Source organism: Falsochrobactrum ovis (genome assembly GCF_003259955.1).
Lineage (GTDB): Bacteria > Pseudomonadota > Alphaproteobacteria > Rhizobiales > Rhizobiaceae > Brucella > Brucella ovis_A.
The window spans coordinates 57,672-108,944 of record NZ_QLMK01000008.1 but is presented as its reverse complement, the minus strand read 5'-3'; the positions used below and the strand labels follow the sequence as shown (position 1 = coordinate 108,944).

Sequence of the window (51,273 nt, the reverse complement as noted above, 5' to 3'; positions counted from 1 at the left end):
AATCCACGGCTGCAGCACCTCCCTCACTCAAGAGCCTGCGCCACCGGTAAAGCAGATTGGGCGCAACGCCATGGCGGCGAGCGGTAGACGATACCGTCTCGCCTGGTTCAAAACTCTGCTCAATGATCGTCAGCTTTTGCTCGGTTGTCCACCGCCTGCGGCGAACATCACCCGTCAGCAATTCAACGTGTCGATACTCGTTAGACATAAGCCTGTCCTCAAGCCTGTGCTTGAGCCTTTCTGCTTATGCCGACCTGTCCGGTCGAAATGGGGGGCAGTTCACATCGCTTGTTCGATCTCATGGTTTTCTTGACAGCTATTGTCACTTTATTCAGCCGCCCCGTTCCAATTGTGATCGACTTCAACTTCCTTTTCTACCAACCGACCAAATACCGCCAAAGCTTGGCCCACCACTTGATCCATATTGTAATATTTATACGTCCCCAACCGGCCAACGAAAATGACATCACGCTGTGTCCGCGCCAAAGCTTCGTAGCGCTTATATAGTGCCTGATTTTCAGGCCTAGGGATGGGATAATAAGGCTCACCATCGTCTTTGGCATATTCATAAGAAATGCTAGTTTTACGGTGTATTTGTCCGGTGAGATATTTGTACTCGGTGATCCGCGTATAAGGCACTGTTTCGGATGGATAATTGACAACCGCTACCGGTTGAAAATGTTCGCGGTCGATAGTCTCATGGCGAAATTCGAGGCTTCGATATGGAAGCGGACCAAAGCGATAATCAAAATAACTATCGATCGGGCCAGTGAAGATAGTTCTGGGTGCGAGCTTTTCCGGGATAAGTTCGCGATGATCCACACCGGTCTCCACTCGAATATTATCATGATCGAGCATATTTTCGAACAAATGGGTAAACCCTTCGGCGGGCATTGCCTGATAGCTATCAAGAAAATACCGATCATCAGTTGAGGTCCGGGTCGGTATCCGCGCGGTGACAGACTTGTCGAGCTGAGACGGATCAAGCCCCCATTGTTTGCGGGTATATCCTTCGAAAAAAGTCCGATAGAGATCTTCGCCCACTTGCGAGATCACCATATCACGCGCAGTCAGGATTTCTTTCATCGGTTCCGCGCGTTCCGCGAGAAAATTTGCAGCACTTGCTTCATCAACCATATTGAGCCCGTAAAGCTCGTTGAGCGTCGTGCGATTGATCGGAATAGGCAGCAATTTTCCATCAACATAGGCCAAAACACGATGTTCATAGGCCCGCCAACGCGTGAAGCGGGAAAGATAAGAGAAAATTTGCTCGCTGTTTGTGTGAAATATATGTGGGCCATATTTATGGATGAGGATACCGGCTTCATTGCGGGTATCAAAAGTATTCCCCGCTATATACGGACGGCGGTCACAAAGGAATACGCGTTTTCCAGATGCAGCAAGCCGCTCAGCCAAAACGGAGCCAGCAAAGCCCGCCCCCGCGATCAGATAATCATAGGGATATTCCCCATTTGGCCGAAAAACTGCAGGTCCACTGATTTTCTCCTGCTTGGTTTTAATTGCTGCCTTAATCAGCGAACTCATGCTCAGATAGGTCTTATCCCAAGATGTCAGCGCTAAAAAACTATCGGTGTCAGCCAGCCAGCTTGTCGGGTCCACTGATAGTTCCAGTGCCCGCTCACAAGCCTTCACAAACTTTTCGACGGTGTCGGCAATTAAAACGCTTTCTAAATGATTATAAGTCCGAACAACGTCTGCGACAGGTGTCGAAACAACCGGTTTTCCGGCGGAAAGATATTCCGGTGTTTTGGTAGGGCTGATGAATTTAGTAGCTGGATTGTTTGCGAACGGCATCAATGCCACATCCCAACCGCTAAGATATGATGGCAGCTCACTATAAGGTTTTTGCCCAAGATAGTGGATATTTTCGGCGCGTGGTAAGGTGGAAGGATCAATCTTCACTACAGGCCCCAGCATCACGATCGACCAGTGGGGACGTGCCGCCGCCACAGCAGCAATCAGATCAAGATCGACCCGTTCGTCAATAACGCCGCAATAACCAAATATAGGCTTCGGAAGATTGGCCTGCTCTGGTGGAGTAAACACTGTCCTCCGAGCACTAATGAAATGATTGACATCCACACTTGAAGGAAACAAATGGATGTTTCTATGTTGATCGTGCTTTGCTTCAAAAATGCTATAGCCGCCGGTGAAAACAACATCTGCATGTTGGATGAGTTGCCGCTCATAAATTACCAGTTCCGGCGGCGCGAAATGAAATGATGTAAGCTCATCCATACAATCATACACCACAGCTGCTGCTTCCACATGCTTAGCAAATGGAAACATCATGGGGGTGTAAAACCACAGAACCGGTGATAATATGCGATGTTGCTGAATAAACTGATCAAGCAGTCGTGAAAGCCCCGTCTCAACATCTTTCCCTTGCCAGGAAATTGGAATACGTGGTCGAATAGCCACGACCTCAGTATTCTCAAAAGCATGATATTCTAAATAGGGTAGATGATGCTCGGTGGGGATATGTTCTTCCCAAAAGAACACCTGATAATCTTTGGTAAAACGCTCCATAAGATGTTGCGGTCTCTGCAAAACAAAGTCCCATCGCAAGTGGGAAAAACATATCAGACTCGTGGGGATTTTATCCTTTGGCGCGTTACTAAACGAGATGTTCAAAGCCAAATCCTCCAGAAATGGGCCAAATGAAACGGGGAGCTGTTTGGTGGTAGGTAACTTTTGCTAAACAAGCCTGACTGCGACTTGTTCCATCGACGCAAAAATATAGTCTTTGCTTAAAGCTTAGATAATAATTATAGGATTTATACTTGCGACTTTAAGGCGGATTAAAAAGTATAGCATGGCGTTAATACAGATAGCTTTAAGTATTACCTGACTGAACGGCGGGACGATGAAATAAGATGCAAGAATAGTTTTGACTGAAAAAGACTGGAAGAAGCGTCAAGCGGCTCGGATAAAACCATTCCATTGGATAAAAATGTTGCCAGACAGACCTTTAGTTTTAAGCGCATTAACAGTATATGCCGTGCATTAGTTCTTTAGGGACATCTATTACTATGAAAAGCAAATTACAGGCGTTGGTCGGGTCCATTTCAGGGGTTGGCCTCGTTCTGGGGTCACTTTTTTTTGCCGCCTCGTTTACGCCAAGTCTGATACCCCGCACATTTGAGGTTCAGGGAGCGCTTGCCGGTATAGCCTTCGGCGCCGGATATAGTATTGGCGTAATTCTTCGCAGCCTGTGGCGCTACTTAGAATTGCCGGAGTTAGCTCCACGCTACTTAAAATTTATCAAACCATCGGCGCTAGCAATCTGCATTTTGATTATGCTGTTAGCGCTTTATCATTCCACCGCTTGGCAAAACTCCGTGCGCCACGTGGTCGGAATGAAACCAGTAGAATCTGCGTATCCGGTAAGTGTCACACTGATTGCGCTCTCATGTTTTGGCATTTTGTTGTTGATAGCGAGAGGATTAATCGGCCTCGGAAAATTCATCGCAGGTAAATTATATAGCCGCTTCCCACGGCGGATTTCTATTGTCGCGGGTGTGGTGATAACCATCATTCTCACCTATACGATAGCCAACGGCGTACTGGTCAACTACACGTTTCGTCTATTGGATAATTCCTTCAAGCAACTCGATGCTTTGCTGGAACCAGAACGGCCGCAGCCGCTCATTGTCGAGCGCGCGGGCAACCCAACGTCCAAACTGGAATGGCGCAAATTGGGCCGAGCTGGCAGAGAATTTGTAGCATCTGGTCCCACCGCAGAAGAAATTAGCTCTTTCACACAGCAACCATCGATTGAGCCCATTCGCTTATATGCTGGCTTGCAAATAGCTGAATCACCAGAACAACGTGCCGCGCTGCTTCTTGATGAATTGCTCTCGCTCAAAGCTTTCGAGCGTGAAGCACTGGTCATCATAACCCCAACCGGCACAGGCTGGGTTGATCCGTCGGCGATTGACGGGCTAGAATATTTATATCACGGCAATGTTGCGAGCGTGGCTTTACAATATTCCTATTTGAACAGCCCTTTATCGTTGGTGTTTCAGCCGGAATATGGCCTCATTTCAGCGGAAGCTCTCTTCCGCGTAGTCTATAATTACTGGAAAAAACTGCCAAGAGATCAGCGGCCGAAACTCTATCTCCATGGATTAAGTCTTGGTGCGTTCAACTCGCAACGCTCCATAACATTTTTCGATGTTTTGGGAGACCCAATCGATGGGGCAGTATGGAGTGGCCCGCCTTTCCCCAGCGAAAAATGGCGTTCTCTCACGCAAAATCGCGATCCCGGCTCTACCGAATGGCTGCCAGTCTTTCAAGATGGCCGCTTTGTGCGGTTCATGAACCAATATGGCACCCCTGAAGGAAACACTGCACCATGGGGAGATCTGCGTTTCGTCTATCTGCAATATGGCAGTGATGCGATCACTTTCTTCGATAAAAGTTTACTTTATCGAGAAGCCGATTGGATGAAAGCCCCACGCGCACCCGATGTTTCCCCCTTGCTTCGATGGTATCCCGTCGTCAGCATGTTACAGCTATTCATCGATATGCTTTTGGCAGACACCGTTCCCATGGGATATGGTCATGTTTATGCGCCTGAACATTATTTGAACGCATGGCTTGGGGTTACCGGAGTTGAAGGGTGGAGCCCTGAACGTGTTGACGCTTTAAAGACGCTGTTGCTGCAACGGGGCCAGCGTGACGATGGATATGAACATCGTGGCGGATAACAAGTTCGCTGTCTTATCTTGAAGTTCAGTATTTGTGAGCTTTCACTCAATTCGGGCTGCAGGCGGAAAACAATAATTTCGTTACTTGTTTTTCGCCTGTTCTCAGCTTTCCGAGCTTGGCCCTGTGGTTAAAATTGTCGTAGCAACCACGATATTTGCGCTTGGCTTGAGCCCGATCAAAATGCTGGCCCAAGTCAAAATTGGCCCAAGTGCTAGAGCCCAAAAACCCTCCAATTTCACGCGAAAAATTAATTCCGCTTTCTGACAAGTTGCTATAGAAAGCCGCAATGAGTGAACCGCTACCGATTTATCCCATTTATAATCCGCCGTTGGAACCTTATACTTCGATCATTCATCGCGATGCTGATATTTTGGTTCTCGATAAACCCAGCGGTTTATTGTCTGTACCCGGTCGGAACCCAGCATTGCGCGACAGTCTCGCCACGCGCGTGCAAAAGGATTTTCCGCAAGCTTTAATGATTAATCGCCTCGATAAAGACACGTCAGGACTGGTGTTAATGTCTTTAAACCGGAAGGCGCACGCAAAAATCGCATCGCAATTTGAAACAAGAAGCCTGGAAAAACAATATACGGCGGTGGTATGGGGTCATGTGGAAGAAAAAGAAGGGCTAATCGACCTTCCCTTGGCAATAGACCCCGATAACAAGCCACGTCATCGGGTAGATCTTGAAGCTGGCAAGGCAGCACAAACCCGTTGGAAGGTTCTCGAATATGGGAAAAACAATACCCGCTTACATCTTTATCCTCTAACCGGGCGCACGCACCAATTACGCGTTCACATGAAAGCAGTTGGACATGTGATATTAGGGGACGAGTTTTATGCAGAAGGTGCCGCCCGGGATGCCGCTTGCCGCTTGCTTCTTCATGCTGAACGACTAGGCTTTCAACATCCGGATGGTCGTTTTGTTGGCTTTACCAGTCCCTGCCCCTTTTGAGAGAGCAATGTCACAACAGACAGATCCCACTGAATTAATTGTCGATTTTGTCGGGGGGCCTGTGGGCCATCGGTTTCGATCTGGCGAAGGTCGAGGGCAAGCGCTGGCCAGAGCGGTGGGCCTTTCGCGTGGGGTGGTTCCAGAAATCGTCGATGCGACTGCGGGATTAGGTAGAGATGCGTTTTTGTTAGCATCCCTGGGGGCCAAAGTGACGCTTATTGAGCGTTCTGAGAAAATTTATAATCTACTTGTTGACGGCTTGGCTCGCGCCAGAGCGGAAGGCGGACGCTATGCCGAGACAGTCGCCCGGATGAACTTATTGCACGGCGATTCCTGTGAGCTTCTGCCTGAGCTAAACCCGCAAGTAGTGTTGGTTGATCCGATGCATCCCCCACGCGGCAATACAGCATTGGTTAAAAAGGAAATGCGCCAGATCCGGGAAATCGTCGGCACAGATTCTGATGCCGAAAAGCTCATGCATATCGCGCTTGAACATGCACAAAACCGCGCGGTTTTGAAATGGCCCTTGCGCGCGAAACCTATGTCAGGCATTCGCAAACCTTCGCACCAAATCTTAGGCAAAAGCACACGTTATGATGTGTTTGTAAAAGCGAAAATCAGCGCCAATTCGCAATAAGTGTAAGCGAGCAAGTTTAAGAAAACGCCTCGAAATTACTCATTACGAGAATTTTGATGCACCAAAACAGGTGCCCCCCCTGACTTCCCTGCCTTCCCTGTCTTCCCTGACTATCATGCACTTAGTGAAGCATCATCGTCTTGTTGCGAGGTGTCCAATCATCCGGCAATGTGCCCTTGATGATTAGGCTTAACACATCGTCCTTGGAGACTTCATCAATCCGGTGAGAACCAACATTATGGCCGCGGTTCATAACAATGACGCGGTCGCACAAATCGAACACATCATGCATATCGTGGCTGATGAGGAAAATCCCAACGCCTTCTTGCCGAAGTTGCTTGATCAATTCTCCAACCATAGCGGTTTCAGCAGGCCCAAGGGCTGCGGTAGGTTCGTCCATAATCAGGCATTTAACATTGAAATAGATCGCGCGGGCAATCGCTATAACCTGTCGCTGACCTCCTGATAATTTGGAAACCGGATCATTGAGATTGCGAAAATTTGGATTGAGGCGAGCAAGAACCTTGCGCGCTTCTTCTAGCATCCGTTTATCGTCCAGATTGCCCCAGCGGGTTCGCAATTCACGCCCCAAAAAAAGATTAGCGGGAGCATCGAGATGATCGGCAAGCGCAAGCGTCTGATAGATGGTCTCAATGCCCTGGCTGCGCGCATCATGGGGCGAAGCAATCTCGACCTTATGACCATTCACCCGTATTTCACCCGCGCTAGGCGCCATTGCACCCGAAAGGATACGCATAAGGCACGATTTTCCCGCGCCATTATGCCCAAGAACACCTACAACTTCACCGGGATAAAGATCCAGCGACACACCATTTACAGCATGGAGGCCACCAAAATGTTTCTCAATATTGATCATTTGAACAAGTGGAGTTGTCATGCTCGGCCTTTCAAATTTCCGGTAAATCGGGCGGCAGCAGCAGCCGCCACCCGAAAGCATTGGAATTGTCTTTAATAAAGGACGTTTTTTGCCTCGTCGGTGTCGATGTTTTCCTTTGTCACAAAGACAACCCCCGTATCGATCTGCGGCTCGACCGTTTTGCCGTCGAGAAGATCAATGACAGCCTTCACACCAAGTTCGCCCATTTGGAATGAACCTTGAACCAAAGTACCGGCCAAAGTTCCGTCTTTCACAAAGGCCTGAAGATCTTCATTGCCATCAAAACCAATGGCGACGAGCTGACCTGCCTTGCCTGCCTGCTGTATGGCACGCCCCATGCCCACCGCCGTTGGCTCATTGGCACCGAAAATTCCCTTAAGATCGGGATTTGCGGCCAGAACATCTGTCGTCTGATTGAGCGCATTGGCCATCTGCGATTGTGAATAATAGGGTCCGACAATCTCTATCTTTGAGTTGCCTTTGATTTCCTCAATAAAGCAGCCGACGCGGCCAATTTCTGAACCAACGCCCGCCACATAAGACATGACCGCAACTTTGCCTTCGCCGCCCGTTGCCTCAATCATTTTGCTAGCAGCGAGCTTGCCGGCCGCACAATTATCGGTTGAAAGAAAAGTCTGATAAGCACCGTCTGCGCCCTCGCCCAGCGCAGAGTCAATAATAGCCACCGGAATGCCAGCTTCATTGGCCCGCTTGACGGACGGGATCAACGCTTCTGGGTCGGATGGCGCTAATACCAGAGCAGCGACGCCACGATTGACAGCATTGTCGACCATGTTGACCTGATCGGCCACCGCGGATTCAGCAGCTGGTCCGTCAAATGTCATATTGTGGTCAGTGCCTTCAATAGCAGCGGATGCGCCTTTGTTAACATTCTGCCAAAAGTTTGAACTTGTCGTTTTGACAATCACAGCGATGTCTTTCGCCATTGATGTCGCCGGAAATGCCAGCACAACGCTTAATGCCAACGCAGCTTTGAACGAATTTTTCATTTTCTCCTCCATTATAATCCCCTGGTGGCCATGCGCTCACCTCCGATTGCGCATTTGATCAATAAAGACCGCTAAAATGACCACGACCCCGATGATAATTTGTTGAATAAAGGCTGATATCCCGGCCATATTCAGCCCATTTCTCAAAACTCCGATGATAAAAGCGCCTATCATCGTGCCAGATATTGTGCCGACGCCACCCATCAAAGATGCACCGCCGATAACTGCGGCGGCAATAGCGTCAAGCTCATACATCACGCCTTCATTGGGCTGTGCTGTAACAAGCCGCGACATGAGCACATTGCCCGCTAGCCCCGCCAGCGCACCCGCCATCACATAGGCGGCAATCTTGGTCCGTGCGACATTGACACCAGAAAGCCTTGCAGCTTCCTCATTCGAACCCGTCGCATAAATGTGCCGCCCAAGTGGACGACGGCGCAGCAAATAGGCCGCAGCCAAAGCAATGGCCAACAAAAGGATAGCCGGATAAGGAATGCCCGGAAACACCACTTTTTTTAACCCGTTGGGCAAAGTCTCAACCATGCGGAACAGCGCGCCATTTCCAAGCCGTCCAAACGCCTCTCCGAGCTGTGAGATTGGCGCTGCTCCTGTCAATTGAAGGGCCGCACCTCTCGCAATGAGCATCATGCCAAGAGTGGCCACAAAAGGCGTTATGCGCATTTTGGTAATAATCAGGCCATTTGCCAGACCACAAAGCGCACCCATGCATACTCCAGCTGCCATGCCGACAGGCACCGGAACCCCTGCTTTTACCAGCAGTCCCGTCACAGTACCGGAAAGAGCAAGGACTGACCCAACGCTCAAATCAATTCCACCGGTAATGATCACCATGGTCATTCCGATGCCGAGCAGGCCAATGACCGAGGTTTGTAGCAAAACTGTCAGGCCATTATTAATGGAGAAAAATGCGGCATTGCCAAATGCAAATACTGCCACCAATATTCCGAGCGTTGCGAGTGCCGATAATTTGTGAAAAGTTTCAGCATTCACGCCAGATGCAGGATTATGCACCGCGTTTGCAGCAACTGCCATACCGCTCCTCCCGTCTCGGTATTTATAATTTCAGACAGCATGTGCGCAGAGAGGTTGAGCTGTCAACTGTTTTTAATGATTGTGTGCAATTGGCGATCTGGTTACTCTTTCACGAAAGAGGAGGACCGCATTGGCAAGAACAGACGAACGTTTTCGCGAAGCCTATAATAGTCTTCTTTGCTATTGTGATAGCTTGATGCCGGGCGACCAACTACCCACCGAACAGGGATTGGCTGTGCATCTTGACGTCAGCCGCACTGTGGTCCGCGCTGCACTTCAGCGAATGCAGACCGAGGGCCTTATACGTTGGCAAGGACGAGAAAAAACTCTTCTCCGGCTCCCCAATCGCAAAGACCGGCTTTCCGTTCAATTGGACCCAATATCGAGAGAAGAACTGGAGCGACAATTTTTGGACTGGGTCTTGCGTTTTGATGTTCCGCCCGGAACAGCGCTGAATGTTACGGAAATGGCACGAAAATTTGGCGTTACTCCCCATAGTTTACAGGAGTTTTTGGCTTCTCTTAGTCGCTTCGGTCTCGTGCGACGCCGGCCTCGCGGTGGCTGGAAACTGCTTGGCTTCACGCGTGATTATGCAATTGAACTTTCTGATTTCCGTATGGTGCTGGAACTCCATGCAATTTCGCAGCTTGTGGCTTTGCCCAATGACCACTCCATATGGAAAGACCTACGACATATTAAGGCAGATCACCAAGCTTTAGCATTGGAAATTGACGAAAGATTCCATGATTTTTCACTGCTAGATGAACGTTTTCACAATATGATTGGCAACGTTATTCGCAACAGATTTGCAGCTGAATTTCAAAAAGTCATATCGCTTATTTTTCACTACCATTACCAATGGGACAAAAAACTAGAGCGAGATCGTAATCTTACTGCAATCGGCGAGCATTTAGCCCTTATAGAAGCTTTAATCGACCGGGACGAACAAGCCGCTTTGGAAGCGGCCAAAGTGCATCTGCGAACATCCAAACAGACACTCTTGTCGTCGTTGCGAAATCACGCACATAGCACGTAAACTTACAACAGCGCTTATAAAATGCGAGATTTAGGACTTTTTCATAGAAATATCTTTTGCCTGATTCAGATCGTTTTCGGCCATGTCGAGTACGGAATGAATAGAATCAAGCGCCTTCTGCCGATCACGCAGTCTTAATGCTTCAACCAGCTGACCATGGGCCTCAACCGCTTTATCACGCGTGTCGGCGATTTCGTTTGACGTGCGCAGTGAATATTTTAACGCTGCGCTGATCGTATGTGATAATTGCGTGAAAACCTGATTATGGCTGGCTTTTAGAAGGCAGGAATGAAACAAAACATCCGCCTCCGTAAAGCTGGCAATGTCATTTTCTGCGTCTCTCATCATTTGCCAAGCTTTTTCTATATCAGCAATTTCCTGCGTTGTTGCTCTATCGGCAGCAAGCATTACCGCTGCTGGTTCGATACAGCGGCGCGCTTCGAGAACGCAATCAAGCAAATTAAATTCGACAACTCTATCTCCGAGCCATTCCATGACTTGCGGGTCAAGAATATTCCAATCAACAGGATCGCATACGATCGTCCCAACCCGCGACCGACTTCGCACAAGTCCTTTTGATTCAAGAACTTTCAGAGCCTCCCGAATAACCGTTCGGCTCACATTATACCGAGAACATAGATCATTCTCGCGCGGCAAATAACTCTCTGAAGCAAAATAACCTGAACAAATATCCGCTGCCATGGCCGCAATTACGGTGGTTTTCACTCGGGGACGAGGGGTACCAGATGGCAATTTTTTTTCCTTTCCAGTTACGGGTCCAATCATGCGCCTCTCCGTCTCGCTGATTTTTGCAACCGTGGGAACAACTTAACGTGTATGATGCTGCATGTGTAAAATCATACAGTAGTTACCATTCATCATACAAGAGACTTGACGAACCTGTTTGTCGCGGTTTACCTAAAGCCCATCGCTTAGGAGTAAAGCGAACCTTAGGGAGGGTATTATGTCATTATTTAAGGCTGCACTTGTAGCCGGAGTTGTCGCATTAGCCAGCGCGACCACCGCTTTGGCTGCCGATGTAAAAATTGGATTTGTCGTTAAGCAGCCAGAAGAGCCATGGTTTCAGGATGAATGGAAATTTGCAGATATAGCTGCAAAGGAAAAAGGCTTTACACTGGTAAAAATTGGCGCCCAAGACGGAGAAAAAGTGCAGGCTGCGCTTGATAATCTCGGTGCACAAGGTGTGCAGGGCGTAATTATCTGCACTCCCGACGTTAAGCTTGGGCCTGGCATTGTAGCAAAAGCCGCCGCCAATGATCTTAAGCTCATGACGGTTGATGACCGCCTTGTTAATGCGGACGGAGAGCCGATTGAAGATGTGCCACATATGGGCATTTCGGCGAGCAAAATCGGTGAAGCGGTGGGTGAAGCAATCAGCGACGAAGTTAAAAACCGTGGCTGGGATTGGAAGGATGTTGGTGCAATCCGTGTTTCCTACGACCAGCTTCCCACGGCTGTTGACCGGGTTGAAGGTGCTCTTTCTGCAATGAAAGCTGCCGGACTTCCAGAAGGCAACATATTTGATGCTCCACAAGCGAAAACCGATACGGAAGCCGCTTTGAATGCATCGACCGTCGTTCTAAACAAAAATCCGGATGTAAAATATTGGGTTGCTGTTGGACTTAACGACGAGGCCGTATTGGGTGCAGTCCGCGCCACCGAAAGCGTTGGCATCTCGCCCGATAATGTCATTGCTGTTGGGATTGGCGGCTCAGATTCAGCGATCAACGAATTTAAAAAGCCCAGCGCCACTGGTTTCTATGGCTCTGTAATCATTTCGCCTAAACGCCATGGCTATGAAACCGCACTCAATATGTATGAGTGGATTACCAATGGCAAAGAGCCGGAAAAACTCATCCTGACTTCCGGTGAGCTGGCACTGCGCGACAATTATCAGCAGGTCAGAAAAAACCTCGGCATTGAATAATTTCTAATTCTGCCTGCGGCCGCGCGATTCACGCGGTCGCGAATATTTCCCAATACTCAATAAATCTTCCGGAGATGCCATGGACAGCTTTCTGGCGTTCAGTCATATCTCGAAATCCTATCCGGGTGTGCAAGCACTTTCCGACGTTTCTTTCACCATCGCCAAAGGGAGTGTGCATGGCTTGATGGGAGAAAATGGTGCCGGAAAATCGACGATGATCCGCATCCTTTCCGGGGATCAGGCTGCAAATAGCGGTACAATTTCGATAGATGGTGTTGAGCAAAAATACACTTCCGTTCGTGATGCTTTTGAGGCCGGAGTTGTCGTGGTTCATCAAGAACTGCAACTCGTACCTGAACTATCTGTTGCAGAAAATTTGTGGCTCGGCCGTTTCCCTAATCAAGCAGGCATTATCAATTCTCGGCAGCTTACCGAAGAAGTGGCGCAAAAACTTGCCGATATCGGGCTCACGATCAATCCGTCAACCAAAGTAGGCAAACTGTCTATCGGCGAACGACAAATGGTGGAAATTGCCAAAGCCATAATGGTTGATGCGCGGGTCATCGCGCTAGATGAACCGACATCCTCACTATCGTCGCGCGAAAGCGAAATCCTGTTTCGGCTCATTCGTAAGCTTAAATCCGAAGGCAAGGTCATCATCTATGTTTCGCACAGGCTTGATGAAGTTTTTGAACTCTGTGACAGCCTGACCGTCTTGCGTGATGGAAAACTCGCAGCGCATCACACTAATCTTAACGGCGTTACTCGGGATCAAGTCATTGCCGAGATGGTGGGTCGCGAAATCTCTGACATCTGGGGTTGGAGAGGCCGACCAATTAGCGATCAGGTCCGTTTGCGCGTCAATGAGCTTAGTGGCACCAGCCTTAAAAACCCAGCAAGTTTTGAGGTTCGGAGCGGCGAGATCCTCGGTCTCTTTGGCTTGATTGGCGCGGGCCGTTCGGAATTATTGCGCCTGCTCTATGGTGCTGATAGCCGCAGGAATGGTGTTGTAGAAGTTGATGGCGCGAGAGTGCCGGCGGACAACCCAAGAAAATCAATCGAAGCCGGTATTATGCTGTGCCCGGAGGATCGAAAAGCTGATGGCATTCTGCAAGGCCGTTCGATTGAAGAGAATATTGCAATTTCCACACGGCGGCATTTTTCTCCATTCGGCCTGCTACGCCCTAGAAAAGAAGCTGAAATCGCTGAACGGAGCATCAAACAACTGCGTGTGCGCACCCCATCGCGCAAGCAGGATATTGTTCATCTCTCAGGCGGCAACCAACAAAAAGTTATTCTCGGACGCTGGCTTTCAGAACAGGGCGTCAAGGTTCTTATGGTTGATGAACCGACACGCGGTATTGATGTGGGCGCCAAATCAGAAATCTATGAAATACTTTACGGATTAGCTGAACAGGGGCTGGCAATTGTGGTGGTCTCCAGCGAATTGCCAGAAGTTATGGGAATTTCGGATCGCATCCTCGTCATGTGCGAAGGCCAGATTGCGGCATGTGTTGAACGTGCACAATTTGACGAACGAACCATTCTTGCCGCGGCGCTCCCCGACCGTACGGCTTCTATCGAAATTGACAGTCAGAAAGTTGCAACACAATGAACGCTTTGAAAAAACTCCTTCTCGGCGAACAGGGCCTGGTGGTGATCTTTGTCATTGCTTTCGCAGTGGTTTCCTTCACAGTTCCGAATTTTCTTACCGAACGCAATATGCTGGGACTGCTACAATCTGTTGTGACTATTGGCATAGTCGCCTGCACGATGATGTTCTGCCTTGCATCGCGTGACTTTGACCTTTCGGTGGGGTCAACCGTTGCTTTCACAGGGATGATCGCGGTGATGGTTTCCAATGAAAGTGGGTCCATTCTGGTCGGCCTATTGGCAGCTCTGATTGCTGGTTCCCTTGTCGGGTTGTTCAATGGGTTGGTCATTGCAAGGTTTAAGGTCAATGCATTGATTGCAACACTTGCAACAATGCAAATCGTCCGTGGGCTTGCCCTTATTTCTTCTGATGGACGCGCTGTTGGTATTAATGACCCATCATTCTATCAACTGGCCTTATCGAAATTCCTTGGTGTGCCCACACCGATTTGGGTGATGATCGTCTTGTTCATTATTTTTGGCTTCGTGCTTAATCGGACGGTCTTTGGCAAAAATACCCTGGCTATTGGCGGTAATCCCGAAGCGTCCCGCCTTGCTGGGGTTAATGTCGCCAATATGCGGATATGGATTTTTGCGCTGCAAGGGCTGGTCTGTGCAATTGCGGGAATTCTTTTGGCATCACGCATTACTTCTGGCCAGCCAAATGCTGCTACTGGGCTTGAACTCTCGGTGATTTCTGCTTGCGTACTTGGCGGCGTATCGCTGGCAGGCGGTCGGGCATCCATGACCGGTGTAATTGTCGGCGTTCTTATTATGGGCATCGCCGAAAATGTCATGAACCTGCTAAACATTCAGGCATTCTACCAGTATGTTGTACGCGGCTTCATTCTGATGCTGGCGGTTTTGCTTGATAATCTGCGCTCCTCCACCATCGCTTTCAGGAGCTGATTGTGCAAGGAGAGGAAAAGAACATGTTTTATGCTCTGGTCGATTGGGGAACCTCAAGCTTCCGGCTATGGATTGTCGATCAGAACGGCACCGTTCTACGCGAAAGCAAAAGCGACGAAGGCATGATGAAGGCATCAGAAATTGGCTTTGCAGCTGTTCTCGAGCGCCATTTGAATGATCTTGGTGCGCCCGCGCAACTGCCGGTAATGATCAGCGGGATGGCTGGCGCGCGACAGGGTTGGGTGGAAGCACCATATCTGCCCGTCCCTGCGGCTCTCGACAAATTGGCTGAAAATGCCGTTCGCGTACAACATGCGAAACGTGACGTCCGCATTATTCCTGGCGTTGCTCAAATGCAAAGCGATGCCGCCAATGTTATGCGGGGTGAAGAAACACAGCTTGCCGGTGTCATCAAATCCATGCCCAATGGTCTGGTTTGTATGCCGGGAACCCATTGCAAATGGGTAAGCCTGCAGGAAGGACAGGTAGCCGGACTAACCAGTTTTATGACGGGAGAGCTCTTTGCCGTACTCTCTCAACATTCAATTCTCAAACATGCGATTGATCCGGCCAGTAAGTTTGACGCTGACACGCCCGCTTTCAAAAGAGCAGCCGAGCAAGCGCTTCAAGCGCCAGAACAGGCACTTTCCATGTTGTTTCAGGTGCGAGCAAGCCAACTGCTTGGTTTTGAACAAAATGCAGACGGTTCTGCCCATCTTTCCGGCATTCTGATCGGAGCAGAAATTGGCACCGCTTTGCGAATATATGGCGGGGGCAAAGCCGGATTGGTTGCTTCTGATCGCTTAAACGGGCTCTATCGTCCAATCATGGAAAAAGCTGGCTTCGATGTCACGCTGTTTGATGGTGAAAAAGTGGTCCGCGCCGGGTTGTTAGCAGCAGCTTCCTTGATCTCTTCGTCTGGCGCTTCTTCTGGCCCTTCTAGCGTTCACCCTTCTGGAGTATGATATGAGTAACAACCCCGTCTGGCCAAAGTTTAAACGATCATTAGTGGCAATCATTCGTGGTATTCGCACCGAGGAAGTTGAACCCATTCTAACGGTCTTGCTGGAAGAAGGGTTTGAGGCTATTGAAATACCGCTTAACTCGCCGGAACCTTGGGTTTCAATCGAAAAAGCCGTGAAACTTTTTGGAGACCAAGCTTTGATCGGTGCTGGCACAGTATTGACCGTTGACGATGTGTCAAAGCTTGCTGATCTGGGCGGTCGTATCATGGTTAGCCCGAACACCGATGCAGATGTGATCAATGCCTCAGCAAAACGTGGTCTCTATTCGATGCCCGGATGTTTTACCGCATCGGAAGCACTATTAGCGCTCAAAAGCGGTGCTTCGGCACTTAAATTTTTCCCAGCTGGATCGCTCGGACCATCCGGGATCGCCGCCATCAAAACCGTTCTGCCAAAAGACGCGGTCGTGGGCGCAGTGGGAGGCGTTTCTGATGCAAGTTTTGCCGACTATGCAAAAGTCGGCATTCGCACATTCGGCTTAGGCACGAGCCTATATCGGCCAGGCGACACTGCTGAAACCGTTCGCAACAACGCCCGCCGGACGGTCGCAGCCTATGATAAGGTCTTTGGGGTAAGCAATGAATAAGCCTATGAATTTTCGTACAATCGATGCGCCAATATGTAAGCTTGGTGAAGGCCCGACCTTTGATCCTCATAGTCAAACTGCATGGTGGTTTGATATTTTACAGCAGAAGCTTTTTGAATATCGGCTGGCGGATGAAAAGTTAACGCAACATGATCTGCCCTTTACGGCAAGCGCATTGGCGCGCATTGATGCTGAGCGGCAATTACTGCACACTGATAAAGGTCTTTATATTCGCAACATTAATACGGGCGAATTGAGCTTTCATCTTGCCCTTGAAGAGGATCGGCCAGATCTGCGTTGCAATGATGCACGGGGGCATCCTTCCGGCGCTTTTTGGCTCGGCACGATGGGGTGGAATGCCGAAACCGGAGCAGGCTCGATTTATCATTACCGAGCGGGAGAATTGCGCCGGCTTTACGAAGATATCAGCATAAGCAATGCAATTTGCTTTTCGTCCGATGGTGCCACCGCTTACTATGCCGATACCGGTCGCGGAAAAGTTATGCGCGTAGCTGTCGATCCGCAAAATGGACTTCCCACCGCAGAACCGGAACTCTTTTTAAATGAGTTTCCAGCGGGAGCAGGCCCTGATGGAGCCGTCATTGATGATGAGGGCAATATATGGATTGCGCTTTGGGGCGGAAGTCAAGTTGCTGGATATACGCCGCGAGGCGAAGCGCTAAATTCTATCCCACTACCAGCATCCCAGCCTAGCTGCCCTGCTTTTATCGGTCCGGATGCCAGGCAAATGCTGGTGACATCTGCTGCTGTTGACGTCGATAAATCTGACCAAAAAGACCAGTCTGGCAAAATTTTCATTGTCGATTTGCCCTTTAAAGGCCGCTTTGACCCGGATGTTTTGATTGGCTGATAGAGAACGCTTAACGGCCTTCTCCATCCGTCCACTGAGTTTTCAGCATTCAGCAGATGCTGAACACCCTTATGATTATACAGCGGAGCAACAATTTGTGCTGCGTGGGTGGCTGGAGCATTCTTGAACCCGCTGGAACACTTTCCGGAGCGTTTGAGATTTCTGTAAAGCGGGTTCCGACACCGTTTAGAATCGGGAATTTCCAATGAAAATCACTAAGCTGACAACCTATATTGTGCCGCCAAGATGGTTGTTTCTAAAAATCGAAACCGATGAAGGCATAACCGGTTGGGGAGAGCCAATCATTGAAGGACGCGCGCGCACTGTAGAAGCCGCAGTGCAGGAATTGTCCGAATATCTGATCGGCAAGGATCCGCGTTTCATCGAAGATCATTGGAATGTCATGTATCGCGGCGGCTTTTATCGCGGTGGCCCAATTCTGATGAGTGCGCTTGCAGGGATTGATCAAGCTCTTTGGGATATTAAAGGCAAAGCTTTAGGCGTGCCAATCCACGAGCTGCTTGGCGGTCAATGCCGTGAGCGTATCAAGGTTTATTCTTGGATTGGCGGCGACCGCCCTAGCGATGTGGCAGACAAGGCCCGCGCGATGGTTGAACGCGGATTTACCGCGCTGAAAATGAATGGTGCCGAAGAACTGCAAATCGTTGATAGTTTTGCCAAAATCGACGCGATCGTCGAAACCGTTGGTGCGGTGAGAGATGCGGTTGGGCCACATATTGGTATTGGCGCAGATTTTCATGGCCGCGTCCATCGTCCTATGGCCAAAGTCCTAGCGCGTGAACTTGATCAGTTTCGCCTGATGTTTATCGAAGAACCGGTTTTGTCAGAGCATAGTGAAGCGCTTGCCGAGATCGCCAATCATACTGCCACACCCATTGCATTGGGTGAGCGGCTTTATTCGCGCTGGGATTTCAAATCGATCCTTTCGGGTGGGTATGTAGACATTATTCAACCCGACCTCTCCCACGCCGGAGGGATCACCGAGTGTCGAAAAATAGCAGCTATGGCCGAAGCCCATGATGTGGCTGTGGCCTTTCATTGCCCACTAGGCCCGATTGCGCTTGCAGCCTGCCTGCAAGTGGATGCTGTAAGCTATAATGCCTTCATTCAGGAACAAAGTCTCAACATTCATTACAATGAAGGCAATGACATCCTTGATTACATCACCAATCGCGAAGTTTTTGAATATAAGGATGGCTATGTGTCTATTCCTAAAGGTCCTGGCTTAGGCATTGAGATCAACGAGGAATTCGTCAAAGAACAAGCCAAAATCGGGCATAACTGGCGTAATCCGCTCTGGCGTCATGAAGACGGCAGTGTGGCAGAATGGTAAGGGGGCGGAACATGAGTAAACGTCTTGAAGGAAAACGCGTTATCGTAACCGGTGCTGCTCAAGGCATCGGCCTCGCTATCGCGCAGGCCTTTGCGAGTGAAGGCGCTAAGCTTTTCTTAATTGATATGGATGGGGTACTCCTTGCTGCTGAAGCAAAAGCTTTGCGGGAAAGCGGATATGTGCTTGATTTTGCCGTGGCAGACATATCCGACACCGAAGCCATATCAGCAGCGGTGGCACAGGCAAATTCTGTGATCGGCCCGATAAATGCCTTGGTAAACAATGCTGGCATCAACGTTTTTGCCAAGCCGCTCGACACCACCGATGATGAATGGAACCGCTGTTTTGATGTCAATCTCAAAGGCGCATGGAACTGCTCCAAGGCTGTTCTGCCAGGAATGATCGAACAGGGTGGCGGGGTTATTCTTAACATCGCCTCCACTCATTCTTTCACCATTATTCCCCATACTTTTCCATATCCACTGGCAAAACACGCGCTCTTGGGCATGACAAAATCGCTGGGCCTGGAATATGCGTCGCAACAAATTAGGGTAAACGCCATCGCACCCGGCTATATTCAAACCCAGAAAAATGTCGATTATTGGAACAGTTTTCCTGACCCTGAAGCTGCAAAAGCTGAAACCCTCGCCCTACATCCCGGGCGGCGCATTGGCACACCGGAGGAGATTGCGAAGGCAGCAATATTCATGATTTCTGACGAATGTCCTTTCATGAATGCCGCCTGCCTGACGATTGATGGTGGTTTAAGCGTGCAACAACATCCAGTTTGATGCGTAATTACTCACAGGAAGCGTTAAAGCAATTGCTCACGCTCCTGTGAGGAACGCAACTTGCACAAACCTCGCTTGGCGCTCGAACGAAGACGTAGTACACGGGATAGTGCTATTGGGTGAAAAGGTGTTGGCTTGAAAGACTATTTGCGCACAGTTCTCGAGGAAATCGAAACTGAAGTTAGGAATATGGAAGAGCGCGGCGAAGTTGCCGATTATATTCCCCCACTCGCGCAGATTGATCCGAAGAAATTCGGACTCGCAGTTATGCTGCATGATGGCACGATGATTTCGACGGGCGATGCGTCTGAACGTTTTTCAATTCAGAGCATCTCGAAAGTTTTTGCTCTCACCTTGGCACTGGGCATGAGGGGAGATGCAATTTGGCGGCGCGTGGGACGAGAGCCATCCGGAGATCCTTTCAATTCCAGTATTTTGCTAGAACTTGAGAAAGGATTCCCACGCAATCCATTCATTAATGCTGGCGCCATTGTTATTTCGGATATATTGCTCGGCTCGCACGAACCCAGAGAAACATTGGCCGAAATTGTGCGCTTCATGCAATCCTTGAGCGATGACAATGATGTATATATAGACAAGATTGTCGCCCGCGCCGAAGATCAAACAGGCTTTAACAACGCGGCCCTTGCCAATCTTTTAAAAGCAAACAAAAATCTTGATAACGAGCCCGCACGCGTATTGGGGGTCTACCATCATCAATGCGCATTGGCGCTTTCATGCGAGCAACTGGCAAGGGCGGGACTTTTTCTTTCAGCGTCCGGACGCGATCCAATCAACAAACAGAGAATTGTCAGCGCTCAACGGTCCTTGCGGATCAATGCTTTGATGATGACTTGCGGTCATTATGACGGTTCGGGAGATTTCGCGTTCCGCGTTGGAGTTCCGGCCAAAAGTGGTGTTGGCGGTGGCATATTGGCCATTGTACCCGGTATCGCTTCAATAGCCGTATGGTCGCCAGGCTTGAACCAGCATGGCAATTCACTGCTGGGGACTTATGCGCTCGAAAAGCTGTGCCGTAGAATGAACTGGTCAGTTTTTGGAGCATAGGTTTTGCTGCCGCGGCACCGAAGGGCGGGTGCCGCCGCTGCGAAGCAAAATTATCGCATAGCGATCTGAATTTTTACATCTGTTGGATGAGCAGCATCAGCCCGTTCGAAGGCCGCTATACTGTCACGGAAATCAAATGTTGCAGAGATAAGCGGCTTTACATCAATGATGCCTTCTGCCATCAGCGCGATTGCGCGATCATAGACATTGGCATAACGAAATACCGTTATGAGCGATATTTCCTTAATCTGCAAAGCGACAATATCAATCGGCACTGGCGCCGTTGGCATTCCAAGGCAGGCCAGTTTGCCGCCGGGCCTTATGCAGTCTGCAATATTATCGAATGCTACAGCCGCACCTGAACATTCATAAACCAGATCAACGCCCCATCCATCGGTCGCTTTTTTGACCTGCTCTGCCACAGAACCGTTTTTCAAATAAAGAGGCTGAACCCCTTTATATTGCCCAGCAATGTCGAGCTTTTCCGTGGCAGGGTCAAAAATCAACACACGCGAACAGCCGGCAGAAAGAGCAGACAAAGCCATCAGAATACCGATCGGGCCCGCTCCCAGCACAAGCGCTACATCGCCTGCATTCACGCCGGTTTTATGCACGGCCTGAAGTCCGACAGCCAGCGGCTCCACCATTGCACCTTCGGCGAAGGAAACATTATCCGGTAATTTATAGGTCAAACTGGCAGGATGAACGACTTCAGGCGTCAGACAACCATGCACCGGCGGCGTTGCCCAGAAGGTAAGCGTTGGATCAAGATTATAAAGCCCGATCCGGCTGGTCCGGCTTGAAAAATCCGGAATTCCTGGCTCGATACATACGCGATCACCAACTTTGAGATTTTGCACATTTGAGCCGCAAGCAACGACCGTTCCCGCCCCCTCATGGCCCAAAATCATCGGCGCATCGACTACAAAAGGCCCGATTTTGCCGTGCCGGAAATAGTGAACATCACTACCACATACTCCCACTACATTCATAGCAATGCGCACATCATTGTCCGAGAGAGTGAGATCGAGCTCAATATCCCGAAGCGACAGCGCACGCGCTCTTTCTAATACCAAAGCGATTGGCATAGCAGCTCCTAAATACTGGTATAACCGGCGTCGGCGGTAACGATTGATCCAGTCATGAGGCTTGAAGCATCCGAAGCCAAAAACTGAACAATGGAGGCAATCTCTTCTGGTTTGCCCATTCGCCCGGCGGGAGTTAGATCAAGCCAACGATCCACCAATCCTTTCTGGCTTTCCAAGCCCTGCAATAATGGTGTTTCAATATAGGTAGGCGCGACTGCGTTCACTCGGACACCGCGCTTTGCCCATTCAATAGCCAGTGAGCGGGTCAAATGGTGCACGCCTGCTTTTGAGGCATTGTAATGGCACTGCGGCTGGGGAACATTAACAATCTGGGCCGACATTGAACCAATATTGACGATAGACCCTTTGCCGTTCTCAAGCATATGGCGGCCAAATGCGCGGCAGGTCTTAAATACGCCGCTCAGATTAACATCAATGACGCGATCCCATTCTTCGTCGCTCATATCTTCTGCCGGAATATTGCTGACAACGCCAGCATTGCAAACCAGCACATCAAGCGGAGGCAGCTCCGACGCCAAATCATTAAGCTGACTGCTATTTGTTACATCCAATTGCCTTGCACTTGCTGTGCCACCAAGCCAATTGGCTGTGGCTTCAGCACGAAACAAATCAATATCGGTGCAGATAACTGTGGCACCAGTTTCTGCCAGCGCCTGTGCGCATGCCGCCCCTATCCCTTGACCGGCACCAGTCACAAGAGCCAGACGACCGCTAAGATCCATTTTTTCACGATATGACATTTTCATTCCGTTCAGTTAGTTTTCGATCGCCTCTGCGTTAGAATTTCATACAAAATCCGCAGTGAAGCCTCCACCCGTCCAGGAGATCGCCCGACTGATTGCGCCCTCCGAATAACGACTCATTATCATTATTTAGTAGTAAAACTATTAATTGCTCCATTATCTCGTCAAGGGATAATAATTCTGAAATCCAAGCCATATTGCACAACAAAAGCTGAAAAACCCGATTTCTCGGGCCTATAACTGGCCAAAACATACCTTCATCCACAGCTTGATTTTTGTCGGTGTTGAATTTTTCAGGATTGGCAAGTAGCGAAACTCCAGCTATGTAGTATTCCTATATCTCTTAGCCCTCGCGGCATTGCCTGCACTGAATATGTGGAGAAGAACATGACCGACCCCATCCTGTCCAAGTTCGATGGCCAGCTTTTCATCGACGGAAAATTCATTGATGGGCGTGGCGATAGAATTCCTGTTGCAAATCCTGCTCGCGGTGAAACAATCGGCCAGATTGCTGCCACGACTCCGGATGAAATTGAAGCCGCCGTTGTAAGCGCGAAAAGTGCTTTTAATAAATGGAAGCGCGTTCCCGCCAAAACCCGTTCACAATCATTGCACAAGCTTGGTGATTTGATTGCTGCCGATGCTGATCGCATGGCACATATTATGACGCTTGAACAGGGCAAGCCCCTGAACGAAGCAAAGGGTGAAATCCTCAAACTTGCCGAAGCCTGTCATTTTTATGGCGAGGAAGCGGTGCGCGTTCTCGGTGAGCTTATCCCCAATGATCAGAATGGCTATCAGAGCCAGGTAATCCGTGAACCTATCGGTGTTGTAGCCGCAATTACTCCGTGGAATTATCCTGCCGAACTCGTAGGCTGGAAACTTTGCGCAAGCCTTGCAGCGGGCTGCACCATTATCATCAAACCTGCTGAACTTACGCCTTTTACCGCTCTCGCCATCGCAGAAAAAGTGGCGGAAGCGGGCATTCCTGCGGGCGTTGTAAACGTTGTGACCGGGAAAGGCTCGATTGTGGGCCAAGCCTTGGTGGAACATCCAGAAATCTCTAAAATCGCGTTTACTGGCTCCAGTGCTGTTGGCTTGCAAATTCAGCAATCCTGCCCAACGATCAAGCACATGTCGCTAGAGCTCGGCGGCAATTGCCCGTTGATTATTACAGAAAGCGCCGATCTTGATGCTGCCGTAAAGGGTGCTGCGCGTCGCTCTTTCCGTAATATGGGGCAGATTTGCATCGCGATTAACCGCATCTATGTAGCTCGATCGCTTTACGATGCGTTTCTTGAAAAATTCGCTGTGGCAGCCAATGCATTGACCATCGGCGATGGACTTCTTCATCCTGCGGCCGATGTAGGATCCATGGCTTCGGCTGCACCACTGGAAAAAACCCGCGAGCATCTTGCGGATGCGCTGGAAAAAGGTGCGCGGCTGATTGCTGGTGGTAGCGCGCCTGAGGGTGACGACTATGCGAAGGGCTTTTTCTTCCGCCCAACCATTGTCGCCGATTGCAATCACGATATGAAAGTCATGACCGAAGAGACCTTTGGTCCGCTCGTTGGCGTCGCACCTTTTGACACTCTGGAAGAAGCTATCAAGCTTGCCAATGACACGCCATATGGCTTGGCATCCTATCTATTCGCGCGCGATCTTACGGAAATCTATCACCTGTCTGCCGAACTGGATTATGGCAATGTGGCCGTCAACAATGTGGATGCAGGCATCATGAACGCACCTTATGGCGGACGCAAACAAAGCGGCATCGGCTATGAACATGGCCGCGAAGGGTTGCTTGAATATTTCAATTTCAAACATATCCGCCTGCATCATGGCGTAGGAGCCTGATTCAATGACATCGGCACTTCTTGGCATTGATATTGGCACCTCCGGCTGCAAGGCGCTTTTGATCTCGGTTGACGGTGATGTGCTGGCATCCAGCACGGCCACCTATGGGTTGTCGCAGCCACGGACCGGATGGACTGAGCAAGACCCAGCGCTCTGGATTGAGGGTGCCCGCAAATCCGTAGCCTCGGTCATGCAACAAGCGCCCGATGTGGAACTGCTCTGCGTCGGCCTTTCCGGCCAAATGCACGGTCTTACACCGCTTGACGCAGACAAAAACATATTGCGCCCGGCCATTCTCTGGAATGATCAACGCAATGGCGCGGAAGTCGAAGAGATCACCGAAAAAGCCGGAGGGCTAGAGGCGCTGATCGGCATTACCGGCAATCGCATGCTGGTTGGTTATACCGGTGGTAAAATCCTCTGGATGAAAAACCACGAGCCAGAGCTTTTTGCAAAACTGCGCTATGTTCTCAATCCAAAGGATTATCTGCGCTATGTGCTGACAGGCGAGCTGGCGACAGAAGTTTCTGACGCTTCTGGCACCGGTCTGTTTAATGTTTATGAGCGCAAATGGGCAACCGATCTGATCGAAAAGCTCGGAATTGATCCAGCTATTCTACCTGTCTGCCATGAATCTCATATTATTTCGGGGCGCATCAGTGCCTCTGGCAGCGCAGCCTTTGGCCTGCCTGCTGGTATTCCGGTCGTGGGTGGCGGCGGCGACAGTGTTATCCAGACCATTGGATCTGGCGTTATTGAACCGGGAGAGTTGCAAACGACTATCGGCACCGCAGGCATATTAGCCGCTGCCCTTAATGCGCCCACACCCAGTGCGGATGGTCGCATTCAAATGTTCTGTAATGTTGCGCCAGATAAATGGCACGCAATGGGCGTTTCCTTGAATGCTGGTGGCGCGATGGGTTGGTTCCGCTCGGTTCTCGCACAAGCCGGTCATGGCAATGATCTGAGTTTCGATCAAATTGTCGAGGCAGCAGAAGCCAGCAAAGCTGGTGCTTCGGGGCTGCTTTTCCTTCCCTATCTCAATGGCGAACGTTGCCCGCATCCAGACCCTTCTGCACGCGGTGCGCTTGTCGGGCTTACTGCCCGTCACGGATTTGGTGATATTGGCCGCAGCGTCATGGAAGGGGTCACACATGCATTTTATGACATGCATGCGCTGATGTCCTCAATGGGTATTGAAGGGCGCGTGATCAAAGCATCCGGCGGTGGCGCACGCTCACAGCTCTGGCGACAAATCCAGGCGGATCTTTTCAATTGTGATGTGGTGACGACAGAAGGTGCTGCTGAGGGCGGCGCGTTTGGCGCGGCCTTGGTCGCAGGCGTTGGAGCAGGCGTTTGGAAAGATGCCACTGAGGCAGCGCGCATCATACGCGAACTGAGCCGGCAGCAGCCCAATAGTGTCAATGGCGAGATTTATCGCAAAGCACATCATATTTATCGCGATCTTTACCCCGCCCTCGTGCAGAGCTTTCATGCCCTGAACGATCCTGCGTTTGCCGGTTGACTGATCGAAGAAGCACGAAACATAGGAATTGCTTGAAATATGAAAAAATTTTCAGCTTTGATCTTCGATCTGGACGGCACCCTCATTGACAGTGCGCCAGATATTGCCTCCGCGGTAAATGTCTATATGGCTTCCAAAGGCTGGCCCGAACTTTCGGACGATTATGTTGAGCAATTTATTGGTAACGGTCCGCGTCGCCTGCTGCTGGATATATTTGTCGATCAGGGCCTGCCCTCGGATGATGAAACCGTTGATGAGGCCGTGAAAAGCTATATTGCCAATTATCACCGTAATCCGGCAGAAAAGACGCGTTTTTTTGAAAATGTGCGTGAAGATTTGCACGATCTTCACAGTGCCGGTTTTCGTCTGGGCATTTGCACAAATAAGCCGCACGCGCTCACTCAGGAAATTCTGAAAATCCTAGAACTCGACACTATAATCGATGTTGCTATTGGCGCTGACGCTGTCCCCGCCTGCAAGCCCAATCCGGGACACTTGATGGCTGTGGTTGAAAAAATGGGACTTAACGGTTCTGACTGGGCCTATATCGGCGACACAAATGTGGACAAAACAACAGCAGATAGCGCAGGGGCCGAGTTTTTCGTGGTGCCGTGGGGCGGCGGCAAGGACGTAAATGTCCAACCCCATCAAAGACTGGCACGCATAGCTGATCTCATGGAATATCGTGCTCAATAAACGATAATCAAAGGAACGCATCCATGACCATCAGCCTTCTGCAGCGCATATTACATCAAATGGATGAAATGGGAGCAGCCGAACGCCGCATTGCGGAGTTTGTAAGCACATCTCCCAATAGTGTCATCCATATGAGCATGGCAAAACTGGCAGTCCGTTGTTCGGTTAGTGACCCCACAATTATCCGCTTTTGCCGTCGCTTCGGCTTTGAAGGTTATCAAGACTTCAAGCTGCATCTGGCGCAAAGTCTCGTTCCGTCGGCGCCATTTGTTTACGAGCAAATTATTCCCAATGACGGGATCGACAATATTGTTCGAAAAACTTGTCGTAATTCGCTCAACGCTATTCAGCGGGCACTCGAAGACCTTATCCCGCAACAAGTTGAAAAAGCGGCGCTTCTTTTGCGCGATGCAGTTTGGACCGGCATTTATGCAAGTGGCATTTCAGAAGTCACCGCTATTGATGCTGAGCACAAATTTCAGCGTCTTGGTATGCGATGTGCAGCGATTGTCGGGCGCAAAAAACAATGGATGCATGTTGAAAACTCTCGACCACAGGAAATAGCGCTGATTTTTTCGCAATCGGGGCACACAAAACAAATGGTTGAGCTTGCAATTGCAGCCAGAGCAGGAGGCGCACGCGTCGTTTCGGTAACTGCTGCTGAAAGCCCTTTGGCGCGCGTGACCGACGCGCTGATTGCGGTGCGCCCATATGACCAAACCGAACTCATGACGCCTTTGGCGTCGCGGCTAAACCATCACCTCGTGGTCAATATGCTGGTTACGGCCATAGCGGTATCAAGCGGCAGCGACTTTCCCGATCAGCTGCCTGCGCTGGATTCTTGGCTAACAGACAAGATACGCGATTAAACCCAACCCGCCGAAGCCATTGGGATGGCTCCGGCTATCGTCAGGAAAGAAAAATGTCCGCAGAACAAAATGAAGCGAAAAAAGTTGCTGGGCGCAGAGTTATTGAAGAATTTGTCCGAGACGGCATGAAGCTCGGCCTGGGATCGGGCACCACATCGCATTTCTTCGTGCGTGAACTGGGGAAATATGTGGCAGATGGCATGAAGCTGACCTGCACAACCACTTCCCGTTCAACCATCGATGTAGCGCGCGAAGTCGGCATCGCAATCACGGATCCTAATGAAATCGGCGAGATCGACCTAACTGTTGACGGCCCAGATGAAATTGATCGTGATTTTAACATGATCAAAGGCGGTGGTGCTTGCTTGCTGTGGGAAAAAATCATTGCCCATGCATCGAAGCAAATGATTACGGTTACTGACGAAACGAAACTGGTCGATAAGCTTGGCGCGTTTCCGCTTCCAGTAGAAGTGGTGCAATTTGCATGGGTCCAAACCGAACGTATGGTCGATCGCGTTCTTAAGGAACACGGCATTAACGCAGAAATCAGCCGCCGTATGAATGACGGACAACCGGTTGTCACCGATAGCGGCAATTTCATTCTTGATTGCAAATGCGTGGAAATCAACGACCCAGCACCGTTGGAAATCGAGCTCAACCGTATCCCGGGTGTCGTGGAAAACGGACTCTTCACCCGTGAATCAGCAGGTATGGTCGTGGGCTGCTTTGATGGCACTTCCTACGTAAAGATGCGCTGATCTAGTAAAACTTCGATATTAGTATTCTGCAAAAGGGCGGCAGATGAGGATATGGCCGAGCTATTTGGCTTAAATCCCGCCCTTGAGCGGGTAGGTTGCAGCTAAATTCTTGCTAATAATTGAATTCGGCTTGACAAACTCAACTCTGATGTAGTGAAACTATATCAATCATATTGGGAGGTTCTTATGACTACCGAACTTAAATTAAATCGCCGTCATGTTCTGGCTGGTGGTCTTGCTCTAGGGGCTAGCGCATTGACAGGAAATGCTGCATTCGCGCAGGACCGTGTGTTTGTGCCATTCAGCAATAAAAGCCTTGATTATTATTTCTTCGTCATTGAGGAAGAAGCTGTAAAACGCGCTGTTCAAAGCCGTGATTGGGCGTTCCAGGCGACGAATGCTAATTTCGACAATACCCGCCAGCTCGAACAGTGGCAGAGCCTTATGCTCTCCAAGCCGTCTGCAATGGTTTCCGACCCAATTGACAGTCAGGCTATTGTGAGCGCCATTCGTCGATACAACCAGCAGAAGATCCCTGTCGCAATCATCGACACGCCAGCAGATGGCGGCAAAGTGGCAATCACAGTCAGCTTCGATAACCATCAGGGTGGTGTAATGGCTGCCCGCGAAATTATTGACCGCCTGACCAAGAAATATGGCAGCCCGAAGGGTAAAGTGCTCAATTGCTATGGTTCGCTTGCAAGTGTTGCATGGCGCCAGCGCAAGGAAGGCATGGACGAAGAATTCGCCAAATATCCGGAAATCACCTATATTAGCCGTCCGACAGAAGGTCAGCTCGACCAGATGCTTTCGGTAACACTCTCAACCCTTTCTGAACATCCTGATCTTGATGCAGTCCACGCACCAAGTGACTCCCCTGCCCGCGGCATTGCAACCGCGCTTCAGCAGAAAGGCCTCTGGAAGAAAGTTGGCGAAGAAGGCCACGTCATTTTCGTGACAATTGACGGCGAGCCCGTTGCTGTTCAGGGTATTCAGGATGGCTATATCGACGCCTGCGTTTCCCAAGACCCGATTGCCTATGGTGAAATCGCGGTAGAAATGCTCGCCGATTATTCTTTGAAGGGCGAGGATGTTCCTCTCGGACCTTATGAGAATAAGAAATATTTCTGGGAAACGGCCGAAATCGTTGATGGTCCCACAGGTCCAACCCTGATCATTCCGCCTTTCGTAATCAATGGCGAAAACGCTTCCGATAAGCGCCATTGGGGCTATATCGCCGAAAAGGAATGGGGCGTTCCTTATACCTGATCATAAATGGGCGATGTCCGCACTATAGCGCGGACATCCTCCCGTTGGCCGGGCAAGTGTTTTCGCAAAAGGCGGATAGATTATGACAAATACTCAAGCGATGGCTCATAATCGTCAGGCTGCAAAAGAGCCTACGAATGATATTGCATTGCGGATTGATAATATCACCAAACGATATGGCTCATTCACCGCTTTGCAATCAGTCAGCCTTAACATTCGTCGCGGTAGTATCCATGGTCTGCTGGGCGAAAACGGGGCCGGAAAAAGCACATTAGTTGGGATTATTTCCGGACAGAGACCACCAACAAGCGGTACCATTTTTCTGAATGGCCAGCCTGTTCAAGGCGCTGACGTCAAAGCAATGGAAGAAGCCGGGGTTTTTCTGGTCACGCAGGAGCCGATGATCATTGATCATCTCTCCGCTGCCGAAAATCTTATGTTGGGCATCTGGCCTTCCAAAGGTGGATTTGTGCGCTGGCGAAAGCTGAAAGCCGATGCGGCCCATATGTTGGAAGATTCTGACATCAACCCTAACACACTTGCCGGCAAGCTGAATGCCGTTGCCCGCCGCAAGCTTAACATTTTGCGGGCGATGTTTTCGGGCGGCAAGGTCATTATTCTTGATGAACCGACAGCAGCGCTGACGGTACCGGACCGCCGCCAATTGTTCGACTTTATGCGCAATCTGAAAGATGAAGGCGTTACCTTCATTTTCATTTCGCATTATAATGATGAAATTCTTGAAATCTGCGACGCAGTATCCGTGCTACGCGACGGAACCTATGCGGGTGGGAGTGAAGATGTCGGCTCTATGACATCGGAACAACTTTCCGAATTGGTGCTTGGGCGCGGGCTTGATCTGTTCCAGCGTGAGCGCAAAATCTTTTCTAATGAACCCATAGCCATTCGTTTGCGCAATGTGATTGCGGAGCATGTTGATCTTGATGCTCTCGACATACGGGCCGGAGAAGTTATTGGTTTCACTGGACTTCCCGGTGCAGGTGCCAAGGAACTTGCCAAGGCAATTTTTGGCCTTAACCCTGCCAGTTCCGGCACACTTAGTCTCGGTGGCGCAGAACTTGCTTTGCCCCAACACCCCCGCGAAGCTTTTAACCGTGGCATTGCCTATCTTTCTGACGACCGCCGCAAGGATGGTGTGGTTGGGCACTTGTCGATAGCCCAGAATATTGCCCTCTCCTCGCTCGACCGCCGTTCAACGCTTGGCTTTGTCCAAAGGACAAATGAACAGACACTTTGCGACGGTTATTTTGCCAGTATGGGCATCAAGGCGCCGGGTGCGTCAGTCGCTGTCGACACGCTGAGTGGCGGCAACCAGCAAAAGGTTTGTCTCGGCCGTGTACTTGCGACGGAACCGAGGCTTTTGATCCTCGATGAACCCACACGCGGTATTGACGTGGGCGTTAAACAGGATGTGCTGCGCATTATTGATGAACTCAGTAAAACAGGCGTGTGTGTGATCATCGTATCAACCGATACGGACGAACTGGTCCGCGCTGTTGACCGCGTTTGTGTATTCCGTGATGGCTCAGTGAAAGAGATCGTTACCGGAGAAAATATCACCACCGATAATCTGCGCCGCCTCTCGCAGGCGTAGGCATCGGTTCGGTAAAAGGAATGAAGGAATGAGCACTGTTATGTCGGTCACAGCTTCCAAAAGCACCAGCCCAAAAGAGAAACAGTCCCAGAATATTGTTGGATGGGTTCTGCACAATGTCGTGTGGATCTGGCTGGTAGCGCTTGTTCTGGGCTTCGGACTCTTCAATGAGTTCTTTCTCACCGTTATGAATATGCAGAACATCATGGTTCAGGCCACGGTTCTGGGTATGCTAGGTCTGGCGGTTGCACTTCCGCTGCTGGTCGCAGAAATCGACCTTTCCATTCCCGCCAATCTTGGCTTTTCCTCAGCCATTGGTGCGCTCGCATATTCCAGTCTTGGCATGCCATGGTTTCCCGCCATGTTGGTAGGCGTTGCCGTGGCGACGCTGATTGGCTTCTTCAACGGATTATGCATCACAAAACTGCGTATGGTCTCCCTGATTCAGACGCTTTCTATGATGATCATCCTGCAGGGCGCTCTGCTCGCGCTTACGCAAGGTAAAACACTCACCAATCTTTCTGACGGTTATGTTTGGATCGGCCAGGCTTCTGTTGGCGGATGGCCGGTTATGCCGCTGATCTTTGTGATCGCACTTATTGCGGTTGGCGTAATGCTGCGTATGACGGTGCTTGGGCGTTCGATCTATGCTGTTGGTGGCAACCCGCAGGCATCAAACTCCGCCGGTATCCGTGTTGATCGTGTAAAAATCATTGCCTATACGATCTCGGGATTTCTGGCAGGCGTTGCTGGATTTCTGCTCGCCTCTTGGCAGATGGCCATCACGTCCAATCAGGGCTCGAGCTATCTGCTCTATGCCATTGCTGCACCGATTATTGGCGGCGTGAGCGTTTTTGGTGGCCGGGGTAATGTCATCGGCATTCTCGGCGGGGTACTTCTGCTAACCATTATCCAGGTCGGCCTGGCAATTATCAACATTCCTTCGTTCTATGTTGGAATGATAGGTGGATTCATGATCTTTATTGCGGTAGCGATTGACGCAATCCGGGTGCGCTACTTCGCTTAAGCGAAGAAGCCCCCTCCAATTTTTGCGAAGTCAGGATCATGCCGATACTTGTTGAACAATTACGCCAGATTGTTGGCCGAAAATATGTGCTTACTGGCGACACTCAAACTCGCCGTTTTCGACAGGGCTACCGTTACGGCGGTGGCGATGCAGTGGCGGTGGTCCGTCCCGGCACACTTCTTGAAATGTGGCGTGCCCTTCAGGCCTGCCATAAGGCTGGCACTATCATCATCTTTCAAGCCGCGAATACGGGCCTGACTGGCGGATCAACGCCGGTTCCGGAAGGGTATGATCGGCCCGTAGTTATCATAAATACCATGCGGCTTAATCAGATGAGCCTGCTTGATGGGGGCGCGCAAGTTGTATCGCAACCGGGCGTCACCCTTGATCAGCTAGAAAAAACGCTGCGTCCTCATGGGCGCGAGCCGCATTCCGTTATCGGGTCAAGCTGTATCGGCGCATCGGTCACGGGCGGCATCTGCAACAATTCTGGCGGCTCATTGATCCGTCGTGGACCAGCATTTACCCAACTCGCGCTCTATGCCCGCATAGACGCTGATGGCGAACTTAAGCTCGTCAACCATCTTGGCATTGATTTGGGAACCACTCCGGAAGAAATCCTGGGGCGTTTGGATCGCGGAGAAATCCCTGCTGATATAATAAAAAATCCCACTAATCTTTGTGCTTCCGACCATGAATATTGCAATCATGTTCGGGATATTTCAGCCAGCACACCCGCAAGATATAATGCTGACCCGCGTCGACTTTATGAAGCTTCCGGCTCTGCCGGCAAGTTAGCTGTCTTTGCATTGCGCATTGATACATTCCCGGCTGATGACAAAACGCAGGTCTTTTATATCGGCTCAAATGATCCATCCGAACTTGGGATGATCCGGCGCGATATTCTTTCAACCTTTGACAGCTTGCCGATTGCTGGCGAATATATGCACCGCAATGCATATGATCTTTCAAGCCAGTATGGCAAAGATATGTATCTGTTTATCCAAAAATTTGGAACAGACAGAGTGCCACTCGCTTTCAGCTTGAAAAGCCGTTTTGACGGAATAACAGAGAAGCTCGGACTAGGTGGCGCAATCAGCGACCGGTTGCTTCAGTTCGCCAGTAAATTATTGCCAAACCATCTGCCCAACCGATTGAATGATTTCCGTGATCGTTACGAGCATCACCTTTTGCTTAAAATGGGCAATGAAGGCATTGAAGAAGCGCGGAAATATCTTGCGGATCGGTTTCCAACCAGTAAGGGTGCATATTTTGAGTGCACCGAGGAAGAAGGCAGCGCTGCCTTCTTGAACCGTTTTGCGGTGGGCGGAGCCGTCGTGCGCTACCGTGCGGTAAACCCCAAAACGGTAGAGGACATTGTTGCGCTCGATATTGCGCTGCCGCGAAATACAATAGATTGGTTTGAAAAACTACCTGCTGACATTGCGCAGAAAATTGACACCATCATGTATTGCGGTCACTTTTTTTGCCACGTGCTGCATCAGGAATATTTGGTCAAAAAAGGGGAAGACTGCGAGAAAATCAAAAATGATATTCTTGCGCTCCTTGAAGCTCGCGGTGCGAAATATCCGGCCGAGCACAATGTTGGCCACCTTTATGAAGCGGAAGAGAGTCTAAAAAACTTCTACAAAGAATTAGACCCGACAAACTCTTTCAATCCAGGTATCGGCAAAACCAGTCGCAATTTGAACTGGCAAGACGCTGGGCATTATTCTGCGCAAAATTAGCCGATCATTACCGCCGAGTTTGTCTTCCTTCTCGGAAGGGAAGCCCAACAGGTTGCTGTCACACATAGACAGCGACCTTACAGGGCTTTCGTATCAAACTTTAATGGAAACCGGCTCGCCGATACCTGCGGAGATCCGAAAAGGCGCAAGCCTTCACGCATCGTTGCAACACTATATTTGTTGCTCTGAGGCAAACCTATAATGTCAAATAGTCGCCGGTCTGGAGCATAGAAATTCGCAAGAACATGCAGCGAAGTGTTACGAGATGACCGTTGTTTTGTTCAGGCAGGGCACCTATTGATGAAATGGCTTGATCAGCTCCCTATGGGGACGATTTACGGCACGATCAAAGAATATGAGATAAATTCATCGGCTCGGACGGCTATGACTGCAATTCTTAAGAATGCCTTAAGCCTTAGCGAGAACACATGCTAAAGATTGTAGGTGGTGACGATGCGTGTGTTGATTGTTGAGGATGATGCTGTTTTACGCGATGGCTTGAAAGTGGGGCTGAAGATTGCAGGCTTTAACACCGATGCCGTCGAAACCTGCGATGAAGCCGAGGTCGCTCTCAGAAATCATGAATTCGACGCCGTAGTGCTTGATCTTATGTTGCCGGATGGTTCGGGGCTAGACATATTGTGTTCAATGCGCGAGCGGCGGGATACGACGCCAGTGCTGCTTTTAACCGCGCGTGATCAAGTATCAGACCGGATCACCGGGCTTGATGCGGGTGCTGATGATTATCTTGGTAAGCCATTCGATCTTGATGAAGTCGCCGCACGTCTTCGTGCTCTGCACCGCCGGGGCGCGGCGCGCCACGGTCCGCTGCTTAAATGGTGCGGTTTGGTACTCAATCCCGCAACTCAAACGCTTGAGCAAGACGGCAGGCCGATACATCTCTCACGGCGCGAATATGCGATCCTACATGCGCTCATGATTCATCCTGGACAGATCCTCTCTCGCAACCAAATTGAGGAAAAGCTTTACGGTTGGCAGGAGGAGATCGAAAGCAATGCTGTCGAAGTTCATATTCATCATCTTCGTAATAAACTCGGCCCAGATGTAATCCGAACCGTTCGGGGCATTGGCTATCGTCTTGGCGAGGAGCCGGGATGACTTCAATCTCACGGCGCCTGATTATCATTCTGGTATTAACCACTAGTCTGGTTTGGCTCTCGGCCATTGTCTGGATTTTCCTGTCCACCCGCGCCGAAGTAGAAAAAGTTCTCGACGCCAGATTGATGGAAGCCGGGCGCATGGTCTCTTCGCTCATTGTCAGCCAGGAAATTGCCATTGATCCCGGACAAGGTGCCCCCGCAGACCTGCCGCTGCGAGAACACAGCGCCTATGATCGGCAGCTTTCATGCCAAATCTGGTCACTACAAGGCGCACTCATAGGGCGATCAAAAGGCGCACCCGACGAGAAGCTGACGGATCAAGCCGACGGATTTTCTCAAACTATCATCGATGGCGAAGTTTGGCGGGTTTATGCGGTCACCAACGAACAATTGGGCGTGCGGGTTTTGGTCGGCGATAGTATGTGGATTCGGGACCGGCTCGTGAATGATGTGATCCGGGGTCTGCTTTTACCAGTTCTGCTTATTTTGCCGATCCTTGCTGTCCTCATCTGGCTCAGCGTGCGCCAAGGCCTCGAACCCCTGCGGAAAATCGCCGTTGAACTTGAAGCACGTCATGCATCTGATCTCAGCCCCATAGATGATGTGAATACGGCAAAGGAGATCGCACCGGTGCTGCAATCGCTGAACGGGCTGTTTGCCCGCGTGGAGGGATTGCGTGAGCATGAGCGCAGCTTCACCGCATTTGCCGCACATGAGTTGCGCACGCCTCTGGCCGGTCTTAAAACTCAAGCTCAGGTGGCCTTGGCCAGCGACGAGGGAGAAATAAGAGATCAGGCGCTACGCCAGATCGTCATCGGAGTTGATCGTACCGGTAGGCTCGTCCGACAATTGCTGGACATGGCAGCACTTGAATCGTTCGAGCGGGTAAGCCAGGGAGGCGTGACCGAGGTTGGCCCTGTACTCCGTTCGCTAGCTGATGAATTAGCCGATCCAACGCGCAATGTTAGGATAGAATTGTCGCCCGAGCTTGATAGTTTGTCCGCGCAGATCGAGCCGGAATTATTCACGCTTGCGGCCCGTAATCTTTTGGAAAATGCGGTTAATCATTCGCCACCAGGTGCTATCGTGCGCTGTCGGTGTGTGAGCGAGGGAGGCAATAATCTCATCCTTATCGAGGATGATGGCCCGGGCATTCCCAACGATGAGCTTCCCAAAATCACAGAGCGGTTTTTCCGAGGGCGTCACAAGGCGGCGATTGGCAGCGGACTTGGTCTTGCCATTGTCGAACTGGCAGTTCAGCGAAGCGGCTGGCACTTGCAGTTGCGCAACCGCGAAGGCGGAGGTTTGAGCGTGGCCATAGGACACGCTCACCGCGCTTGACGGCCCCTTTATGTCAGCAGATGTTTCATGTTAGGGTCAGCTATCACGACTAGCGGACTTCCGTCACGCACATTGCCTGCAAGATGAATGACATCCTGATTGACCATGCGTATGCAACCGGATGACACTGCCTTACCAATCGTCCAAAATTCGGGGGTTCCGTGGATACGGTAGATCGTATCTTTATTGCCTTCATGGATATAGAGCGCGCGTGATCCCAGTGGATTATTCAGTCCTGGAGCCATTCCGCCATTGGCTATGCTGATCGGCTCCAGCTCTGGTCGGCGTGCGACCATCTCATCGGGCGGATTCCAGCGCGGCCATTCGCGCTTATAGGCAATATGCCGACCTCGGCCAGCCCATGAATAGCCATCTTTACCAACACCGACGCCATAACGGACCGCGCGCCCGCCAGGTCGGACGTGGTAGAGATAGCGGTTTGGCGTATCGACAATGACAGTCCCCACCTTTTCATCGGTGGGATAATCAACTTCGGTCCGCCACCATTTGCGATCGAGTTTGGAAATATCGACTTCGGGGATTGGAAAGCGCTCATGAGGCATGGCATAATACATGGGCGGCACAGTCGAAGCCGGTACAGTCGAAGCCGGTACAGTCGAAGCCGGTACAGTCGAAGCCGGTACATGCGAAGGTTGCGGCGCGGATAAAGGCACTGAGGGTGCGACCGGCGCAAGCTGGCGTGTTGATGTACACCCAGCCAAGGCGAACACACCAATAAGGAACCCGCGCCGCCCGAACGCAACGCGGTGTGGGGCTTTTATATTCAAAATAATGATCCTCGTTTGACTAGCATGGACAAGGAAACGAGAGCAACCTTAAGCCAACCTTAAGCGCCTGCTGTCAGAGGAGCGCGCAGTAAATTCTAATGTATCGGTCAGCTATTTTCTTAATAGGGAGTTGATGTAACCAATATAGCAGCATTAATATTTGCGACGTTTAGTTAGAATTATCATAATTTCCTATCACACCGCCGATCTGCAATTGTCCCGACGGGCCATGGCATGCAAGTGTCGTCGACCTTGCCCTGTCATCCGATCGCACTCATGAAACTAGGCATGATCCTGCGCAAATACAGCCTCACCCATAAAGCTACACCCATAAGAGTGTCGAAGGGGCTGCAGAATTAGCTTTGATCAATATAAATTAAATTGCAGGCATTTGATGCCTGCAACTATCAAATTCCGAACGAACTAAAAGGCCGGTTCGACCGAATTCACGTTCTCCATCGTGACGACAGTCAACGGAATAGGAAGGCGATCTTTGACCTCCTTACCATCCAAAATCTCAGCAACTGTTTCAATTGCCAAATTCATTGGACGCAGGCCGACAAATTTGGGAGAACGGCAAAGCACATCTAGCTTTGCTTCAAATTGATCGTCTTCCATGTTCAGCCAACCGACAACCCCAGCGACAAAGTCCGTTTCTTGAGCTAACGTAAGGAGAAAATCGGTTTCTGCCTCCGTTTCAGCTGCTTGTACAACAACTGTATAATCAATCCCGCATTTACGAAGCAGCGGCGTCATATCTTCCGGTAAATAGTCTCGGTAGAGTGGCAGCCCCATATCTGGCGACATCCAATGATAATCCCCGCGGGATACACGCCAAAAATGGTGATGCGCATCAATAATACGTCCTGAAGTCATGACAGGCGCCTCCTCGCGCACCCGACAGTAAATTCAGCTGCCGCCTTCTTTGTCTTTCACAGATGATGGTGCAGCGATCAGTTTAATAGATTACCCGATTACTAGGGATCGAAAACGAAAGCATGATAGGGCGATTTATCGTAACCCACCAAACAGCAGTTAGCTCGATGGCAGCAAGGGTAAGGATTGCTTAAACCCTATGTCCCGTAAGTCGCAATCACAACTCAATCAAACAATTTCCTCATAAGTTCTCTCAAACTCCCCTTGCGTACCTACCTTCCACCGCATGGCGTATCACACCGGTAAAGCCCTAGCTCTAATAATTCTTGCACATTACATTAATATAATGCAATTAGAATCCGGCTTGCGTGGAACTAGATTGACATCCGAAACCGCTGTACCTAATCGCGAAAGGCTGCGTAGTTAGGGTATGATCAGTAACACGATAGAATAGAGCAAAAGGGCATAGTGAAATGTCGAAAACTGCGGATGCAGGAAACGAAGCTAAATTGTCCGATTTCCTGACGGGCGTTACGCTCAATCGATCAATGCCTTTGCGCGATCAGATTTACACATTAGTACGCAAGGCGATTGTCACCGGCAAATTGGCTCCAGGTGCGCCAATTAATGAGGTAGAGATCGCCAACCAGCTCGGCATTTCAAGAACACCGGTCCGAGAAGCAGTTAAAAAAGTTAGCGATGAAGGTCTTGTGCAAGTTTTCGCACAGACCGGAACTTTCGTCGCAGAAATAAATCGTAAGCATATTGAAGAAGCTTATATTATCCGCATTGCGCTGGAGATGGAAAGCATCAAGCGTGCAAATCATTTAGAATTGCGTCATCTTCAAGATCTGGAAGACATTATTAATGATCACGAGACGGCGCTCAAGCGCTGCCGTTTTGATGAAGCCATTGCACGAGATGATGACTTTCACCGCTATATTGCGGAAGTTAACGATTTATCCATGTTATGGAAGGTCGTGGATATCTCTAAGGCGCAGATGGACCGGTGCCGTTTGCTGTCGCTTCCCTCTCCGGGTGCAGGAAATGAAACCATTGCCCAACATCGAGCAATCCTGAAAGCACTAAGCGAACGCGATACAGAAGCTGCTATGCATGCTCTTAGAAACCATTTGGAAACTTCATTACAAAATACATTATCCTACTTGGATGATGGGCAGACCGATAATACGCTTTTGGCTGAGCCAAAGTAGAATTTGAAACATATAAACCGGCTTGAATTAGGGCCAGCAATTAGGGGGAGAATCTAAATGAAGATTTCTGAGACGCGTAAAATTCCGAGAATGGATCTCACATTATCCGCCCTCGGATTAGGCACAGCGGCCTTCGGCGGGCTTTATCAGCCGGTCAGCGGTGAGGATGCATTGGCCGCCGTCAAACAAGCCGAGATCATGGGTATCCGTTATTTTGATACAGCCCCCATGTATGGCTTAGGACGCGCGGAACATCTTTTAGGTCACGCACTACGTGAACAACTTCCCGATGATACAAAATTTGCTGTGAGCACCAAGGTCGGACGGTTGATGGCACGGAGCAGACCCGGCCGCGAGCTACCTCCTGCGCCCCCCAAAAACCCCTTCGACTCGGGATGGAATAGCGGACTAAATTTTGAAGAAGTTTTTGATTATTCCTATGATGGTATAATGCGCAGTTTTGATGATAGTCAGCAGCGCTTGGGCCGGCCCGAAATTGACCTGTTATATGTTCATGATATCGGACGGCTCACACATGCCGATAGGCATCAATATCATTGGGATGCCCTGACATCGGGTGGCTTCAGGGCACTGGAGGAACTTCGTGCGGCAGGCTTGATCCGCGGTTTTGGCCTTGGAGTAAATGAAGTTCAAGCCATGGACGACGCGATGAATGAGGCCGATTTGGATTGCTGCCTATTGGCAGGGCGTTACACTCTCCTTGATCGCTCAGCCGACGCATTGCTTAATAAAGCTCAAAAAAACGAAGTTGGCATTGTGATTGGCGGGGTGTTTAATTCCGGCATTCTGGCATCAGAGGATGGTGACGGGACCAATAAATTTGACTATATGGACGCGCCTGCAGAAATCATTACCAAAGTTAAAAAACTGGCGGAGATATGTAGGCGCTACCAAGTACCGTTAGGTGCTGCAGCATTACAGTTTCCAATGCGTCATAGCGCAGTCGTCAGCGTATTGATCGGGCCGCGAAATGCCGATCAAGTTCAAACAAACGCCGACTGGTTTGAATATGACATACCTGCCGAATTGTGGCAGGAAATTGAGGCACTTGAGTGATCCAAGCGCCTTAGAAAGAAGGGCCGCTTGATAGAGTGGCCCTTAGCGGTTCTCAATTACGCTGTAAAGAAAACCGGCTCCATCGTCGCCCACCACTCTCCTTCAGCGCGCGTTGCTAAAGGGGATTGTAAAGGGTCGCAAATTTCCCACCATTTTTGCATGGCCGGATTTTCTTTCATTCGGGCCATATCGGCGTCGAAGTCATCTCCGGTAGATTCCCAATATGCAAAAAGCAGGTTCTCTGGCTCTCTTAGAAAGATTGAGTAGTTTTGGATATTGGCCTCTCTTATGCAGGCCAGCACATCTGGCCAGACGGCTGCATGTAACGCCTTATATTGCTCGATAACATCCGGCTTTAACCCAATGCACAATCCCATTCGCGTTACCATTTGATACCCCTCAATTTATGCTTTTTTTCACAACTGTAGTGTGGTTTTCGCAGCTTGACGCTGATGGCTTCACACTATTATATTAGTATCACAGCTGCGTGCCTTGGCAATATCGTCAAGCATGCGTTCACGATAATTGACGGTTCCCCATGGCGCGCTTCGTTAAACTCACAGATACAGACAATATCATTGTAGCGATTGACCCTTTCGCTCCCGAAGAGCAGATAGCCGAAGTTAAAGCCCGCGAACGCATTCCGCGCGGGCATAAAATGGCCATCGTTGCGATCGCCAAAGATGCGCCAATCATCAAATACGGCCAAGTGATCGGCTTTGCATTAAATGACATTTCCCCCGGTCAATGGGTGCATGAACACAATGTGTATTTGCATAGTTTCGAACGCGAATATGAATTTGGCGTCGATGCAAAACCTGCCAGCCTGATACCGTTAGAGAAGCGCCGCACATTCCAAGGATTTAGACGGCCATCAGGAAAATACGGCACGCGGAACTATATTGCCATTCTGACATCGGTAAACTGCTCAGCAACGGCCGCGCGCTTAATCGTGGAAGAAATCAACCGCTCAGGCGTTCTTGAAGGTTACCCGAATATTGATGGTGTCATTTCCTTGGTGCATGGCACAGGCTGTGGCATTGATATTAATGGTGAAGCATACGAGTTGTTAAAACGCACCCAATGGGGTTATGCAGCCAACCCGAATGTAGGCGGCGTTCTTATTGTGGGGTTAGGATGTGAGGCATTCCAGATTCCCCGTTGGATGCGTACCTACGGCATAACCGAAAGTGATACTTTTCGTACGTTAACGATTCAGGAAGTCGGCGGCACCCAAAAAACTGTAGCATCCGGCGTTGCCGCGATTAAAGAAATGCTTCCATCTGTTGGCCGCGCCACACGTACCACAGCACCGGTTTCAGAACTGATGCTTGCACTACAATGCGGTGGCTCTGACGGCTATTCCGGAATAACGGCAAACCCAGCGCTTGGTGTTGCGGCCGACTTACTTGTCGCGCAAGGTGGCACAGCCATCCTATCCGAAACACCTGAAATCTATGGCGCGGAACACCTGCTCATGCGCCGTGTGGAAAATGTTGAAATCGGCAAACTTTTAGCTGAACGTATCCACTGGTGGAGAGAATATACAGCCCGCCACAATATGGAGATGAATAACAATCCCTCCCCTGGCAACAAAGCGGGTGGGTTGACTACCATCTTGGAAAAGTCGCTTGGAGCTGCGGCCAAAGCCGGCAATTCCAATCTTTCCGGAGTATTTCAATATGCTGAACCGGTTACCAGCAAGGGCATGGTATTCATGGATACACCCGGCTATGATCCGGTTTCGGTGACAGGCCAGGTGGCAGGCGGCGCCAATATTTTATGTTTTACCACAGGTCGTGGTTCTGCCTTTGGCGGCAAGCCCACGCCGACGATAAAGCTAGCCTCCAATTCCTTTATTTACGACCGAATGCTTGACGATATGGACATAAATTGCGGAGATATTCTGGACGGTGTCTCTCTCGCAGCGAAGGGAGAAGAAATTTTTAACAAAATCATTGCCGTCGCATCAGGTGAGCACACCAAGTCGGAAGCCATGGGCTATGGTGATAGCGAATTCGTGCCCTGGCAAATTGGTGCCACAATGTAGGGGCTTGGAAGCCCAGCACAGCACGAAAGCGTAAGTCAAAGCTTCAAGCTTGGCCGCCCTGCTCGGGGGCTGTTGGCTTCCTCATTAAACAGAGCCGCTATCTCACGCGGAAATCGTGTGAAGGAATGCTACTCAACGTTCAACAGTGAGCGCAGGACGCGCCAGCTATGGCTGCATGACACAAATCCACTGCCTCCGGAAACTCCATGCCGTTCAATCACGAAAAGAGGGACTCATATTAAGGCGGTTCAGATCTGCAAGACAAGCGCGGAAGTTCCATACTGCGCTTGACCAGATCAATCAGTTTTCTGCCCTCGTTGGCATAAACTTTCAACGCATCGATCCTCATACGAAAGACGACGCGCACATTGTGGCATGATTACAAATTAGAAATGACCGTCTAAGCAGAGATTCCTATTCTCATTCGGCCATTCACCATCAGCTTAATAATGCCGACTCGACATATTTATGCGTGCATTTTCACCCAACATCCGCCCGATAGATTTTCGCTGGCAACCCTTGCCGAACCACGGCACCTGACACCCAATCAATCCAAACATTGGGCGCCTCAGGTCGGGTCGGATCTGAAAAGCCCAGCAGATTCATATTAACCCCGTTACGCGCGCCGTCATCAACCGCTGTGGGATGACCGTCAATCAGATGCGATCTGCCGCCCATTTCCCAATGGCCGAAACCATGTTCAATGGCGATGGTTCCGCGCACAATACCGTCCCGTAGCAGCGCTACACCGGTCACCTGTCCGCCCGGTGTTTCAATCGTGATCTTGTCACCAACCCCGATACCAAGTTCCTCAGCATCTTCGCGGTTCAAAACGATCGGATTATGCGGATGGACCTGACGTAATCTTTTAACGCCGATTGAGATCGAACTCATCAAATTCGACTTATAAGAAGTCACCATAAACGGCCATTCTTTCGCGGTGAAAACATCGCGCATTGCCTGGCCATCAGCCAGACGTGGCGGAAAATAGGTCGGGCAACCGACGAACCTTTCACCAGTCATCGCATGACGCATTGTTGCTAGCGGTTCATGCCATAATTGCAAAGCTTGCGGATGAGTTTTTACCTGTTTGTTACCATCCCAGCTTTTTTCTTCATCAGCAAAACGTCCGCCACGGCTCATCAGAAAAGCCACTTTACGCCATTCCTCATTGCTGAGTTTGGCCCGCAGTGCATCCTGATACCGATCAACCCCGGTCAGCGCCATGTCATCATCGGTAGCATCCGGCACTGGTTTGCCACCGGCATAAGCCACATTGGCAAAACCGCGTAGGAAAAAATCTTCCTTAGACAAAAGATCATGCGTGTTGCCTTCGCTATCCTTGATAACGTCTTTACCAAAGCCCGGCAGGCCAAGTTTTAGGGCGACGCTGATAAGGAAGTTTTCAAAATCAACGGTCTGCCCCCGGGCATCTTTTGCAACACGCGGCTCGATAACCGGCCAGCGCACTGTTGAAGATTTTTGCACAACATCCGCCCAAGGCGTAGTATGACCCCAGCTTTCATAAGTCAGAGTGTCGGGAACAATATAATCCGCCAGCGCCGTTGTCTCATTGATGAAAGCATCAACCGAGATGATCTGCGGGATTACTTTTGGATCTTTAAGTTTTTCACCAACCGTATTTTTAAACCCGTTCAGCGCATAGACCGGATTACTAATGTGATTGAGCCAGATTTTTGCCGGATAAGGATAGCCTGCAACTGCAGAAGCAATCATTTCCGAACTGGTTGGTCCGGTTGCGGGATACCACGGCGCTTTTGCAGGATAAGGCGATTGGCCACTGGCTTTTTTACGAGCGAATTCGCTGGATTTTTCATAACGCAAGCTGCGGTGACGCGCCAGTGAAACACCTTTACCCTGCACCTTGCCTTTAAATTGTGCAAAATTGTAGCGCGGCCCTCGTCCAAATGGTCCGAACGCCCCTTCTCCTATGGAGAGGCCGCCCTTCACGTTAATATTGCCAATCAAAGTGTTGAGCATCGCAATCGCATAGGCTGTATAGAAACCACTGCCATTCATCGTGCCGCCATGGGCGTTTACTGCAGCGCGTTTACCATGGCTGGTAAACCGTGTCGCGATTTCAATGATAGTTTCGACCGGAATACCGCAAATCTCGGAATACTCTGCCAGCTCCATACGATTAGCATGATCGCGCAGCATCGCTAACGCGGTTTTCACCCGTACCGGCCGGTCTTTCAAAGTGATAATTTCATCGACAAATAATTGTGCTGGCTGATCGCTCAAATGTGGCACCAATTCTCCACTTTGATCCTTAACCATATAGACCTGTTTTGGCTCCTCACCCTCTACTGGTTCCGGTATTTCAAAGCCGAAATCCTGCGCACGCAAAAACTTACCAAAATCAGGGTTTTCCTCATCCGCGATAAGCAAATGTGTGGCATTGGTCCAGCAGGCTTCGCCGGCTCGCTCCATGGCCTGTGGTGATGGTTGCGCCAAAAACTGCGCGTCATAACGCTCATTTTCAATGATCCAACGGATCATCGCCATGACCAAAGCAAGATCGGTCGATGGTTTAATTCCGACCCACTGATTTTTTGACCCGAGCGCCATGGATGATGTGGCAGGTAATAATGGTGTCACCACCACATATTCAAAACCTTCACCATCGGTACGGCTACGATTTTCGGCTAGTTGACGCCCCATGCGCTGAAACGGATTACCAGCTTGTGCGGGAACTGTGCCGATAAATAGCGCAAAACGGTTATTTTTCCAATCCGGCTTGCCATGTGGCATGCCTTTCAAGTCACCAAAACTGGCACCGGTCCCGACGCGATAAGACTGCCCACAATAGGCCCCATGATTGGCCGTATTCACCGTGCCGAAAGCCTGCTGGGCAAAACGCTGCACCAAAGGTGTGCGGCCTTCATTGGCCGCTTCCGTGACTACCAACTGGTTAACGACCGCACCATATTCCGGATTATCTTCATCAATCAGCTTATCGTGGTTATAAATGGCGCGGAAACCATCCACATGACCTTCGCCAAATAGATCGCCACCTTCTACCACTTCTTCAATCAGCTGCTCAAAGGAGATTGTCTCCCATTTGCCTTCGCCGCGCTTTCCTACACGTTTCATCGGCTGTAGCACGCGAAACTCACTATTTTGATTTTCAAACATGCTCGCGCCCCGGGCACAAGCCGTCGCCCGGCCTTCCAAGCCGCTGTCACCACCGAGCTTTGTATAGACTTCGCGCACACTATCGGTAATCGGCGCCGGATTGGTCGTCGCCAACGGATGATAAGGATTTCCTGCTACGCGCACGATGCGATTGTTTTTCTGATCAACACGCACCCTTACGCCGCACGCCGTCCAGCAGCCAAGGCACATGGAAGGCGAAACCACATGGTCTTTTGCCATGATCAGTTCGCCGGTTGCCTTATCGATTGTCAGTTCCGGTTTTAGCGAATTACCGCGCGTAGCACTGGCGGTCGGCGTACCAGCAGTGCCCGTTAACAATCCTTTGGCCGCCTTGGTCACAGTTTGCCCATAACCAGCCGCAAAACTTGTTAAGCCACCAACCGCAACACCGCCACTCAACAACAAACGACGACGGTCAATTTTGCTGTTATTCCCTTTAGGAGATTCATTTTTTGAATTATTATTGTCGTTATTGCTCATGATCTTACCTTTAAGCACAACCCGTCAACTGCCATACAATTTTCGGTCAGATGCGTATTAAGACTGGAAATTATACTGTTTGCTCTTCAGAAACGGGCTTTTAGGGAAAACTGAGAGGGCGAAAGTGACGATCGCAATCATCGCAATGAACAATCCGAAAATGCCCACAATGCCAAGCAAGCCATCTGCACCCAATGGCATCGTATAGAGATACAGGCCGGCACCATATTTTGGTACGCTCTGTACGTTCATAAAGATCACCCAGCGGAAAACCCAAGCCGATCCAAGCAACAGCACAGCAAGAAAGAACTGAAAGAACCAACCGGTTTCACGTCGGCTCCAGAACCACAGCATGGCCACAACGAGCAAACCAGCAGCAATCGAGCCAATGAGGCTTAAGCGCCATGCCGGATATTGAGCAAATAGCGCATAGGCATAAGCGAATGATGGTTCATGCCCCGCAACGCCGAGAATTCCCCAGCAAAGAGCCGTTATAATCAACGATATCGCGGCCAGCGATGCCAAGATCAGCACTGGTTTTTCTGGCAGCGGAGGAAAATGACGAGGCAGGAATTTTGCAATCAGGATCATGCCGCCAATTGTGGCCAGCCATGCTGTCAGCGCTAAATTAATCGGCACAAAATAGGTATGCCATAATGGGCGCGAACGAAGAACCATTATCTCAGATCCGGTATAGATCAGGATAGAGATTGCTGAAACAATCAGCGCAAGCGCAACTAAACGCTGAAGCCTTTGCCAGCCGAGCCACCATAAAGCACAGAATACCACAGAAAGTCCGGCAAAGATTGGCAGTAAAACTGCGCCCCAGGACATCCAAGACCACGGCGTGAAATTGGTATAAAAATGCCAAAATCTCCCCGGCTGGTGAAGATCAGCCAGGAGTGAAACCGGCGCGGTTACCGCGCAGATCAGCAATAGCGTATTGACCGATGGGGACAGTTTAGCCCAGTCAGATTGCGCTGGCGCCCAAGCGCAACCGGCTGCAATAATGGCGCTGATGGCAGCAAGCTGATCGGCCCCCACGGACGGGTCCAATTTGATTGTTAGTGCAATGATGGTCGTGGCGCCAGCGCGGGCGGCATCGCTGGTTGGGGTTGCAGGGCCGCCCGCGCGAATGCCGGGATGAAGACCTCCGGCGCCGGCGGCTTGTAGCCGAGCGATCCATGCGGACGCACGGTGTTGTAATGCCGACGCCAGCTTTCCACGATGATCCTGGCCTCTTTGAGCGTGTAGAAGATCTCGCCTTCGAGGAGTTCGTCGCGCAGGCGAGCATTGAAGCTCTCGATGTAGCCATTCTCCCATGGGCTTCCGGGTGCGATGTAGGCAGTCTTCGCCCCGACGGCGGTGATCCAGTCCTGCACGGCCGTGGCGATGAACTCCGGGCCGTTGTCGGAACGGATGTGCTCAGGCACGCCGCGCAGGATGAACAGGTCGGACAGGACGTCGATGACGTCGGTGGAGTTGAGCTTGCGATCGATGCGGATCGCCAGCGCCTCATGCGTGAACTCGTCGATCACGTTAAGCATGCGGTACTTCCTTCCGTCATGAGTGCGGTCCTCGACGAAGTCGTAGGACCAGACATGGTTGGGCCGCTCGGCGCGCAGGCGGATGCATGATCCGTCGGCGAGCCAGAGCCGGCCTTTCTTCGGTTGTTTGGCTGGAACCTTCAGCCCCTCTTGCCGCCAGATGCGCTCGACCCGCTTGTCGTTGACCACCCAGCCCATCTGGCTGCGCAGAAGCTCGGCGATCTTGCGATAGCCGTAGCGGCCATAGCGGCGGGCCAGTGCAACGATGTCCTCGGTCAGTTGCTGCTCGTCGTCCCGGCCGCGAGGAATACGCCGCTGCGTGGAGCGATGCTGCCCAAGCACGAGGCATACCCGGCGCTCCGACACGCGCTTCGGCAGAACCGAGCGAACATGGTCGATGCAGGCACGGCGACGCGAGGGGCTCAGAAGTTTCCCCGCGCAGCCTCCGTCAGGATCAGCTTGTCCAGCGTCAGATCGGCCACCGCCTTGCGAAGCCGTTCGTTCTCCTTCTGGAGATCCTTCAACTGCCGAAGCTGGTCACGGCTCATGCCGCCATATTGCTTGCGCCACCGGTAGAACGTCAGTTCGGAAACGCCGATCTGGCGAACGGCATCCGCCATCGCCATGCCTTGGCCGCGCAAAACCTCAACCTGCCGAAGCTTCGTGACGATCTCGTCGGGCTTGTGTCGCTTGTTTGCCATTGTGGTCCTCCTTCATGGTCAAAACCATACTTCAAGGTGGACCCGTTCAATGGGGGTGGATCAGCCCTACCTCGGCAATTTCGATTACGACAGCGACTTGGAACCTCCCTTAGCCGCTGAAGCAACTGCGATCTGCGCAACTTTCTTGAGTTCAGATGCGATGTCCGGTCTGTTCATCAAACAGATGCATGACGGACAAATCAAATGAAAGCCCAACCTGATCGCCTACCCTGACATTGCTCTGTCCCTGATGGACAAAAGAAACTTCGGGATCTGTCCGAAAGGAAACATATGTCGATGAGCCTGTTGTTTCGACAATTGACACTTCAAGATTGAGACGTCCATCACCCCATGGGGCCAGACTAATATGTTCTGGCCGAACTCCTACAATAAGCCTCTGGCCCGGGCGTAAAGCCTGGGGCGAACGCAATGGCTTTTCCGCTCCTGCGCCGAGTTCCAGCATCAGCGCTTGTCCATCTGCACCAACAGTTGCAGGAATAAAATTCATCGCTGGCGAGCCGATAAAACCGGCTACGAAGCGGTTGACCGGCTTTTCATAAAGCTCAATAGGGGCACCTTGCTGTTCAATCACGCCATCTTTCATCACTACCACATGGTCAGCCATGGTCATGGCTTCAATTTGATCATGTGTTACATAAACTGATGTCGCATGCAGCCGATCATGCAATGCGCGGATTTCCTTACGCATGTGTACACGCAAGGCTGCATCAAGATTTGATAGTGGTTCATCAAACAAGAAAGCCTGCGGATTTCGAATAATCGCGCGGCTCATTGCAACACGCTGCCGCTGGCCACCCGACAACTCGCGCGGATACCGTTTCATAAGATGGGAAAGGCCAGTTGTTGCGGCCACGTCTTCCGCAGCCTTGCGTGCATCTGCCTTATTCACACCTCGTACCTTCAGGGAATAAGTAAGATTCTGCTCAACCGTCATGTGCGGATAGAGTGCGTAGGATTGGAAAACCATAGCTACATCGCGTTTGCGGGGCGGTACACCGTTCATCAGAGCGCCCGCGATCCGCACGTCTCCTGCGGAAATGCTTTCCAGTCCGGCAAGCGAGCGCAGCAGAGTAGACTTACCGCAGCCTGATGGCCCGACAAGAGCTACGAATGTGCCTTTCTCGATAGCTAGATTGATATTCTTTAGGGCGTGAAAATTACCATAATATTTGTTTACGTTGGATAATTCGATCTGCAGGATCATTTGAGCGCTCCCGAGGTTAGGCCGGATACGATGCGGCGCTGCAAGAGGATGAACAGAGCAAGAATGGGAGTCACATACATGGCCGCGTAAGCCATGATATTATTCCATTCACTTGTATTGGGACCCATGAAAGAATTAAGACCAACACTTGCCGGTTGTAGCTCCACCGCTTGAATGATCGATTTCGAATAGACGAATTCGCCAAAAGCCTGCATGAAAATCAGGATCGCGCTGACAAGAATTCCATTACGGGCGAGCGGCAATACAATATAAAAAAAGGCCCCTACCCGCGAATTACCGTCTACAAGCGCAGCCTCCTCAAGTTCCTGCGGCACAGCCATGAACGTCGCCCTCACCAAAACCACAAAAAACGGCATGCTTTTTGCGGCAATCGCAAGTACAACAGCAAATCGGGGATAGCCAAGAAGGCCAAGCTGAGAAAAACCGACAAAAATCGGAGTAATCATAAGGGACGCTGGCAAAACCTGAAACATCAGAATGAGAAACAGCCCAATATCGACCCAGACATTACGATACCGCGCAAGCACATACGCGCAGCCTACACCGAGGATTGTAATCAGGCTAACCGCGCCTAAAGCTATGATGGTGGAGTTCCAAAGATAGCGCCCCATATTTCGGCTTTGCCAGACATGGCAATATGTATCCCATTGCGCTGAATGCGGCAGAAGCGTCGGAGGATTGGCAAACATTTCCGAACCAGTTTTAAGAGATGTTATATACATCCAGTAAAGCGGGAAAAGATAGATCGCCGCCAACACAAGAGCGATCAAGAGCATGATGCGATTGCGACTTTTCATACTCATCCGCGCACCTCATGACGGGTTGAGCGCACATAAATAGCAGACGCAAGCATAACGAAAACAATCATAATAACCGAAATAGTGGCACCTTTACCAAAGTCATATTGACGGAATGACAAGTCCCACGCCCAGTATTGAGCAACATTCGATGTATTATTCGGCCCACCATCGGTAATAGCTGCGAAAAGATCAAATTGCTGTAGGGTAAAAATCAGCCCCAATGCGATGATGGCGCCAATTGTAGAGCGCATCATCGGCAAGGTTATCGTGTAAAATCGTTGCCAGGCATTTGCGCCGTCCAATTCTGCTGCTTCATAGAGATCGGCAGGTATCGCAGCCAATCCAACTGACAGCAATATCATATTGAATGATGTGCCGAGCCAAACATTAGCTATAACAACCGACCATAATGAAAAGTCGGGATCCGAGCGCCAGAAAATATTGCTGTCAATAATTCCACTTTCACGCAGCAGAAAATTAAGCACCCCGAAATCACCAGACAATATCCAATTCCATACGGCACCAACGACCAGACCCGGCATAACCCATGAGACGAGAAATAAGCCACGCAACCAGGTCGATCCCGGAAAATTTGTCCAGAAGAAAAGAGCCAATCCGAAGCCGATCACAAATTGACCTGCGATGGATGCGACAACAAAAATGAGCGTATTGAACAGGATCGGTAAGGTTTCTGGCTGTCGGAACAAGTCAATATAATTCTTAAAGCCAACAAAAGGTCTGGCAAATGTGCCAAGACTGAACATGTCGACTTCCTGAAAACTCATGATAACGTTGTAGAAAAGCGGCAAGCCAGCCAGCGCAAAGAGAAATGCAAACGGTACGGCTACTAATGCTATATCGAAGCCGCGACCATCTCTTATGCTGGAAAATATTTTCTTCATCGGACACCCCTTTGTTCCGGTCGGGCCACCCATCGTCAAACGACGGGCAGCCCTCCGGGAGGATAAAGGTCGTTTTTTGAGAAAAGCTGGCCGTCCAAGTATGGCCAGCTTCAGAGTCAGCCTTCGATGCGCTTGATCTTTTCAGCAGCCTGATCGAGCGCTTCTTTTGACGACATTTGCCCGGTCAGGGCAGCCTGAATAGCATC

Annotated in this window: 45 protein-coding genes (1 of these 45 cut by a window edge); 27 read left to right on the top strand and 18 right to left on the bottom strand. The window is 50.4% G+C overall.

Going from position 1 to position 51,273, the window contains the following annotated elements; all coding sequences use genetic code 11:
* Positions 1–208: transposase (locus C7374_RS10835; RefSeq protein ID WP_146612714.1), on the bottom strand; the 208-nt coding region annotated here is incomplete at its 3' end.
* Positions 209–327: 119 nt separating this feature from the next.
* Positions 328–2,550, bottom strand: coding sequence for a UDP-galactopyranose mutase (gene glf, locus C7374_RS10830; protein ID WP_111575640.1), 2,223 nt, complete (start codon positions 2,548–2,550; stop codon positions 328–330).
* Positions 2,551–3,053: 503 nt separating this feature from the next.
* Between glf and C7374_RS10825 the strand changes: the two genes are divergently transcribed.
* The 3 genes from C7374_RS10825 to C7374_RS10810 all read left to right on the top strand — a co-directional run bounded on the left by C7374_RS10825 (position 3,054) and on the right by C7374_RS10810 (position 6,326).
* Positions 3,054–4,733: an alpha/beta hydrolase gene (locus C7374_RS10825; RefSeq protein WP_111575639.1), complete on the top strand. Its 1,680-nt coding sequence runs from the start codon at positions 3,054–3,056 to the stop codon at positions 4,731–4,733.
* A gap of 287 nt (positions 4,734–5,020) precedes the next feature.
* Positions 5,021–5,689, top strand: coding sequence for a pseudouridine synthase (locus C7374_RS10815; protein WP_111575637.1), 669 nt, complete (start codon positions 5,021–5,023; stop codon positions 5,687–5,689).
* Between the two features lie 7 nt (positions 5,690–5,696).
* Positions 5,697–6,326, top strand: a complete 630-nt coding sequence (locus C7374_RS10810; RefSeq protein ID WP_111575636.1) for a class I SAM-dependent methyltransferase — start codon at positions 5,697–5,699, stop codon at positions 6,324–6,326.
* A 121-nt stretch (positions 6,327–6,447) separates the two neighbouring features.
* On the opposite strand, the gene C7374_RS10805 is transcribed toward C7374_RS10810, so the two are convergent.
* From C7374_RS10805 to C7374_RS10795, 3 genes are all read right to left on the bottom strand, one after another.
* Positions 6,448–7,224 (bottom strand): ATP-binding cassette domain-containing protein, encoded by a 777-nt coding sequence (locus tag C7374_RS10805; protein ID WP_170130242.1) that lies wholly within the window; start codon positions 7,222–7,224, stop codon positions 6,448–6,450.
* 71 nt (positions 7,225–7,295) lie between these two features.
* The gene (locus tag C7374_RS10800) at positions 7,296–8,234 is read right to left on the bottom strand and encodes an ABC transporter substrate-binding protein (RefSeq protein WP_111575635.1); all 939 of its coding nucleotides are present in this window, start codon (positions 8,232–8,234) and stop codon (positions 7,296–7,298) included.
* A gap of 36 nt (positions 8,235–8,270) precedes the next feature.
* On the bottom strand, positions 8,271–9,287 hold the full coding sequence (locus tag C7374_RS10795; RefSeq protein WP_111575634.1) for an ABC transporter permease: 1,017 nt from the start codon (positions 9,285–9,287) through the stop codon (positions 8,271–8,273).
* Positions 9,288–9,417: 130 nt separating this feature from the next.
* Here C7374_RS10795 and C7374_RS10790 point away from each other — a divergent pair, with 130 nt between their 5' ends.
* Complete coding sequence (locus C7374_RS10790) at positions 9,418–10,323, top strand: GntR family transcriptional regulator (RefSeq protein ID WP_111575633.1); 906 nt, start codon at positions 9,418–9,420, stop codon at positions 10,321–10,323.
* A gap of 30 nt (positions 10,324–10,353) precedes the next feature.
* Here the strand turns inward: C7374_RS10790 and C7374_RS10785 are convergent, their stop codons facing one another.
* Positions 10,354–11,109, bottom strand: coding sequence for a FadR/GntR family transcriptional regulator (locus C7374_RS10785; RefSeq protein WP_111575632.1), 756 nt, complete (start codon positions 11,107–11,109; stop codon positions 10,354–10,356).
* 178 nt (positions 11,110–11,287) lie between these two features.
* Between C7374_RS10785 and C7374_RS10780 the strand changes: the two genes are divergently transcribed.
* From C7374_RS10780 to C7374_RS10740, 9 genes are all read left to right on the top strand, one after another.
* A complete protein-coding gene (locus tag C7374_RS10780) occupies positions 11,288–12,271 on the top strand; it encodes an arabinose ABC transporter substrate-binding protein (protein WP_111575631.1) in 984 nt (327 codons plus the stop codon).
* Between the two features lie 79 nt (positions 12,272–12,350).
* Positions 12,351–13,886, top strand: a complete 1,536-nt coding sequence (gene araG, locus C7374_RS10775; RefSeq protein ID WP_111575630.1) for an L-arabinose ABC transporter ATP-binding protein AraG — start codon at positions 12,351–12,353, stop codon at positions 13,884–13,886.
* Positions 13,883–14,833, top strand: coding sequence for an L-arabinose ABC transporter permease AraH (gene araH / locus C7374_RS10770; protein ID WP_111575629.1), 951 nt, complete (start codon positions 13,883–13,885; stop codon positions 14,831–14,833). Before araG ends, araH begins: the two co-directional genes overlap by 4 nt.
* Positions 14,834–14,856: 23 nt before the next feature.
* A complete protein-coding gene (locus C7374_RS10765; RefSeq protein WP_111575628.1) occupies positions 14,857–15,798 on the top strand; it encodes a 2-dehydro-3-deoxygalactonokinase in 942 nt (313 codons plus the stop codon).
* Position 15,799: 1 nt separating this feature from the next.
* The gene (locus C7374_RS10760) at positions 15,800–16,444 is read left to right on the top strand and encodes a 2-dehydro-3-deoxy-6-phosphogalactonate aldolase (protein ID WP_111575627.1); all 645 of its coding nucleotides are present in this window, start codon (positions 15,800–15,802) and stop codon (positions 16,442–16,444) included.
* Positions 16,437–17,315 carry an SMP-30/gluconolactonase/LRE family protein gene (locus C7374_RS10755; RefSeq protein ID WP_245412632.1) on the top strand — a complete coding sequence of 293 codons (879 nt, stop codon included), beginning with the start codon at positions 16,437–16,439 and terminating at the stop codon, positions 17,313–17,315. The genes C7374_RS10760 and C7374_RS10755 overlap by 8 nt, the downstream gene beginning before the upstream one ends.
* Before the next feature lie 205 nt (positions 17,316–17,520).
* Positions 17,521–18,669, top strand: coding sequence for a galactonate dehydratase (dgoD, locus tag C7374_RS10750; protein ID WP_111575625.1), 1,149 nt, complete (start codon positions 17,521–17,523; stop codon positions 18,667–18,669).
* A gap of 11 nt (positions 18,670–18,680) precedes the next feature.
* A complete protein-coding gene (locus C7374_RS10745; protein ID WP_111575624.1) occupies positions 18,681–19,460 on the top strand; it encodes an SDR family oxidoreductase in 780 nt (259 codons plus the stop codon).
* A gap of 135 nt (positions 19,461–19,595) precedes the next feature.
* The gene (locus C7374_RS10740; RefSeq protein WP_111575623.1) at positions 19,596–20,528 is read left to right on the top strand and encodes a glutaminase; all 933 of its coding nucleotides are present in this window, start codon (positions 19,596–19,598) and stop codon (positions 20,526–20,528) included.
* A 50-nt stretch (positions 20,529–20,578) separates the two neighbouring features.
* Here the strand turns inward: C7374_RS10740 and C7374_RS10735 are convergent, their stop codons facing one another.
* Together C7374_RS10735 and C7374_RS10730 are read right to left on the bottom strand one after the other, a co-directional pair.
* Positions 20,579–21,616 (bottom strand): NAD(P)-dependent alcohol dehydrogenase, encoded by a 1,038-nt coding sequence (locus tag C7374_RS10735; protein WP_111575622.1) that lies wholly within the window; start codon positions 21,614–21,616, stop codon positions 20,579–20,581.
* Between the two features lie 8 nt (positions 21,617–21,624).
* Positions 21,625–22,377 (bottom strand): SDR family NAD(P)-dependent oxidoreductase, encoded by a 753-nt coding sequence (locus C7374_RS10730; protein WP_111575621.1) that lies wholly within the window; start codon positions 22,375–22,377, stop codon positions 21,625–21,627.
* 390 nt (positions 22,378–22,767) lie between these two features.
* On the opposite strand from C7374_RS10730, the gene C7374_RS10720 reads away from it, so the two are divergent.
* The 11 genes from C7374_RS10720 (at position 22,768) to C7374_RS10670 (ending at position 36,206) form a co-directional block, all read left to right on the top strand.
* Positions 22,768–24,237 (top strand): aldehyde dehydrogenase family protein, encoded by a 1,470-nt coding sequence (locus C7374_RS10720; RefSeq protein WP_111575619.1) that lies wholly within the window; start codon positions 22,768–22,770, stop codon positions 24,235–24,237.
* Between the two features lie 4 nt (positions 24,238–24,241).
* On the top strand, positions 24,242–25,762 hold the full coding sequence (gene xylB, locus C7374_RS10715; protein WP_111575618.1) for a xylulokinase: 1,521 nt from the start codon (positions 24,242–24,244) through the stop codon (positions 25,760–25,762).
* Between the two features lie 39 nt (positions 25,763–25,801).
* Positions 25,802–26,458 carry an HAD-IA family hydrolase gene (locus tag C7374_RS10710; RefSeq protein ID WP_111575617.1) on the top strand — a complete coding sequence of 219 codons (657 nt, stop codon included), beginning with the start codon at positions 25,802–25,804 and terminating at the stop codon, positions 26,456–26,458.
* Positions 26,459–26,481: 23 nt separating this feature from the next.
* The gene (locus tag C7374_RS10705; protein ID WP_111575616.1) at positions 26,482–27,327 is read left to right on the top strand and encodes a MurR/RpiR family transcriptional regulator; all 846 of its coding nucleotides are present in this window, start codon (positions 26,482–26,484) and stop codon (positions 27,325–27,327) included.
* 53 nt (positions 27,328–27,380) lie between these two features.
* On the top strand, positions 27,381–28,085 hold the full coding sequence (gene rpiA, locus C7374_RS10700) for a ribose 5-phosphate isomerase A (RefSeq protein WP_111575615.1): 705 nt from the start codon (positions 27,381–27,383) through the stop codon (positions 28,083–28,085).
* A gap of 186 nt (positions 28,086–28,271) precedes the next feature.
* The gene (locus C7374_RS10695; protein WP_111575614.1) at positions 28,272–29,354 is read left to right on the top strand and encodes a sugar ABC transporter substrate-binding protein; all 1,083 of its coding nucleotides are present in this window, start codon (positions 28,272–28,274) and stop codon (positions 29,352–29,354) included.
* Between the two features lie 82 nt (positions 29,355–29,436).
* On the top strand, positions 29,437–30,969 hold the full coding sequence (locus tag C7374_RS10690) for a sugar ABC transporter ATP-binding protein (protein WP_245412631.1): 1,533 nt from the start codon (positions 29,437–29,439) through the stop codon (positions 30,967–30,969).
* Positions 30,970–30,997: 28 nt separating this feature from the next.
* On the top strand, positions 30,998–31,996 hold the full coding sequence (locus C7374_RS10685) for an ABC transporter permease (RefSeq protein WP_111575613.1): 999 nt from the start codon (positions 30,998–31,000) through the stop codon (positions 31,994–31,996).
* 38 nt (positions 31,997–32,034) lie between these two features.
* A complete protein-coding gene (dld, locus tag C7374_RS10680) occupies positions 32,035–33,744 on the top strand; it encodes a D-lactate dehydrogenase (protein WP_111575612.1) in 1,710 nt (569 codons plus the stop codon).
* A gap of 453 nt (positions 33,745–34,197) precedes the next feature.
* Positions 34,198–34,863 (top strand): response regulator, encoded by a 666-nt coding sequence (locus tag C7374_RS10675; RefSeq protein WP_111575611.1) that lies wholly within the window; start codon positions 34,198–34,200, stop codon positions 34,861–34,863.
* Complete coding sequence (locus tag C7374_RS10670) at positions 34,860–36,206, top strand: ATP-binding protein (RefSeq protein ID WP_111575610.1); 1,347 nt, start codon at positions 34,860–34,862, stop codon at positions 36,204–36,206. Before C7374_RS10675 ends, C7374_RS10670 begins: the two co-directional genes overlap by 4 nt.
* 8 nt (positions 36,207–36,214) lie before the next feature.
* Here C7374_RS10670 and C7374_RS10665 read toward each other — a convergent pair whose 3' ends face one another.
* Together C7374_RS10665 and C7374_RS10660 are read right to left on the bottom strand one after the other, a co-directional pair.
* Entirely contained in the window at positions 36,215–37,000 is a 786-nt protein-coding gene (locus tag C7374_RS10665; protein ID WP_374850463.1) for a L,D-transpeptidase, read from the bottom strand.
* A 417-nt stretch (positions 37,001–37,417) separates the two neighbouring features.
* Positions 37,418–37,870 carry an amidohydrolase family protein gene (locus tag C7374_RS10660; RefSeq protein WP_111575608.1) on the bottom strand — a complete coding sequence of 151 codons (453 nt, stop codon included), beginning with the start codon at positions 37,868–37,870 and terminating at the stop codon, positions 37,418–37,420.
* 473 nt (positions 37,871–38,343) lie between these two features.
* On the opposite strand from C7374_RS10660, the gene C7374_RS10655 reads away from it, so the two are divergent.
* Both C7374_RS10655 and C7374_RS10650 read left to right on the top strand, forming a co-directional pair.
* A complete protein-coding gene (locus C7374_RS10655) occupies positions 38,344–39,084 on the top strand; it encodes a GntR family transcriptional regulator (protein WP_245412629.1) in 741 nt (246 codons plus the stop codon).
* Between the two features lie 57 nt (positions 39,085–39,141).
* Positions 39,142–40,161 (top strand): aldo/keto reductase, encoded by a 1,020-nt coding sequence (locus tag C7374_RS10650; RefSeq protein ID WP_111575607.1) that lies wholly within the window; start codon positions 39,142–39,144, stop codon positions 40,159–40,161.
* Between the two features lie 56 nt (positions 40,162–40,217).
* On the opposite strand, the gene C7374_RS10645 is transcribed toward C7374_RS10650, so the two are convergent.
* Positions 40,218–40,550 carry an L-rhamnose mutarotase gene (locus C7374_RS10645; RefSeq protein ID WP_170130241.1) on the bottom strand — a complete coding sequence of 111 codons (333 nt, stop codon included), beginning with the start codon at positions 40,548–40,550 and terminating at the stop codon, positions 40,218–40,220.
* A 149-nt stretch (positions 40,551–40,699) separates the two neighbouring features.
* Between C7374_RS10645 and C7374_RS10640 the strand changes: the two genes are divergently transcribed.
* On the top strand, positions 40,700–42,211 hold the full coding sequence (locus tag C7374_RS10640) for a UxaA family hydrolase (RefSeq protein ID WP_111575606.1): 1,512 nt from the start codon (positions 40,700–40,702) through the stop codon (positions 42,209–42,211).
* Positions 42,212–42,691: 480 nt separating this feature from the next.
* Here C7374_RS10640 and C7374_RS10630 read toward each other — a convergent pair whose 3' ends face one another.
* The 7 genes from C7374_RS10630 to C7374_RS10600 form a co-directional block, all read right to left on the bottom strand.
* Positions 42,692–45,871: a tetrathionate reductase subunit A gene (locus C7374_RS10630; RefSeq protein WP_111575604.1), complete on the bottom strand. Its 3,180-nt coding sequence runs from the start codon at positions 45,869–45,871 to the stop codon at positions 42,692–42,694.
* Positions 45,872–45,928: 57 nt separating this feature from the next.
* Positions 45,929–46,915: an NrfD/PsrC family molybdoenzyme membrane anchor subunit gene (gene nrfD / locus C7374_RS10625; RefSeq protein WP_245412628.1), complete on the bottom strand. Its 987-nt coding sequence runs from the start codon at positions 46,913–46,915 to the stop codon at positions 45,929–45,931.
* A gap of 20 nt (positions 46,916–46,935) precedes the next feature.
* Positions 46,936–48,119 (bottom strand): IS3 family transposase gene (locus C7374_RS10620; protein ID WP_111575603.1). Its coding sequence is split into 2 segments (ribosomal slippage): positions 46,936–47,855 and positions 47,855–48,119, totalling 1,185 coding nucleotides; the frame shifts between segments, so codons are not numbered across the junction.
* Between the two features lie 151 nt (positions 48,120–48,270).
* Positions 48,271–49,344 carry an ABC transporter ATP-binding protein gene (locus tag C7374_RS10615; RefSeq protein WP_111575602.1) on the bottom strand — a complete coding sequence of 358 codons (1,074 nt, stop codon included), beginning with the start codon at positions 49,342–49,344 and terminating at the stop codon, positions 48,271–48,273.
* A complete protein-coding gene (locus C7374_RS10610) occupies positions 49,341–50,168 on the bottom strand; it encodes a carbohydrate ABC transporter permease (protein WP_111575601.1) in 828 nt (275 codons plus the stop codon). The genes C7374_RS10615 and C7374_RS10610 overlap by 4 nt, the downstream gene beginning before the upstream one ends.
* Positions 50,165–51,067, bottom strand: a complete 903-nt coding sequence (locus C7374_RS10605; protein ID WP_111575600.1) for a carbohydrate ABC transporter permease — start codon at positions 51,065–51,067, stop codon at positions 50,165–50,167. Before C7374_RS10605 ends, C7374_RS10610 begins: the two co-directional genes overlap by 4 nt.
* 116 nt (positions 51,068–51,183) lie before the next feature.
* On the bottom strand, positions 51,184–51,273 hold the end of the coding sequence (locus C7374_RS10600; protein WP_111575599.1) for an ABC transporter substrate-binding protein. The gene runs 1,143 nt beyond the window's last position; only the last 90 of its 1,233 coding nucleotides appear in the window; its start codon lies beyond the right edge, outside the window — the gene reads right to left on this strand; the stop codon is at positions 51,184–51,186.

What these genes read in the sequence shown, in the direction of transcription:
- C7374_RS10630 (WP_111575604.1), bottom strand. Translation starts at nt 45,871, where the DNA reads ATGAGCAATAACGACAATAATAATTCAAAAAATGAATCTCCTAAAGGG.
- C7374_RS10675 (WP_111575611.1), top strand. Translation starts at nt 34,198, where the DNA reads ATGCGTGTGTTGATTGTTGAGGATGATGCTGTTTTACGCGATGGCTTG.
- C7374_RS10805 (WP_170130242.1), bottom strand. Translation starts at nt 7,224, where the DNA reads ATGACAACTCCACTTGTTCAAATGATCAATATTGAGAAACATTTTGGT.
- glf (WP_111575640.1), bottom strand. Translation starts at nt 2,550, where the DNA reads ATGGAGCGTTTTACCAAAGATTATCAGGTGTTCTTTTGGGAAGAACAT.
- C7374_RS10670 (WP_111575610.1), top strand. Translation starts at nt 34,860, where the DNA reads ATGACTTCAATCTCACGGCGCCTGATTATCATTCTGGTATTAACCACT.
- C7374_RS10720 (WP_111575619.1), top strand. Translation starts at nt 22,768, where the DNA reads ATGACCGACCCCATCCTGTCCAAGTTCGATGGCCAGCTTTTCATCGAC.
- C7374_RS10655 (WP_245412629.1), top strand. Translation starts at nt 38,344, where the DNA reads ATGTCGAAAACTGCGGATGCAGGAAACGAAGCTAAATTGTCCGATTTC.
- C7374_RS10745 (WP_111575624.1), top strand. Translation starts at nt 18,681, where the DNA reads ATGAGTAAACGTCTTGAAGGAAAACGCGTTATCGTAACCGGTGCTGCT.
- C7374_RS10650 (WP_111575607.1), top strand. Translation starts at nt 39,142, where the DNA reads ATGAAGATTTCTGAGACGCGTAAAATTCCGAGAATGGATCTCACATTA.
- C7374_RS10765 (WP_111575628.1), top strand. Translation starts at nt 14,857, where the DNA reads ATGTTTTATGCTCTGGTCGATTGGGGAACCTCAAGCTTCCGGCTATGG.
- C7374_RS10610 (WP_111575601.1), bottom strand. Translation starts at nt 50,168, where the DNA reads ATGAGTATGAAAAGTCGCAATCGCATCATGCTCTTGATCGCTCTTGTG.
- xylB (WP_111575618.1), top strand. Translation starts at nt 24,242, where the DNA reads ATGACATCGGCACTTCTTGGCATTGATATTGGCACCTCCGGCTGCAAG.
- C7374_RS10710 (WP_111575617.1), top strand. Translation starts at nt 25,802, where the DNA reads ATGAAAAAATTTTCAGCTTTGATCTTCGATCTGGACGGCACCCTCATT.
- C7374_RS10730 (WP_111575621.1), bottom strand. Translation starts at nt 22,377, where the DNA reads ATGTCATATCGTGAAAAAATGGATCTTAGCGGTCGTCTGGCTCTTGTG.
- C7374_RS10685 (WP_111575613.1), top strand. Translation starts at nt 30,998, where the DNA reads ATGAGCACTGTTATGTCGGTCACAGCTTCCAAAAGCACCAGCCCAAAA.
- C7374_RS10660 (WP_111575608.1), bottom strand. Translation starts at nt 37,870, where the DNA reads ATGACTTCAGGACGTATTATTGATGCGCATCACCATTTTTGGCGTGTA.
- C7374_RS10695 (WP_111575614.1), top strand. Translation starts at nt 28,272, where the DNA reads ATGACTACCGAACTTAAATTAAATCGCCGTCATGTTCTGGCTGGTGGT.
- C7374_RS10645 (WP_170130241.1), bottom strand. Translation starts at nt 40,550, where the DNA reads ATGGTAACGCGAATGGGATTGTGCATTGGGTTAAAGCCGGATGTTATC.
- C7374_RS10640 (WP_111575606.1), top strand. Translation starts at nt 40,700, where the DNA reads ATGGCGCGCTTCGTTAAACTCACAGATACAGACAATATCATTGTAGCG.
- C7374_RS10615 (WP_111575602.1), bottom strand. Translation starts at nt 49,344, where the DNA reads ATGATCCTGCAGATCGAATTATCCAACGTAAACAAATATTATGGTAAT.
- C7374_RS10705 (WP_111575616.1), top strand. Translation starts at nt 26,482, where the DNA reads ATGACCATCAGCCTTCTGCAGCGCATATTACATCAAATGGATGAAATG.
- C7374_RS10735 (WP_111575622.1), bottom strand. Translation starts at nt 21,616, where the DNA reads ATGCCAATCGCTTTGGTATTAGAAAGAGCGCGTGCGCTGTCGCTTCGG.
- C7374_RS10605 (WP_111575600.1), bottom strand. Translation starts at nt 51,067, where the DNA reads ATGAAGAAAATATTTTCCAGCATAAGAGATGGTCGCGGCTTCGATATA.
- rpiA (WP_111575615.1), top strand. Translation starts at nt 27,381, where the DNA reads ATGTCCGCAGAACAAAATGAAGCGAAAAAAGTTGCTGGGCGCAGAGTT.
- dgoD (WP_111575625.1), top strand. Translation starts at nt 17,521, where the DNA reads ATGAAAATCACTAAGCTGACAACCTATATTGTGCCGCCAAGATGGTTG.
- C7374_RS10780 (WP_111575631.1), top strand. Translation starts at nt 11,288, where the DNA reads ATGTCATTATTTAAGGCTGCACTTGTAGCCGGAGTTGTCGCATTAGCC.
- C7374_RS10815 (WP_111575637.1), top strand. Translation starts at nt 5,021, where the DNA reads ATGAGTGAACCGCTACCGATTTATCCCATTTATAATCCGCCGTTGGAA.
- C7374_RS10755 (WP_245412632.1), top strand. Translation starts at nt 16,437, where the DNA reads ATGAATAAGCCTATGAATTTTCGTACAATCGATGCGCCAATATGTAAG.
- dld (WP_111575612.1), top strand. Translation starts at nt 32,035, where the DNA reads ATGCCGATACTTGTTGAACAATTACGCCAGATTGTTGGCCGAAAATAT.
- araH (WP_111575629.1), top strand. Translation starts at nt 13,883, where the DNA reads ATGAACGCTTTGAAAAAACTCCTTCTCGGCGAACAGGGCCTGGTGGTG.
- C7374_RS10800 (WP_111575635.1), bottom strand. Translation starts at nt 8,234, where the DNA reads ATGAAAAATTCGTTCAAAGCTGCGTTGGCATTAAGCGTTGTGCTGGCA.
- C7374_RS10760 (WP_111575627.1), top strand. Translation starts at nt 15,800, where the DNA reads ATGAGTAACAACCCCGTCTGGCCAAAGTTTAAACGATCATTAGTGGCA.
- araG (WP_111575630.1), top strand. Translation starts at nt 12,351, where the DNA reads ATGGACAGCTTTCTGGCGTTCAGTCATATCTCGAAATCCTATCCGGGT.
- C7374_RS10785 (WP_111575632.1), bottom strand. Translation starts at nt 11,109, where the DNA reads ATGATTGGACCCGTAACTGGAAAGGAAAAAAAATTGCCATCTGGTACC.
- C7374_RS10825 (WP_111575639.1), top strand. Translation starts at nt 3,054, where the DNA reads ATGAAAAGCAAATTACAGGCGTTGGTCGGGTCCATTTCAGGGGTTGGC.
- C7374_RS10810 (WP_111575636.1), top strand. Translation starts at nt 5,697, where the DNA reads ATGTCACAACAGACAGATCCCACTGAATTAATTGTCGATTTTGTCGGG.
- C7374_RS10690 (WP_245412631.1), top strand. Translation starts at nt 29,437, where the DNA reads ATGACAAATACTCAAGCGATGGCTCATAATCGTCAGGCTGCAAAAGAG.
- C7374_RS10795 (WP_111575634.1), bottom strand. Translation starts at nt 9,287, where the DNA reads ATGGCAGTTGCTGCAAACGCGGTGCATAATCCTGCATCTGGCGTGAAT.